This window comes from Enterococcus sp. FZMF, from assembly GCF_030263915.1.
Taxonomy (GTDB): Bacteria; Bacillota; Bacilli; order Lactobacillales; family Enterococcaceae; genus Enterococcus_D; species Enterococcus_D casseliflavus.
This window is the reverse complement of the sequence record NZ_CP127160.1, coordinates 1-57,671: the sequence shown is the minus strand read 5'-3', so window position 1 is coordinate 57,671 and position 57,671 is coordinate 1. Positions and strand designations below refer to the sequence as shown.

At 44.4% G+C, this 57,671-nt stretch carries 51 protein-coding genes, 3 pseudogenes and 1 other annotated feature (1 of these 55 running past the window's edge); of the genes and pseudogenes, 12 read left to right on the top strand and 42 right to left on the bottom strand.

Annotated elements, in window-relative coordinates; genetic code table 11:
• The 5 genes and pseudogenes from QN079_RS00275 to QN079_RS16620 all read right to left on the bottom strand — a co-directional run.
• On the bottom strand, window positions 1-339 hold the beginning of the coding sequence (locus QN079_RS00275; RefSeq protein WP_289230190.1) for an L-fucose/L-arabinose isomerase family protein. The gene continues 1,080 nt to the left of window position 1, outside the view; the window shows 339 of its 1,419 coding nt (coding positions 1-339); its start codon is at window positions 337-339; the stop codon falls past the left edge of the window.
• A 31-nt stretch (window positions 340-370) separates the two neighbouring features.
• On the bottom strand, window positions 371-658 hold the full coding sequence (locus QN079_RS00270) for a PTS sugar transporter subunit IIB (protein ID WP_005226498.1): 288 nt from the start codon (window positions 656-658) through the stop codon (window positions 371-373).
• 156 nt (window positions 659-814) lie between these two features.
• Window positions 815-1,822 carry a LacI family DNA-binding transcriptional regulator gene (locus QN079_RS00265; RefSeq protein ID WP_016608965.1) on the bottom strand — a complete coding sequence of 336 codons (1,008 nt, stop codon included), beginning with the start codon at window positions 1,820-1,822 and terminating at the stop codon, window positions 815-817.
• Between the two features lie 117 nt (window positions 1,823-1,939).
• Window positions 1,940-3,968, bottom strand: a pseudogene (gene pulA / locus QN079_RS00255) (type I pullulanase).
• Window positions 3,969-4,313: 345 nt separating this feature from the next.
• Window positions 4,314-4,978 (bottom strand): annotated as a pseudogene (locus tag QN079_RS16620) (TetR/AcrR family transcriptional regulator).
• Window positions 4,979-5,246: 268 nt separating this feature from the next.
• Here QN079_RS16620 and QN079_RS00245 point away from each other — a divergent pair.
• Genes QN079_RS00245 through QN079_RS00235 form a run of 3 tightly spaced genes read left to right on the top strand, consistent with a single transcriptional unit; the run spans window position 5,247 to window position 6,311 of the window.
• Window positions 5,247-5,573 carry a PadR family transcriptional regulator gene (locus tag QN079_RS00245; protein ID WP_289230186.1) on the top strand — a complete coding sequence of 109 codons (327 nt, stop codon included), beginning with the start codon at window positions 5,247-5,249 and terminating at the stop codon, window positions 5,571-5,573.
• Complete coding sequence (locus tag QN079_RS00240) at window positions 5,560-6,150, top strand: DUF1700 domain-containing protein (RefSeq protein ID WP_289230185.1); 591 nt, start codon at window positions 5,560-5,562, stop codon at window positions 6,148-6,150. Before QN079_RS00245 ends, QN079_RS00240 begins: the two co-directional genes overlap by 14 nt.
• Window positions 6,147-6,311 (top strand): hypothetical protein, encoded by a 165-nt coding sequence (locus tag QN079_RS00235; RefSeq protein ID WP_005226470.1) that lies wholly within the window; start codon window positions 6,147-6,149, stop codon window positions 6,309-6,311. Before QN079_RS00240 ends, QN079_RS00235 begins: the two co-directional genes overlap by 4 nt.
• A 297-nt stretch (window positions 6,312-6,608) precedes the next feature.
• Here QN079_RS00235 and QN079_RS00230 read toward each other — a convergent pair.
• Window positions 6,609-7,088: pseudogene (locus tag QN079_RS00230) on the bottom strand (DUF2798 domain-containing protein); the annotation flags it as partial.
• Window positions 7,089-7,346: 258 nt separating this feature from the next.
• Here QN079_RS00230 and QN079_RS00225 point away from each other — a divergent pair.
• On the top strand, window positions 7,347-8,720 hold the full coding sequence (locus QN079_RS00225) for an MFS transporter (protein ID WP_289230183.1): 1,374 nt from the start codon (window positions 7,347-7,349) through the stop codon (window positions 8,718-8,720).
• 119 nt (window positions 8,721-8,839) lie between these two features.
• On the opposite strand, the gene treP is transcribed toward QN079_RS00225, so the two are convergent.
• Entirely contained in the window at window positions 8,840-10,819 is a 1,980-nt protein-coding gene (gene treP, locus QN079_RS00220) for a PTS system trehalose-specific EIIBC component (RefSeq protein WP_289230182.1), read from the bottom strand.
• A gap of 336 nt (window positions 10,820-11,155) precedes the next feature.
• On the opposite strand from treP, the gene QN079_RS00215 reads away from it, so the two are divergent.
• The 3 genes from QN079_RS00215 to treR are packed head-to-tail and all read left to right on the top strand — an operon-like array spanning window position 11,156 to window position 15,219.
• Window positions 11,156-13,783 (top strand): glycoside hydrolase family 65 protein, encoded by a 2,628-nt coding sequence (locus QN079_RS00215; protein WP_289230181.1) that lies wholly within the window; start codon window positions 11,156-11,158, stop codon window positions 13,781-13,783.
• Between the two features lie 14 nt (window positions 13,784-13,797).
• Window positions 13,798-14,448, top strand: a complete 651-nt coding sequence (gene pgmB / locus QN079_RS00210) for a beta-phosphoglucomutase (protein ID WP_289230180.1) — start codon at window positions 13,798-13,800, stop codon at window positions 14,446-14,448.
• Window positions 14,449-14,502: 54 nt separating this feature from the next.
• Complete coding sequence (treR, locus tag QN079_RS00205) at window positions 14,503-15,219, top strand: trehalose operon repressor (RefSeq protein WP_005226457.1); 717 nt, start codon at window positions 14,503-14,505, stop codon at window positions 15,217-15,219.
• Window positions 15,220-15,517: 298 nt separating this feature from the next.
• Here treR and rny read toward each other — a convergent pair whose 3' ends face one another.
• The 7 genes from rny to yfmF all read right to left on the bottom strand — a co-directional run bounded on the left by rny (window position 15,518) and on the right by yfmF (window position 24,488).
• The gene (rny, locus tag QN079_RS00200; RefSeq protein WP_005232891.1) at window positions 15,518-17,092 is read right to left on the bottom strand and encodes a ribonuclease Y; all 1,575 of its coding nucleotides are present in this window, start codon (window positions 17,090-17,092) and stop codon (window positions 15,518-15,520) included.
• A 243-nt stretch (window positions 17,093-17,335) separates the two neighbouring features.
• The gene (gene recA, locus QN079_RS00195) at window positions 17,336-18,379 is read right to left on the bottom strand and encodes a recombinase RecA (RefSeq protein WP_005226448.1); all 1,044 of its coding nucleotides are present in this window, start codon (window positions 18,377-18,379) and stop codon (window positions 17,336-17,338) included.
• A 102-nt stretch (window positions 18,380-18,481) separates the two neighbouring features.
• Window positions 18,482-19,720, bottom strand: a complete 1,239-nt coding sequence (locus QN079_RS00190; RefSeq protein ID WP_289230179.1) for a competence/damage-inducible protein A — start codon at window positions 19,718-19,720, stop codon at window positions 18,482-18,484.
• A gap of 127 nt (window positions 19,721-19,847) precedes the next feature.
• On the bottom strand, window positions 19,848-20,429 hold the full coding sequence (gene pgsA / locus QN079_RS00185; protein WP_005226440.1) for a CDP-diacylglycerol--glycerol-3-phosphate 3-phosphatidyltransferase: 582 nt from the start codon (window positions 20,427-20,429) through the stop codon (window positions 19,848-19,850).
• 132 nt (window positions 20,430-20,561) lie between these two features.
• Window positions 20,562-21,464, bottom strand: a complete 903-nt coding sequence (locus QN079_RS00180) for a helix-turn-helix domain-containing protein (protein ID WP_016608952.1) — start codon at window positions 21,462-21,464, stop codon at window positions 20,562-20,564.
• A gap of 464 nt (window positions 21,465-21,928) precedes the next feature.
• A complete protein-coding gene (gene yfmH / locus QN079_RS00175; RefSeq protein WP_005226432.1) occupies window positions 21,929-23,227 on the bottom strand; it encodes an EF-P 5-aminopentanol modification-associated protein YfmH in 1,299 nt (432 codons plus the stop codon).
• Window positions 23,220-24,488, bottom strand: coding sequence for an EF-P 5-aminopentanol modification-associated protein YfmF (gene yfmF / locus QN079_RS00170; protein ID WP_086293487.1), 1,269 nt, complete (start codon window positions 24,486-24,488; stop codon window positions 23,220-23,222). The genes yfmH and yfmF overlap by 8 nt, the downstream gene beginning before the upstream one ends.
• A 161-nt stretch (window positions 24,489-24,649) precedes the next feature.
• On the opposite strand from yfmF, the gene mscL reads away from it, so the two are divergent.
• Window positions 24,650-25,096, top strand: coding sequence for a large conductance mechanosensitive channel protein MscL (gene mscL / locus QN079_RS00165; RefSeq protein ID WP_005226421.1), 447 nt, complete (start codon window positions 24,650-24,652; stop codon window positions 25,094-25,096).
• A gap of 95 nt (window positions 25,097-25,191) precedes the next feature.
• On the opposite strand, the gene QN079_RS00160 is transcribed toward mscL, so the two are convergent.
• The 12 genes from QN079_RS00160 to QN079_RS00105 form a co-directional block, all read right to left on the bottom strand.
• Window positions 25,192-25,644, bottom strand: a complete 453-nt coding sequence (locus tag QN079_RS00160; protein WP_010748489.1) for a GNAT family N-acetyltransferase — start codon at window positions 25,642-25,644, stop codon at window positions 25,192-25,194.
• Between the two features lie 61 nt (window positions 25,645-25,705).
• Complete coding sequence (locus QN079_RS00155; RefSeq protein ID WP_005226417.1) at window positions 25,706-25,951, bottom strand: Veg family protein; 246 nt, start codon at window positions 25,949-25,951, stop codon at window positions 25,706-25,708.
• A gap of 87 nt (window positions 25,952-26,038) precedes the next feature.
• Window positions 26,039-26,602: a sigma-70 family RNA polymerase sigma factor gene (locus tag QN079_RS00150; RefSeq protein WP_115231489.1), complete on the bottom strand. Its 564-nt coding sequence runs from the start codon at window positions 26,600-26,602 to the stop codon at window positions 26,039-26,041.
• 95 nt (window positions 26,603-26,697) lie between these two features.
• Window positions 26,698-27,216, bottom strand: coding sequence for an NYN domain-containing protein (locus tag QN079_RS00145; protein WP_010748486.1), 519 nt, complete (start codon window positions 27,214-27,216; stop codon window positions 26,698-26,700).
• The gene (gene rlmB, locus QN079_RS00140; protein ID WP_289230178.1) at window positions 27,213-28,052 is read right to left on the bottom strand and encodes a 23S rRNA (guanosine(2251)-2'-O)-methyltransferase RlmB; all 840 of its coding nucleotides are present in this window, start codon (window positions 28,050-28,052) and stop codon (window positions 27,213-27,215) included. The genes QN079_RS00145 and rlmB overlap by 4 nt, the downstream gene beginning before the upstream one ends.
• Window positions 28,018-28,440 (bottom strand): Mini-ribonuclease 3, encoded by a 423-nt coding sequence (locus QN079_RS00135; protein ID WP_015508687.1) that lies wholly within the window; start codon window positions 28,438-28,440, stop codon window positions 28,018-28,020. The genes rlmB and QN079_RS00135 overlap by 35 nt, the downstream gene beginning before the upstream one ends.
• Entirely contained in the window at window positions 28,437-29,849 is a 1,413-nt protein-coding gene (gene cysS / locus QN079_RS00130; RefSeq protein WP_128488539.1) for a cysteine--tRNA ligase, read from the bottom strand. Before cysS ends, QN079_RS00135 begins: the two co-directional genes overlap by 4 nt.
• Window positions 29,842-30,378, bottom strand: a complete 537-nt coding sequence (epsC, locus tag QN079_RS00125; protein WP_026008130.1) for a serine O-acetyltransferase EpsC — start codon at window positions 30,376-30,378, stop codon at window positions 29,842-29,844. The genes cysS and epsC overlap by 8 nt, the downstream gene beginning before the upstream one ends.
• Before the next feature lie 65 nt (window positions 30,379-30,443).
• Window positions 30,444-30,642 (bottom strand) — a binding site (T-box leader).
• Window positions 30,639-32,096, bottom strand: a complete 1,458-nt coding sequence (gltX, locus tag QN079_RS00120) for a glutamate--tRNA ligase (RefSeq protein ID WP_289230177.1) — start codon at window positions 32,094-32,096, stop codon at window positions 30,639-30,641. (Overlaps the previous feature by 4 nt.)
• Before the next feature lie 169 nt (window positions 32,097-32,265).
• Window positions 32,266-33,405 (bottom strand): PIN/TRAM domain-containing protein, encoded by a 1,140-nt coding sequence (locus tag QN079_RS00115; RefSeq protein ID WP_005226396.1) that lies wholly within the window; start codon window positions 33,403-33,405, stop codon window positions 32,266-32,268.
• A gap of 155 nt (window positions 33,406-33,560) precedes the next feature.
• On the bottom strand, window positions 33,561-34,931 hold the full coding sequence (radA, locus tag QN079_RS00110; protein ID WP_289230176.1) for a DNA repair protein RadA: 1,371 nt from the start codon (window positions 34,929-34,931) through the stop codon (window positions 33,561-33,563).
• A 44-nt stretch (window positions 34,932-34,975) separates the two neighbouring features.
• On the bottom strand, window positions 34,976-35,485 hold the full coding sequence (locus QN079_RS00105; RefSeq protein WP_010748479.1) for a dCTP deaminase/dUTPase family protein: 510 nt from the start codon (window positions 35,483-35,485) through the stop codon (window positions 34,976-34,978).
• Window positions 35,486-35,674: 189 nt separating this feature from the next.
• Between QN079_RS00105 and proB the strand changes: the two genes are divergently transcribed.
• Window positions 35,675-36,490, top strand: coding sequence for a glutamate 5-kinase (gene proB / locus QN079_RS00100; RefSeq protein WP_005226390.1), 816 nt, complete (start codon window positions 35,675-35,677; stop codon window positions 36,488-36,490).
• On the top strand, window positions 36,487-37,731 hold the full coding sequence (locus QN079_RS00095; protein WP_289230175.1) for a glutamate-5-semialdehyde dehydrogenase: 1,245 nt from the start codon (window positions 36,487-36,489) through the stop codon (window positions 37,729-37,731). Before proB ends, QN079_RS00095 begins: the two co-directional genes overlap by 4 nt.
• 103 nt (window positions 37,732-37,834) lie before the next feature.
• Here QN079_RS00095 and QN079_RS00090 read toward each other — a convergent pair whose 3' ends face one another.
• Complete coding sequence (locus tag QN079_RS00090) at window positions 37,835-38,236, bottom strand: DUF4809 family protein (RefSeq protein WP_289230174.1); 402 nt, start codon at window positions 38,234-38,236, stop codon at window positions 37,835-37,837.
• A gap of 150 nt (window positions 38,237-38,386) precedes the next feature.
• Between QN079_RS00090 and QN079_RS00085 the strand changes: the two genes are divergently transcribed.
• Window positions 38,387-38,590 carry a hypothetical protein gene (locus QN079_RS00085; RefSeq protein ID WP_010748476.1) on the top strand — a complete coding sequence of 68 codons (204 nt, stop codon included), beginning with the start codon at window positions 38,387-38,389 and terminating at the stop codon, window positions 38,588-38,590.
• Window positions 38,591-38,645: 55 nt separating this feature from the next.
• Here QN079_RS00085 and QN079_RS00080 read toward each other — a convergent pair whose 3' ends face one another.
• Complete coding sequence (locus QN079_RS00080; RefSeq protein WP_005232914.1) at window positions 38,646-39,464, bottom strand: ZIP family metal transporter; 819 nt, start codon at window positions 39,462-39,464, stop codon at window positions 38,646-38,648.
• Window positions 39,465-39,672: 208 nt separating this feature from the next.
• On the opposite strand from QN079_RS00080, the gene QN079_RS00075 reads away from it, so the two are divergent.
• Entirely contained in the window at window positions 39,673-41,295 is a 1,623-nt protein-coding gene (locus QN079_RS00075; RefSeq protein WP_005226380.1) for an ABC-F family ATP-binding cassette domain-containing protein, read from the top strand.
• A gap of 100 nt (window positions 41,296-41,395) precedes the next feature.
• Here QN079_RS00075 and QN079_RS00070 read toward each other — a convergent pair whose 3' ends face one another.
• The 14 genes from QN079_RS00070 to dnaA all read right to left on the bottom strand — a co-directional run bounded on the left by QN079_RS00070 (window position 41,396) and on the right by dnaA (window position 57,671).
• Entirely contained in the window at window positions 41,396-42,271 is an 876-nt protein-coding gene (locus QN079_RS00070) for a DegV family protein (protein ID WP_016611673.1), read from the bottom strand.
• A gap of 140 nt (window positions 42,272-42,411) precedes the next feature.
• Entirely contained in the window at window positions 42,412-43,704 is a 1,293-nt protein-coding gene (locus tag QN079_RS00065; RefSeq protein WP_005232916.1) for an adenylosuccinate synthase, read from the bottom strand.
• Between the two features lie 247 nt (window positions 43,705-43,951).
• Window positions 43,952-45,322, bottom strand: a complete 1,371-nt coding sequence (dnaB, locus tag QN079_RS00060) for a replicative DNA helicase (protein WP_289230173.1) — start codon at window positions 45,320-45,322, stop codon at window positions 43,952-43,954.
• 108 nt (window positions 45,323-45,430) lie between these two features.
• A complete protein-coding gene (gene rplI / locus QN079_RS00055; RefSeq protein WP_005226371.1) occupies window positions 45,431-45,883 on the bottom strand; it encodes a 50S ribosomal protein L9 in 453 nt (150 codons plus the stop codon).
• Window positions 45,884-45,898: 15 nt separating this feature from the next.
• Window positions 45,899-47,347, bottom strand: coding sequence for a GGDEF domain-containing protein (locus QN079_RS00050; RefSeq protein ID WP_015508681.1), 1,449 nt, complete (start codon window positions 47,345-47,347; stop codon window positions 45,899-45,901).
• Window positions 47,348-47,587: 240 nt separating this feature from the next.
• Window positions 47,588-47,824 carry a 30S ribosomal protein S18 gene (rpsR, locus tag QN079_RS00045; RefSeq protein ID WP_005226367.1) on the bottom strand — a complete coding sequence of 79 codons (237 nt, stop codon included), beginning with the start codon at window positions 47,822-47,824 and terminating at the stop codon, window positions 47,588-47,590.
• A gap of 23 nt (window positions 47,825-47,847) precedes the next feature.
• Entirely contained in the window at window positions 47,848-48,372 is a 525-nt protein-coding gene (gene ssb, locus QN079_RS00040; RefSeq protein WP_005226365.1) for a single-stranded DNA-binding protein, read from the bottom strand.
• A 43-nt stretch (window positions 48,373-48,415) separates the two neighbouring features.
• Window positions 48,416-48,715 (bottom strand): 30S ribosomal protein S6, encoded by a 300-nt coding sequence (rpsF, locus tag QN079_RS00035; RefSeq protein WP_005226363.1) that lies wholly within the window; start codon window positions 48,713-48,715, stop codon window positions 48,416-48,418.
• Window positions 48,716-48,978: 263 nt separating this feature from the next.
• Complete coding sequence (gene gyrA, locus QN079_RS00030) at window positions 48,979-51,504, bottom strand: DNA gyrase subunit A (RefSeq protein ID WP_010748472.1); 2,526 nt, start codon at window positions 51,502-51,504, stop codon at window positions 48,979-48,981.
• A gap of 23 nt (window positions 51,505-51,527) precedes the next feature.
• Entirely contained in the window at window positions 51,528-53,477 is a 1,950-nt protein-coding gene (gene gyrB / locus QN079_RS00025) for a DNA topoisomerase (ATP-hydrolyzing) subunit B (RefSeq protein WP_005226359.1), read from the bottom strand.
• Between the two features lie 5 nt (window positions 53,478-53,482).
• Window positions 53,483-54,595, bottom strand: coding sequence for a DNA replication/repair protein RecF (recF, locus tag QN079_RS00020; RefSeq protein WP_010748471.1), 1,113 nt, complete (start codon window positions 54,593-54,595; stop codon window positions 53,483-53,485).
• On the bottom strand, window positions 54,582-54,821 hold the full coding sequence (gene yaaA / locus QN079_RS00015) for a S4 domain-containing protein YaaA (RefSeq protein ID WP_015508677.1): 240 nt from the start codon (window positions 54,819-54,821) through the stop codon (window positions 54,582-54,584). Before yaaA ends, recF begins: the two co-directional genes overlap by 14 nt.
• Window positions 54,822-55,043: 222 nt before the next feature.
• Entirely contained in the window at window positions 55,044-56,174 is a 1,131-nt protein-coding gene (gene dnaN / locus QN079_RS00010) for a DNA polymerase III subunit beta (RefSeq protein WP_005226354.1), read from the bottom strand.
• Window positions 56,175-56,333: 159 nt separating this feature from the next.
• Window positions 56,334-57,671, bottom strand: coding sequence for a chromosomal replication initiator protein DnaA (gene dnaA / locus QN079_RS00005; protein WP_015508676.1), 1,338 nt, complete (start codon window positions 57,669-57,671; stop codon window positions 56,334-56,336).

The window sequence follows — 57,671 nt, the reverse complement described above, 5'->3', positions numbered from 1 at the left end:
CAAACGTGAACCGTCGGCGGCTGGCGTCTCATCTTTAGGTCCCCACAGTAAGACGGGGACATCTAGTTTTTTGGCTAAACGAGCACAGGCATATTCCGTACCAAAGTTTTCATTGGCTAGAAAAAGACCGTCGATTTTTGCTGCTTTGAATTTTTCGGCGATTTTTTCAACCCCTTCATCATCGTATAGTAAGCCGTCTTCGTTGATATCTAAAATATCTACATAATCAATGGCAAGTTCGTCCATTTTTTGTCGTGTCAGATTGGCGTACTCAATGGCTGCTTCTGCACTAAACAAATTTCTTCTAGTCGGGGCGAACCCGATGGTTACTTTATCCATAAAACCACCCTTTGCGTTTTAGTATATTTAGCTAAATTTTTATTTCTTCGACGATTCGTGCTACATTTTTGCTCAGAAATTCCTCATCCGTCAGTAAAACGATTTTTTTATCAGGAAAGGCTGCTGCGACTTTCGCTTGATTGAAGCGGGTTTGAGGAGCTAAAATCAAAAAATCATAGTCATTCCCCACCATAAATATTTCTGAAAAAGGCGCGGAATTGACTTGGTAATGCTGATCATCCGCTAGTTGTTCTTTGATCGCTTTGACGAGCAGTGCGCTGGAGAGTCCAGTGGCACAAAAGAGACCGATCTGTGTCATCTATTCACTTCCTCAAAATGTAATCCCTTACTTTTTACACCTTAAATATAGCACAAGCTAAATATTTTGCAATAGTTTTAGATAAATATTTTTGTTTAATAACTAAAAAAGGACAAAACGCTTGCTAAACATTTTGTCCTTTTTCTTATTTTTATCTTAATTGATGCTTTCGCGTTCGACGATCGTCGTGGCGACCAGCATTTTCAGATGGTTTTCATCTTCACTCGTGATTTTCTCGATCAAGCGTCGCACGGCTTGGCGACCAAGGTACACTTTATCTACTTTGACGGTGGTCAGTGGTGGGTTGCAAAATTCCGCCAAAGGAATATCATCGAACCCAACAATGGTCAACGGATGATCGGGAAACACTTCGCGAATGGCTTTCATGGCACCGATGGCGATATTGTCATTGACCGCAAAAAAGGCGCTTGGCAACGGTCGCTGATCGGCACGCAAGGATTCCAAATAGACCTTCATGTCTTGATAGGAGCCTTCCAAGGTGGGTTCTACTAAGGCTTCCGTCTCTTCATAATGGATCAGATCATGCTCTTGGATCGCTTGGATGAACCCTTGCTTGCGTTCACGGAAGTTGTTGATTTGAAAGGTAGAATTGATAATGCCGATGTCACGGTGGCCTTTTTCGATCATCTTTTCAACGATCTCATAGGCACTGTCACGATTATTGATAGCGACAAAATCAAAGTCCTGCGAATTAAACACCGTATCTAAAATCACTAACGGTACTTCCAAATGGCGAAAGACTGCTAAATCTTGTTTTTCCAATTCCGTTCCTAACAATAGCAAACCATCTGCTAATTCTGGACGGATCTTTTCAATCGGGTCTTCTTCTGGTGCCAGTGTGATATGGGAAATGACCAGTTCATAGCCTAACGCACTGCACTCCATTTCGATTCCTCGGATCAATTCAGAAAAGAAAGGCGTATCCCCTACGACATTTCCTTGTTTGTTCATTACGACAAATTTGATTTTTTGGCTTTCCGTTTTTTTAATTTCTCGCTGATCAAAATACCCCATCTCACGAGCGATCTTCAAGATCGCTTGCCGTTTTTGTTCACTGATCCCCTTACGATTGTTGATCGCATTAGAGACTGTTCCGCTGGAAACGCCAGCTTTTCGGGCAATATCAGAGATCACAACTTTCATTTGCTCACCGCTTTCTGCTTCTCATTCTGTTAAAAGTATAGCAAAAGAATTGTTTTTTTACTACCGAAAAAGCTAAAACAAACTAAAATTTTTAGTTTGTTTTAGCTTCTACTTTGATTAGTTACTTTGTTCCGCCAAAATGCAGAAGGACAATGGGTCGATGGTTATCCTTGGCGCTGCTACGCCGCGAGAAGCGATCCCAGCTCCTTTGGGGTCAGCAACGAGGTGCCAAGAAGTATTTTCTGTTGTCGTCGGTAAGTCAAAGGACCAGCTTTCTTCCGTGCTGTTGAGTAAAACGAACAAGGAACGCCATGGATGCTGTTTGTCACGATTGGGTACTTGATACGCCAAGCGATTTTCATCCTTTGTCTCATAAAAGACCATGCTTTCAGTCGTTTGGGTCGTGGCATCTCTCAATGCTCAATGGTGCATAGGACTGCCGCAATGCCCACAAGCCCCGATACAGCTCGCGCAATTCTTTGAAGGTTTTGGCACGTGCCCAATCCAGCTGATTGACTACCAGTGGCGAACGGAAGGAGTTTTCATCGCCTTCTTTGGTACGGCCAAATTCTTCCCCAGCTTGGGTCAGCACGGCTCCTTGGCTAGTAAACAAAATGGCTGCTGCTAGTTTGTTACGGGCTAAAAGCTCACGATCAAAATCATAATTTCTTTCCTTCGCTGAAGCTTGCATGGTTGCCACCAGTTTGTCCCATAAGGTCAAATTATCATGGACTGACGCATAGGCAATCACTTGGCGGGGCGATTTTGCCCAACGCTCGGCGCCTTCTTGCCCAGCAACTTTCGTATTTCCTTGAATCGCCGTTGCCAAATTTGCTGCATAAAAGGTTTGCTTAACTTGCGGTTGACCATTCATTCCTTGAATAAACGCGCCGTCTGTTTCTTCAAAGACATCGCCTTTGATACTGTCTCTTAAATCATTGCTAAAAACCGCAACGCCTTCTGACAGTGCCCAAACATTGCTTTTGTTCGCTGGGATATTCGGCTGAATAATTTGATTGCTGCCGGCATCCCATGGCTCGCCGTATAAAATCACATGGCTGAAGCCGGCATCATCTAGGCGTTGCCGCAACTGGTTCATGGTTTCCACATCGATCAAGCCCATCAAATCAAAACGAAAGCCGTCGATTTTGTATTCTTGCGCCCAATATAAAACTGAATCAATGATAAATTTGCGCATCATTTTCCGTTCAGAAGCCACTTCATTGCCGCAAGCAGAACCGTCCGCAAAATTCCCCGCATCATCTTGGCGGTAGTAATAATCAGGCACCGTCAAATTAAACCATGATTCTTCTGTGATCGCAGTGTGATTGAAGACCACATCCATTACAACGCCGATGGCTTCTTCATGCAGCGATTGGATCATTTGCTTGCATTCACGAATCCGCGCCTTGGGATCACTAGGATCAGAAGCGTATCGTCCTTCAGGGACATTGTAATTTTTCGGATCATAGCCCCAGTTGTAGGCAGACGAAGTTTCATCATTGTCAAAATCGAAGATCGGCAGCAGATGAACATAATTGATCCCCAGCTCTTTTAAATAAGCCATGCCAGTTGGTTGACTTTCATCCCCCACCAGATGGGTCTTTTTTTCAGTAAAGGCTAAATATTTCCCGCGATTTTCTGGTGAAATCCCGCTGTTTTCGGCGCCACTGAAATCTTCGACATGCAATTCCCAAATATAGGCATCTGTGATCGATTGCTGACCGACGCCGTGAGTCTCCTGCCAGCCTTCAGGATCTGTTTCCTTTAAATCAATGATGGCCCCACGGTTCCCGTTGATCCCTACTGCCTTGGCATAAAGATCCACCGCTTCGACTTTTTGACCGTCTCGTTGAAATTCAAACGTATAAAACAGCTCTTTGACGGTTTCTTCCGTCGTGACTTGCCAACAGTTGTCTTCTTGGACCATTGGCAGTGTCAGCAGGCGATCGTCAGTCCCAGCGACACCGCTTTGATAAATCAATACTGAAACAGCCTCTGCCTCTGGTGACCAGCATTTGAACGTGGTTTGCTGTCCTTGAAAAGTCACACCAAGATCATTCCCGTGATACGTATGTTCTTCTAAAAAACCGATCCTGCGATCGATCGCAATCTTTTTTTCTCCATACTGCGTGTTTTGTCCCATCAAAATTCCTCCATTCAACGTTGCTAACTATAAAACCCAGTTACTTTTCTGCTATTTCTACCTTCTCATATTTCTTGAAAATTGCCAACAATAAGCCGCCTTTTCTTTGACCTAAAAATAAGCCTTAACACTACAGACAAGCCCTTTTCTTATTTTGCTAAACGACTCCGCACCTCTTTTTATCAAAAGAAAAACCCCCACTCGTTGAACGGCTCTTAAAGAATAGCTATTGCTTCTAATCTTTAAGATCACTGCTCCGATGGGGATTGTTGAAAAAGAAGAAATCAATAATGGCAATGATAGCTGTCACAATATTCTGAAATCTCTTCCTCTCTTTCTCGCTATCTATTGATCACTTACAGCTAGACCTGATTCGAGTAAGGTTTTAGGTAAATCACCTTGATAAAAATCGACTGGTTCATGAAGGACTCGCTGCCAATAATTTTGTGTCTCTTTCAAAAAATTAGCATTATCTTGCGTATTTCCTTCACGAATAAACAACAATACCAACCCACTAAAAAAGATCAAGGCTTCTTCATGATATTTTCTCAGATCGCTTTTATGCGCACCTTGAAAAACAGCTGATTCAGCAATTGCTTCTTGAAAATAAGCAAAAGAACGCTCTTTTATGTAAGGACCACAGCCAATATCATTTAAAAAAAGTGCGAAAAAGAGGTTGCGATTGCGGCTGGCAAATACGTAATAGTCCTGCCAAAAGCTGTATAAGGAATCGAGTGTCTCTTCTGACTCTTTTTTGTTTCGTGAATGTCGCGAAACACATCATCAACCATCGCCTGTTTATAATTTTGCATGTTTGAAAAATTCAAATAGATCGGTTGGGTCGATGTTCGTGCATATTTAGCAATGTCGCGGACAGTGATTGGTCGATAAAGATATTCCACCAGATATTTTTTTAAGCAATTGATCAAATATTTTTTCGTAATCGTTGCTTTTCTCATAATACCCCTTCCTTTCTGGACGTCACCAATTCTTGCTGATGTTCGTCTCATTCACTTTGACTACTTGCAGCTTTTAGAAGCACAACCAACGCCCATTTTCTTACTGAAAGTAATCTTTATACTTCTACTTTAACAAAAAAGAGCACGTTAACCTATACTTTCCGCCGATTTTCTTAATTTTATTTTTTATTTTTGACCATTTTATTAAAGAAACTCTTGTTGTCTTATGGTGCTCAGACTTAAGGCTGATTTTGACTGGTGCTGCTTGTGGAATGATACTATGTAATGTATAGTATGAGTATGAACAGGAGGAGAGCCTTTGGATGCCCAATTAAAAAAAGGATTATTGGAAATTTGTGTTTTGGCTTATTTGCAGCATGGTGACTCTTATGGCTATGAATTAGTCAAAAATATATCTCTTTTACTGCCAATCTCAGAATCAACGCTCTATCCTATCTTGAAGCGCTTAGAAGCCAGCCGAGCGGTTGAGACTTATAATAAAAGCCATCAAGGACGGACCCGAAAATATTACCGCTTGACCAAAATCGGAAAACAGCGGATCGACGATTTTTTAACCAACGACTGGCCCCAATTGACATTGATCCAGCGATTTATTAAAGGAGGAACATTAGATGAACAGAGTTGATTTTATCAAGGCATTGGCTGCGGAATTATCTGAAAAAGTCAGACCTAGCGAGATTCATCAGCTGATCAACTATTATGACGAGATGATCGAAGATTTGATGGAAGAAGGATACACCGAAGAAGAAGCCGTGGCACGCCTTGGCTCCCCAAAAGAACTGATCCAAGCAGTTACCGAAACGGAAGAGGTCGTAGTAGAGATTCCCCGCCGCTTTCATCCCTTTTTGCTCTTGATTTTAGTACTGGGCTTCCCATTGGGGGGCAGCCTCTTGTTAAGTGCCGCTTTGCTGATCCTAAGCTTTTTAATAATCATCTGGTGTGTACCTTTCACCACTGGCATGATTGGTGTCACTACGTTTATCGGTGGGATCGCCAGCGCTGTCTTAAGTCCCATGCTGATGGCGGATGGTTTCTATCTCTTTTTAAGTCAATTAGGCATGGGGATTTTCTTATTTGGTTTAGGGCTGCTTTGCCTGATCGCCACTTATAGTATGAGCCGACCTTTTTCACGTCTTACCCACTCCCTTGTCGTTTGGCCGAAATCATTTGTTCAAAACTATCGAAAGAAGGCAGTCCTATGATCAAAATCAATAAGCGATTTTTCGTTTTTCTCAGTCTGTTGTTTATTATTCTCGGACTGGTCATCACCTTTATCGGTTTTTCAATGTCAGGCTACTCACCTGATGCCTACCATATTGAGCATCGTCGCTGGTATCAACTCGTTGGTTTCTATACGGAATAACAGACGGAAAATAATTATAAGTTGATTTTTTCGTCAGAAAAACTAGCAATTTTCATTAATTTCATGTATCGGTGAAAAAATTGAACTTCTCTTTTTGACGGAACCATATTACTATATAGGTACATCCTGTATCCTATTTCATAGGGTAACCAGAAAAACCCATACCATCCTATGGGTTTTTTTGCTGTCTATAAAAGCAAAAAAACGTGCCGCAAGTCCAGGTATCGCCAAGCCAGCTGTTTTAGCTAACCTTGGCAGAACCTGTCTGCAGTACGTTTTTTCTAATGATCGATTATTCCCTAGTACTGGCTGTTCTTGCACAGTGCCAATAGGAAACAAGGCGCGAAACACCCGGCGAACGATTGGACCTGCAATGAACAATTGCAACGGCAATGCGACGATCACATTTTTCCCAATGTTGCTTAGCCAATTGACCAACACTGAGTGATCAGGGTTTGGGTGCATCAACGCACCAAAGAGTGACATACAGATCACCATGCCGGCGATCATCAATGAAGAAATCAAACCGATTTTTTTCCAAGTAGCTGATTGATGGTCCAAAAATCGAAACGCCAAACCTTTTGCCGGACCAGAAACAATGAACCAATCCAAAATAAAGGCGACACAAAGGGCTAATGGCAATTCATTCCACGCCAATTGGAATGCCAATGCCGAAACACCGACTTGAAACATGAGGTTATAAACACTCATAAAATACACCATGAAAATACACATAAGTGTCGTATAGATCAAACTTTCTTTTTTATTGATGGGCATGTAACAACTTCCTTTCTCTTTTTCGTACTCGACTATTCTAGCAGAAGAAAATTTTTCGTGTAAGTAAAAGTTTGAAAACTTTCAAAAAAGTTTTTTGCTATTTTTTTATCCACTTCTCTTGACACTTTCTTATGAAGTCAGTAGAATAGCGATAGATTAAATCGTACAGATAACAAGCGGGTTCGCTTGTCGAGAGAGAGGCGGTTTCTATGAGAATAGAAACGGTCTCTTTTTTTGCGAATTTTTAGAGGTGAGAATATGGAAAACAACAAAAAACTCGTGGGGGCGATCCTCGCAACCGGATTGATGTCATTTGCAGGTGTGCTGATTGAAACAGCCATGAATGTAACGTTTCCGACATTGATCGATCAATTTACGCTTTCAACATCCGATGTTCAATGGGTGACGACCATCTACTTACTGGTCATCTCCATCATTGTCCCAATATCGACCTACCTTTTGAAACGCTTCTCATTGAGAACCTTGTTTCTAGCTGCCAACGCCTTTTTCCTTGTTGGCTTGGTGATCGACTTTTTATCGCCGACGTTTGCCGTTTTGCTGATTGGCCGCTTTTTCCAAGGTGCCAGCACAGGGATCGCACTGCCTTTGATGTTCCACATCATTTTGACTTACTCCCCCTTTGAAAAACGGGGAGCGGCAATCGGCTTAGGGAATTTGACCACTTCCATCGCTCCAGCGATCGGACCGACATATGGGGGCTTATTGACCGCCCATTGGTCTTGGAATGCGATCTTTCTTTTCTTGATCCCAGTCTTGCTGATCTCCCTAGTACTCGGCCTTTACTCGATCCCTAAAACGGCTGGGTCAAAAGACACTTCCCTGGATTTACTGAGTGTATTAGGAATCGTCTTGATGTTCAGCGGCTTCTTATTGTTCTTGAATCAAGTAGGCACCTTAGCGAGTCTACTGCCGCTGCTTTTCGGTTTCATTGGTGCTGGCTTGTTTTATCAACGCTCAAAAGGCCCGAACCCTTTGATTCGTTTGGCTGTTTTGAAAAACCGCAGCTTCAGTTTGTTTCTGTTTGGCTTTCTTGTTTGTCAGTTCCTTTTACTGGGCATTTCCTTTGTCTTGCCGAACTTTGTCCAACTCGTCTTGGGAAAAGATGCCTTTACTGCAGGATTAGTTATGCTTCCTGGGGCGGCGATCGGGGCGATCCTTGCGCCGATCTCTGGTCGGTTGCTGGATAAAGTTGGACCGAAAAAACCGATCCTGTCTGGTTTGACGTTGATTGCCATCGGTTGGCTTGCCTTAGCCCTCGTTTTGCGTTCGCCTTTCATTTGGAGCCTAGTTGCTGGACATGTCTTTTACATGATCGGGATCGGCTTAGCCTACAGCAATATGATGACCACCGGCTTAAACAAGCTGACTCCTGCGTTGTACGCGGACGGTAATGCGATCTTTAATACGCTGCAGCAATTTTCTGGTGCAGTGGCGACGGCTGTGGTGGCGACCATTATCAATTTGGCACAAAATGCGGCGACCGATTACACCCTAGGGACGGTCATCGGCTCTCAAATCGCCTTATTCTTTTTGTGGGCCCTGGTCTTACTGACTTTCCTATTAACGATCAACTACTTCCGCAAAAGCACCGACAAAAAAGCCGTCAGCTAACTGCGGCTTTACCCATTGAAAACCAAGAAAAAGCCGCTCTCCCTTGAGGGCGGCCATAAAAAAATCCGCTTCCGATCCCCTTCTTAGTCAAAGGGTGCTCTCGGAAACGGATTATTTTTTTAGTTTAATTCAGCGGAACCAACCGCTGTTTTGGCTGTCACTGTGCCTGTAGTCGTCAATGAAAGCTGACGCACTTTTTCGGCATTCGTGATGACTGTTAAAACATCTGTCTGTTTGCCAGCTGCGGTCACTGCATCTAGATCCATCACTGCAATCTTCGTTTCTGGTGTGACCGTGTCACCTTCAGAAACAAGGACCTCAAATGGCGCACCTTTTAATTCCACAGTATCTAAGCCCATATGAACAAGAACTTCCGCGCCACCAGGCGTTAAAATCCCAATTGCATGCTTTGTTTCAAAAATGCTAGAGATCGTACCTGCAACAGGAGCATAAATCGTTCCATTCGTTGGCTGAACAGCAAAGCCGTCACCCATCATTTTTTGAGAAAAGACAGGATCAGAAACTTCAGTGATGGCAACTACTTTCCCATCAGCTGGAGCATAAAGGGTTTCCTCTGAAACTTGTGCTGCTTCTGGGGCTGCAGTTGTCGGTGCAGCCGTCGTTGGTGCAACAGCCGCTGCTGCAGCTGTATCAGCAGCCAATTGCGGTTCTAATTTATTTAAGAAGGTAACTTTTCTAAAGATGATGGTGCAAACAAACGTGATCGCAATCGTCACCGCCATTGAGATGAAGACCATTGGATAGTTTTCAATTTTAAATGATAAGAAGCCAGGCAGTCCCCCTACACCAATACCTAGTGCACGGGTATTCGTTGCAGTGATCAGCATTCCACCAAAGGCAGAACCTACCATTGCTGCGACAAATGGGTAAACATATTTCAAATTGATCCCGAACATCGCTGGTTCAGTAACCCCCATGTAAGCAGAAATCGTTGCTGGAACAGAGACTTGTTCTTCTTTTTTATTGCCACGGTGAAGGAACCAAATCGCCAATACTGCCATACCTTGCGCAATATTTGACAGCATGATCATTGGCCAAAGGTTGGTTGTCCCAAAATCCGCTACTAATTGAGAGTCGATCGCTAGCGTTGTATGATGCAATCCGGTAATAACCAAAGGCGCATACAAGCCACCGAAAATGAAACCAAATAACCAGTTTAATGGTGAGGTCAAGCCAGCATTTACGACCCAAGAAATGCCTGATCCGATTTGCCAACCGATTGGACCTAACACCATGTGGGCTGCTAAGATAGTTGGCAGCAATGAGAACAATGGAACGAAGATCATTGAAACCGCTTCTGGAATCCATTTCCGGAAGAATCTTTCAAGATAAACCAATAAGAAACCTGCCAGCATTGCTGGGATCACTTGTGCTTGATACCCAATTTTATCAATAGTGAAGAACCCGAAGTCCCACGTATAATTTTGAGCAATTTCTGCAGCAGAAGTTGAACTTACTGAATAAGCATTTAATAATTGCGGTGAAACCAATGTAATCCCTAAAACAATCCCTAATATTTGCGTGGTTCCCATCTTACGTGTAATACTCCAAGTAATCCCTACTGGTAGAAAGTGAAAGATGGCTTCACAGGGCAGCCATAAAAAGCCGTTGACACCGTTCCAAAAAGTAGAAGCCTGTGTAATGGTTTGTCCACCTAGAGCTTCTAGCGGTACACCTTCTAAGAAATTTCTCAGCCCTAGCATCAAACCACCGACAATAATCGCTGGTAATAACGGGGTAAAGATCTCAGCTAACGTAGCGATCGCTCGTTGCACGATATTTTGATTGTTTTTTGCAATCGCTTTACTTTGTTCTTTAGAAACACCTTCTATTCCTGATACATCGGTAAAATCATTGTAAAACGTTGAGACATCATTGCCGATAATGACTTGGAATTGTCCCGCATTGGTAAACATTCCTTTGACACTTGGAATTTCTTCAATTGCCTTTTCGTTTGCTTTTGACTGATCGTTAAAAACAAAACGCATCCGTGTCGCGCAATGTGTTACTGCGGCGATATTTTCTTTGCCGCCAACATATTCCAGCAGCTTCTCAGCATCATCACGATACTTTCCCATAATTAATAAACCCCTTTCATATCCACTTGTATATATATGTTTTGATTACGCACTAATCATAACTTGATAATTTTGATATTGCAAGCGTTTCAAACCAATTTTTTTCACTTTTTCTATAAACAATACAAGCAAATAGCAAAGGTACCATATAAAAACCTTGATAAATAAACGTTTTTTAAAATGTTTCATTAATATAAAATAATATTGCCAACAACTTTATTTACAGTTTATTTGACAAAAAAGAATAAAAAAACAGGCTAGATAAATTGAAATAGCTTACAATTTACGTTATAATCATTTTGCATGTATAGACAAGTTTAAAGGAGGACAACTACTGTGAATACGATTATATTGTCTAAGGAACAATGGCTGTTAACGGATCAAACTGGTACGACCTATCCGTTTTCTGGGACTGACAGTGAACGCGTTGCCGCACTGACCGCGCAGATGCAGCAAATGGAAGGTGGCGGGATCGTCTCTGAATCGCTGGTGTTTACGAATGAAGAAGGGACTTTTTCACTGGACCAATGGTTGACAGAAAAATTAAATCGTCCCTTTGTTTGCACTACGAAAGAACAGTATGAAGAAAAAAGTACTGAAATTCCTTGGCGCCTCGAATACTATGGCTACACCCCTGGTAAAGATGAATACTCGGTGGAGTCACTTTTAACCGTCGGTAACGGCTATTTAGGGCTGCGAGGCACAACGCCTGAGATGACCATTTGTGAAGCGAACTATCCAGGACTGTATTTAGCAAGTCTTTACAATACGGTGGAATCGGATGTTTCTGGTCATACCATCAGCAATGAAGACTTCGTCAATGCACCGAATCTGCAAAAAATGTACGTAAAGATCGATGATGAAGTGATCGATATCGCCAACAATCAGCTCCTTTCCTTTAAACGGACATTGGATCTGAAGACCGGCTTGTTCCAATCAGTGGCAGAAATTGAAACCAAAAAACAAAAGCGTCTGCGAATCGAAACGAAGAAGATCGCCAATATGCAAGACGTTCACCAATACAGCTTGGTCTACCAGTTTACCCCGCTGAACTTTTCTGGCGCCGTTACCTTCGTCAGTGAAGCCGACGGATCGGTCTATAACTATAACGTCGCTCGTTACCGTAGTTTAACTAACCAGCATTTGACCGTGAAAGAGGCAGCAGCTGAACAAAACAAAGCGCATTTAGTGGTCACCACTAACCAATCACAGATTACCGTTGTCCAATCCTCTGAACTGTTTTCACAGGACCTGCCATTGGCTGAGCTGCAAGCTGAAATAACCGACAAGGTCGTCCGTCAGCAAGTAACCCTTGAGGTGACGGAAGGACAAACTTATCGGGTCGAAAAATCAGTTACTGTTGCCGCTTATCGCCAAGAAGAGCCGCAACCGGCATTTACGTTTTCTTCCTTAGCATTACCTGATTTTGCGACGATGTATACCGCCTCAAAACAAGCCTGGGCTGAATTATGGGCAAAAGCGGCCATCGAAGTCACTGGTGACTTGATGTCGCAAAAAATGCTGAATCTGCATACGTATCATCTGCTGGTCTCCGCAGCACCGAATGCTTATCAGGAGTCCTTAGATGCCAGTATCACTGCCCGTGGCCTACATGGTGAAGCCTATCGCGGTCATATTTTCTGGGATGAACTGTTTATCTTACCGTTTTACATTCTACATTTTCCTGACACCGCCAAAGAAATTTTGCTGTATCGCTACCGCCGCTTAGCTGCTGCCAAAAAAGATGCCCAAAAAGCTGGCTACCAAGGCGCCATGTTCCCATGGCAATCAGGATTGGATGGCAGTGAGCAATCCCAAGAACTGCATTTGAACCCTATCAGCGGTGAATGGAAAGAAGATCACAGTCGCTTGCAACGCCATGTCTCCTTAGCGATCGCTTATAACATTTGGCAATACTGGCACAACACGCAAGATCGAGTCTTCATGGAACAATATGGGTTAGAATTGATGTTAGAAGTCGCTCATTTCTGGCAAAGTGCTGCCACCTGGGATGATGCTGCTCAACGTTACTTTATCGATAAAGTCATGGGACCAGATGAATTTCATGAAAGCTACCCAAATAGTGAACAAGGCGGCTTGAAAAACAACGCCTATACCAATATGATGGTAGTATGGTTGTTTGAAGAGATCGAGAACCTTCAACAACAACTTTCAGCAGAGAGCTTCCAAGCGGTATTAGAGAAAACGGCTTTAACCCCTGCAGATATTGCTGCTATGGCAGATATTCGTACCAAGCTGGGCTTAGAGATCGATCCAGAAGGCATCATTGCACAATTTGAAGGGTACTTCCAGCTGGAAGATCTGGATTGGGCTCACTACAAAGAGAAATATGGCAACATCTATCGGATGGACCGCATCTTGAACGCAGAAGGCAAGAGTGCTGACAGCTACAAAGTCGCGAAACAAGCGGATAGTTTGATGATTTTCTACAATTTCTCAAAAGAGCAAGTCAATCAGATTTTGGCAGATCTTTCTTACCAGCTGCCAACAGACTATATTGAAAAAAATCTCCATTATTACTTGGCTCGTACCTCCCACGGCTCGACGTTGTCACGCATCGTTCATGCCCAGTTGGCGGCAATGGTAGATGATCAGGAGTTGGCTTGGTCATTATACCAAGAAGCCCTCTCTTCTGATTACCGTGATATCCAAGGCGGGACTACAGCAGAAGGCATTCACGCCGGTGTCATGGCTGCTACGTTGTTTATTCCATTAACCACTTTTGCTGGGATCGATATTCGAGAAGAGCAGCTGCAGATCACGCCAAACTTGCCGAAAGCTTGGGACAGCTTAGCCTTTCAGCTAGAAGTTCGCGGCACCCGCTTTGCAATGAATGTTACACATGAAACATTGACGATTACCGCTGATCAGCCAGTCACGATCTTAGTGAATGGGCAACAAGTTTCTCTAGAAGCAAAGAAAGAAGCAACGATTACTTACTAAAAGGAGTGTTACACATGAAAAAAGGATTTGTTTTTGATTTAGACGGCGTTATCACGGATACGGCCAAATACCACTACATTGCATGGAAAGAATTAGCTGCGGAGATCGGGATCGAGATCGATTTGAAGTTCAACGAGCAGTTAAAAGGCATCAGCCGCATGGATTCTTTAGAGCGAATCTTAACCCTAGGCAACAAAAATGACGCCTACACAGAAGTCGAAAAAGAAGCGTTAGCGACGAAGAAAAATACCCACTATGTACAATTATTACAAAGCTTGACTCCTGATGATCTATTGCCAGGGGTGAAGACATTCCTTGGTGAAGCCAAAGCAAAAAACATTCCTTGTGCGATCGCTTCGGCATCCAAAAATGCACCGTTTATTTTGGACAAACTTGGGGTCATGCAAGACTTTGATACGATCGTTGACCCGGCAACCTTGAAAAAAGGCAAACCAGATCCAGAAATCTTTATCCAAGCAGCGCTGGCACTAGGCATTGAACCGGCAGAAGCAGTTGGCTTTGAAGATGCTCAAGCTGGGATCGACGGCATCAAAGCTGCTGGTATGTATGCGGTAGGCGTTTATTCAGGAGAAGAATTACACGGTGCAGATGTGATCGTTGAAAAATTAACGGACCTAAACATTGACGAACTTTTGGCGAAATAGTCGATTGCATTTCCAAATTGGCCTCGCTATAATAGCCAAAGAGGGGGCAATCCGATGAACAAGTTCAAAGAAATATTTTTAGATTTAGAACAAAAAATTCTAGCAAACGAATACCCTCCGCATTCTTTGCTGCCTAGCGAAAACCAATTGATCAAAACTTATGGTGTCTCCCGCGAGACTGTCCGTAAGGCATTGAATTTATTGCGGGATGCTGGTTATATCCAAAAGAAACAAGGGAAAGGTTCGATCGTTTTAGACTTGAATCGCTTTGATTTCCCGATTTCTGGCTTGACGAGTTTTCGAGAGCTGCAAGATACCCAACGCATTCCTAGTGAAACAAAGGTTGTCGAGATCCGTAAGATCGCCGTCTCGCCAAAGCTGCACGAGACTACTGGTTGGCCTGTCGCCTCTGAGGCATGGAAACTGATCCGTCAGCGGAGAATCGATGGAGAAGTGGTGATTTTGGATAAAGATTACCTTGATGCTTCTATTATCGAAGAGTTGCCAGAAAACCGAGCGAAAGTATCGATTTTTGATTACTTTGAAAATGATCTTGGCCTTGAGATCGCTTATGCACAAAAAGAAATCACTGTTGACCCCGTCAACAAAGAATTGCGGGATCTAATGGATCTGCGTCCTGAAGATCAGCATGTCGTTACGGTTCGCAGCCTCGTGTATCTAGAAGACACGCGCTGTTTTGAATACACCGAATCGATCCACCGACTGGATAAATTCCGCTTTGTGGACTTTGCCCGCCGACGCAAGATTTGATGGACGTATAGACGTGAAACACATGAAACAGACCTGGACTTCCCCGAGAAGTCTGGGTCTGTTTTGTTTTTCACTAGCCCCCCACTCGATAATACTGGATCGATCCTCCCCTTTTTCGCCTCTGTCGCTATCGAGCCATCCTTTTGCTTGCTCGTTTTTCTGTTGCCGACGAATAAAAAAGGCACGATCATTTATGGGACTGATGAAATAGAGTCGATTTTGCACAACTCAGCCGTCCTTATTGACAATCAGCTACACAAAAAAGCAGTATCCTCTGAGAGGATACTGCTTTTGCTTGCTATTTGGCGTAATCCGTTGCGCGGGTCTCGCGAATAACGGTTACTTTGATATGACCTGGGTAATCCAAATCGTCTTCGATCTTCTTGCGGATGTCGCGAACCAATCGTACAGCATCCAAATCAGAAATCTCTTCTGGTTTGACCATTACACGGACTTCACGTCCGGCTTGGACTGCAAAACTGGAATCGACCCCTTTGAAGCCGTTGGCGATATTTTCTAGGTTTTGCAAGCGGCGAATATAATTTTCCAATGATTCACTGCGGGCACCTGGACGGGCTGCTGACAAGGCATCTGCGGCTGCAACTAAAACAGAGATAACCGATGTTGCTTCAACATCTCCATGGTGAGAAGCGATCGCATTGATCACCACACCATTTTCTTTGTATTTGGCAGCTAACTCAGCCCCGATCTCAACGTGAGAGCCTTCAATTTCATGGTCAAGGGCTTTCCCGATATCATGCAAGAGTCCAGCACGTTTGGCTAACTGGATATCTTCGCCTAATTCTGCGGCAAGAACACCGGTTAGTTTTGCGACTTCGATCGAGTGGTTCAAGACGTTTTGTCCGTAGCTGGTACGGAAACGCAAACGACCTAAAATCTTGATCAAGTCTGGATGAAGGGTGTGGGCGCCGACTTCAAAGGCTGCTTGTTCCCCATATTCACGAATATGCTCATCCATTTCTTTCCGAGATTTTTCGACCATTTCTTCAATTCGAGCTGGATGGATCCGGCCGTCTTGAATCAGTTTTTCAAGGGTCATACGAGCAATTTCACGGCGAATCGGATCAAATCCTGATAAGACGACTGCTTCTGGCGTGTCATCAATGATCAAATCGATCCCTGTCAATGTTTCAAGGGTGCGAATGTTCCGACCTTCTCTTCCGATGATTCGACCTTTCATCTCATCGTTTGGTAATGATACGACCGATACCGTGGTTTCAGACACTTGGTCTGCGGCACAACGTTGGATTGCTAAGGACAAGAGATTTTTTGCTTTTCGATCTGCTTCTTCCTTCGCACGCTGTTCAGATTCTTTGACCATGATCGTTAATTCATGGTTCAATTCCTCTTCCGTTGATTTCATGATCAACTCTTTTGCTTCATCTCTAGACAGCGCAGCGATGCGCTCTAATTCTTTCTGTTGTCCATCGATTAAGTTTTCTACTTCTTTTTCTCGCTCGTCAATTAATTGTTGTTTCTCACTAAGTCTGCCTTCTTTATCTTCAAGTGAGCGTTCTCGTTTTTCCAAAGAATCGTCCTTACGATCAAGAACTTGTTCTCTTTGGAGTAAACGATTTTCTTGTGATTTTAAATCAAGTTTGCTTTCTTTCAACTCACTTTCAATCTCTGACCGATACTTCTGATTTTCTTCCTTAGCTTCTAACAATGCTTCTTTTTTAAGAGTTTCTGCTTCTTTCTTAGCGCTTTCGATAATTCCAGCTGCAGAATTTTGGGCGCCGTTGATTTCTTTCTCATGACGAGATTTCGTCACATAAACTCCTAATCCAAGACCGACAATTAAACCGATGATAGCGAGGAGAATGTAAAGTAGTTCCAATGAATCCACCTCCATACTATCTTTTTAAATATTTTGTAATTTTGATTAACAAAGGATAACAAAATTATCAATTCGCTACTTCTTATGTGGAAATCCACATACGTTTATTCTAATGTTTGAACCCAAGAGTGTCAACTTTAAATAATAAAGTAAACTTTCGCAACCCTTCCTTTTTACGGATGTTTTTTCAACAATGGACGAATCTAGCAAAAAGCCACAAAAAAGCCAAACAACGAGGTTGTTTGGCTTTTTCAAGACTTAGTCGTCTAATGGTAATTCTTCTTGCGCTTCCTCAAGAGTTACGGTCTCTCCTGTTCCAATCCCGTAAGCATCGCGGACGCGAGCAGAAACTTCTAACATCATTTCTTGGTGTTCCCGCATGTAGTTTTTGGCGTTTTCACGACCTTGACCGATACGATCCCCTTTATAGGCATACCACGCACCGCTTTTATCGACGATGTCTTGTTCCACGGCCATATCCAGCAATTCGCCTTCTTGGGAAATCCCTTGACCATACATCATGTCGACTTCTGCTACTTTAAATGGTGGCGCTACTTTGTTTTTGACTACTTTGATCTTCGTGCGGTTCCCGATGATATCTGTACCGGATTTCAATTGCTCAGCACGACGTACTTCCAAACGGATGGTTGAATAGAATTTCAACGCACGGCCACCAGGCGTCGTTTCTGGATTCCCGAACATGATCCCAACTTTTTCCCGAATTTGGTTGATAAAGATCGCGATCGTTTTCGTTTTGTTGATGGAACCAGAAAGTTTCCGTAATGCTTGTGACATCAAACGTGCTTGCAAACCAACGTGGGTATCACCCATTTCACCGTCGATCTCCGCCCGTGGGACTAAAGCTGCTACCGAGTCAATGACCACGATATCAACCGCACCACTTGAAACTAAGGCGTCAGCGATCTCTAATCCTTGTTCTCCTGTATCTGGTTGTGATAACAAAAGATCATCGATATTTACGCCTAATTTTTGCGCATATTGAGGATCTAACGCATGTTCGGCATCGATAAATGCTGCTGTTCCGCCATTTTTTTGGACTTCCGCAATGGCATGTAAAGCAACTGTCGTTTTACCAGAACTTTCTGGGCCGTAAACTTCTACGATCCGTCCTCGTGGGTAACCACCTACACCTAATGCAACATCCAAGGCCAATGAACCACTTGGGATCGTTGAAATTTGTTGATCAACTTTTTCGCCAAGCTTCATGATGGCACCTTTACCATAGTTCTTTTCAATCTTCTTTAGTGCAGCATCTAAGGCTGCTTTACGATCATCTGCCAAACGGATAATCCTCCTTATATTCATCACTTTCGTGTGTCGTTCATAAGATAATAATAGTCCTTCTGACGGGAAATTGCAAGAAAAAACGAACAAACATTCGCATTAATTTAATAATTCCTTACGTATTTGATTTAAGCCCGCCATGACGGCACTATGCCGAATATAGGCGCGGTCGCGGTTGAAGTGATACAGCTGGCTCGAGACGCCTTTGTCAGAAGCTAAGGCGATCCAAACGGTGCCTTTAGGCTGACCTTCTAACTCGTCTGGACCAGCAACACCAGTAAACGCCACCGCATAATCAGTCTCGGCTTGTTTGCGGGCATAGACGGCCATTGCTTCTGCACATTCCTGACTAACAGTTCCATAGCTTTCCAAAAGCCCTGGATCGATGCCTAAGAGCTTGCTTTTTGTTGCAGCAGAATATGTCACGAACCCACCGGGAAACACCTCAGAGACGCCAGGAATCCCTCCTAGGGTCGCTTGGAACAAACCAGCGGTCAAACTTTCCGCTGCGGTGACGGTTTTCTTTTTCTCGATCAGTAGCTCGACGACTGTTTCTGCCAGCGAATTTTGTTCCCCATACCCATAGAAATACGCACCGACCCGTGCTTGGACGGTTTCTTCTAACGCATCCAATTGTTTGATCCCTTGCGCCTCGTCTGCAGTTTTGACCGTCAGACGCAGCGTGACCTCATTGGGTTTGGCATAAGGAGCGATGGTGGGATTGACTTGATTCTCGATCAAATCGGCCAATTCTGTGACCAATGCCGATTCCCCGATCCCGTAATAGCGCAAAACGCGAGACAGCAAGACCTCTTCTTGGGGAAACTGCTCTAACAGAAGTTGTTTTGCGTGGGTAAGAAACATCGCCTGTAGTTCACTTGGTGGTCCTGGCAGCAGCAAATAACTGGTAGCGGCTGTCTGATAAAAGATCCCGATCGCTAGTCCATTGGGATTTGTCAAAGACACACCGTCTTTAAAAACGAGGGTCTGCCGCAAATTGTTTTCCGTCATCCTCCGCTGACTGTTTTCAAAGAAGGCTTTCAATTGGTGATACCCTGGTTCATCTCTGACTAACGCTTGTCCCACATGACGGGCAGTGACTTGTTTCGTCAAGTCATCGTCGGTGGGCCCTAAGCCGCCGCACAATACGATCAAGTCGCTGCGTTTGTCGGCGATCGTCAGCAATTCTTCTAAGCGATTGGGGTTGTCCCCGACAACACTATGATAAAAAACATCGATCCCAAGACTTGCCAGTTCTTCTGACAAGAAGGTTGCGTTCGTATTCACCACCTGTCCTAAAAGTAATTCGGTCCCGACTGCAATAATTTCTGCTTTCATTCGTTTACTCCTTCATTTATCAGATACGTAAAAGTCTTTCATATTGACAAAAAAAGTCCAGAAAACTTCTGAACTTTCGTGACTTGTATCCTTGTTTTTATCGCTTCTTTATCTAGATCTAGAAATTTTACATAGAATCTTTAAAAACATTCGTATTTTTTATGAAATAATCGACCCCGGAATAGATCGTGAAGATCAAACATAGATACAACATGATTTGATCGATAGGCAAACCGATCATTGAAAAGGGAATGTTGTTCAAGAACAAGAAAATGATCGCAACCATTTGTGTCGCGGTTTTGATTTTCCCTGGCCACGCAGCAGCCATGACTTCCCCGCTTTGTTCCACTAACAACAAGCGTAAACCCGTCACTGCCAACTCGCGGCAAACGATGATCGAAACTACCCAGCCTGGGGCTTTGTCTAATTCAACCAGCATGATAAAAGCCGTCATGACGAGCATTTTATCTGCTAACGGGTCAGCAAACTTCCCGAAGTTGGTAACAAGGCCTCTGGAACGAGCAATCTTGCCATCTAGCCAGTCTGTAATGCTGGCTGCCGCAAAAAGGATCGCTGCAATAAGGTGCGTGTTTTCTAATTGTGTCGTACCAACGGTCAGCGTGCCAAGATCGATTGGCAAAACCAAGACCAAAATAAAGATGGGGATCATAATGATCCGTAATACAGTTAATTGATTGGGTAAATTCACGAAATAGACTCCTCTCTGCCGACTATTGTACGAAATAACGGCAAATCATGCCACTACTTGTGCTTTTCAATGGTCGGATGCAACAGATAACTTTTTAGCTAATGATACCTCAATAAGGCGCATTTGTCAGATTTATGCCGCATCGTCTTGGTATTCAATCACGAGGCGGACTGTCTTTTGTAACAATTCAAATTGCGGGTCAGAAAAGTCCACTTCCTGACCATTGGCAGTGATGGAGATGTTTTGGCTTGCGCCCAGGGTCAAAGTCGCATTCGTGGCGCCTTCTGGCAGCGTCATCGATTGCGTTTCTCCCGCTTGAACAGTGTATTGGTACACATAAGCGTTGTCGACTTGTACACCGACCCAACAAGAAGCATCTAGCCCAGTAAATGCTAATTCAATAGGATTTTCCGCATCTTTCATCGTGATCGTGATCGACGATTGCGTCGAATCACTGGCAGTCATCGTCATTTTCGCTTCGCTGGATTCCGTCGTACTTGAAGACTCAGTCGCTTCACTCGAAGTACTGGTTTCTTCCGTACTTGACGTGGTGGAAGCGGTAGACGCTGAATTTTCTACCACAAGAGAAGAGCTTCCTTGGATCATCGGCGTTGTATTCCGGTCTTGCCAAGCCATGTAGCCCACGATACTCACGATCGTAATGGCCACCAAGCCTAATAGAATCATCGGCAAATAGCGGACGACAAATGAGCCGCTTTTTTCTTCTACGTGCTGTGCTTTTCGTGAGCCGCTGACGGTTTCAGGCTGCGGTCTTTTTGGTAAGGGGGCGTCTAACGTATCTTTGCCATCAAAAACGGCTACCAATTTGTCGCCGTCTTCTCCAACCGCTGCTGCATATTGGCGAATAAACGCACGGACATAAAAAGTGCCTGGCAATTGATCAAAACGCTCTGCTTCAATTGCTTCTAAATAGCGTTTTTGGATCTTTGTCATTTGTTGTAATTCAATCAATGAAATGTTTTTATCTAAACGGGCTTGCCGTAATTTTGCTCCAATCGTTGTTTCGTTGGCCACTCGATCATCTACTCCAGTCTTTTATTCATCTTTAAAAAAAGCCCTAAAATCGCTTCGCTGCTTGTCGTAAGGTCAGCAAAGCTGCTCTATCATTTTAAAACAGGGGTTCCCTGTATACGTCAATAAAAAAAACTCCGTCACGCAGATTGCCATCTGGGCGCGCCGTCTACTAAATATAACATTTTTTCCGTGAATTTTTGTAAAAAAACAAAAAAAGATTTTGCTTCAATAATTAAAGAATACCATAAAAGAAAAAGTCTGAGGATAGCCTAACCACAACTCGCAAACAAATTTTAATACTTTTCGCCAAATTGGCATCAAATTGCAAGAAAAAACCACCTTTTGACGCAAAAAGAAAACACTGAATGACTCAGGAGTTGGCCAGCCCTTGTTCTGTTGGGCGTTCCTCCTTGAATCAGTCAGTGTCGCTTAGATGACAGCTGTTTGACAAAACCAGCCTTCGCTTAGGCTTTTTCCGTTGGATACATGTAAAAACGACTAAACGCTTTGGGATCGATAAAGGAACGAGCCGCTTGCTGGACATCTTCCAAAGTGATGGATTGGATCACTTCTGGCAGATCAAAGAGCGTCGTTTCACCGAATAAACTTTGGGTAAACTGGTTTGCGATAAACTCCAGTGAGTTCAGTGATTGGAAATATTTCCCTAGCATTTTCTTCTTCAATAACGTCAAGTTTTCTTCATTGATCTCTGGATCTTGCGGGAAATTCATTACGATCGCTTCGATCTCTGCCAACATTTTTTCTGGCTCTTCAGAATCCCCCGAGAAGTCGGCAAAGTAAAAGCCGCGATCCAAGTTCACTTCAAACCCAAATGTGTCGTCGATGATGCCTTGATCATACAAACGCAAATAATTGGCGGAAGTATTGCCTAACACCAATTGGCAGAAAAGATTCAACGCATTTTTGAAGCGCAAGAGCTCTCTTCCTGATTTCGGCAGTTTGTTCAAGTCTCCTTTGATCCCTAATACGCCTTTGGCACGTGTTACTGGCATGGTAAGACTTGATTCTGCTTGAATATCGGCAAAGGTTTCTTCAGGAAACTGGCGAATGATCGCCTGCGTTTCTGGAAAGGTCTTGGCCGCTTGATTGGTCCGAATCCACGCCATCGTTTCTTCAGGATCGATATTGCCTACCACAAAAAGCGTCATATTGCTTGGGTGATAGAAGGTATTGTAGCAAAGATACAAGTCTTCTGCGGTGATCTGCGCAATGCTTTCCACCGTACCAGCGATATCGATATGCAAGGGGTGTTTCGGATACAGATTTTTGATGATGCCGAAAAACTGCTGCCAGTTCGGATCGTCATCATACATTTGGATTTCTTGACCAATGATCCCTTTTTCTTTTTCGACGGTTTCTTCTGTGAAATACGGGGCTTGAACGAAATCGATCAACGTTTCAAGGTTCAGCTTGATTTGATCGGTTGCCGAAAAAAGGTAGCTGGTTTTCGTGAAACTGGTAAAGGCATTGGCAGAAGCCCCCTGCTGACCAAAGGTTTGAAAGACATCGCCGTCTTCTTTTTCAAACAGTTTGTGCTCTAGAAAATGGGCAATGCCATCAGGGACTTGATGCAATGCTTCGGGTGAAAACCCGAAATGATTGTCGACAGAGCCATAGTTCGTACTGAAAAGTCCGTAAGTTTTATGGAAATCGGCTTTTGGCAGCAAATAAACTTTCAAGCCGTTTGGCAATACTTCTTCATAAAGGGTCTCATTGATTTGCTGATAGACTTTTTTATTCATGGGTCGTCTCCTTATCCAGGAAGAATACAGCTTGCAAGGACACGTTTTGAGCCAATGCTTGGACATCTGCCACGGTCACTTGTGCCAATTTCTGCATAAATTCATCTTCCGTCATTTTCGTATTCGGTACCCACTGATTCAGATAGGCTGTTTCGATCAGTGCTTGTGGGTTATCCAATGAAAGCAAGTACTGGTTTTTCAACATCGCTTTTGTTTGTGCCAGTTCTTCCGCGGTGACTTCGCCACGCTGCAAGCTTTGCAGCTGCTGTTCGATCAATTTGAAGACCTTGTCGCGGTTTTTGCCATCGATCCCCGTTTGGACCGACAAATACCCACGAAACGTATCGATACTGCTGGAAGCATAATACGCCAAACTTTCTTTCTCTCGGACATTCATAAACAGTTTTGAATGAGGGAATCCGCCAAACAACCCGTTGAAGACCATAAAGGCGATCCGCTCGGCTTGGTCATAATACACGCCAGTATGATAGCCTAAGTTCAATTTGGCTTGGATGATTGGTTCTCGCAAGATTTTCTCGCGAATGATGTTTTCCGCCGCTTGCTGATAAAAGACCGGCATTGCTTGGTCTGGCCGATCGGTAAAGGCCATGTTTTGGAAGAGCGCCGCAACTTCTGCTTCAACCACATCGCCGATCACGAAAATATCGATTTGATCATTGTCCATCATTGAGCGATAGGTTTGGTAAAGCTCTTTTGCGGTCACAGCTTCTAAGTCTTGGGGACGGCCAAAGCTCGGATACTTCTGATTCTGATCGTTTTCGAAATACAACTCTTGCAGCCCTAAAGAAGCCAATGCTTGCTTATCTTCTGCCACGCTGTTCATATAGGCGATCAAGTTGTGCTTTTCGATGGTGAAGTTCTTTTCTTCAAACTGTTCCTCGTGGGCATTCGGATGGAACAAAACTTCTGCTAAAAAAGCGGCTGCTTGCGGCAATACTGCTTCATCTGACACGTACTTCCCGTTGACAAAGGACATCGCTGCATTGATTTGATGCAGATTGCCCCGTTTGTTGACATTCATACCAAAGCTGGCACCGTAAAGCTCTGCCAGCTGACTGCTAAATGCGGTCTGTGTCGGATAAGCCAAACTAGTCGTTTCTAATAAACTGGTCAATAAGGTCCGTTTGGCGGTCATTTCAGCCTGCAATGGTGCAGTAAACCGAACGAAAAAACGGATCGTTTTATACTTTTTGGTCGGTAGCACCGTTAACCGAACACCTTTTTTTAATTCAATAGACATGTGACACCCCTTCTAGAAGCAAAATTATCTCTTCAATTATAGCATAGCTGACAAACTTTCTCCTCGGCTCGCTGATCAAACCTGCTGCAGCGAGCGTTTTTTTTTATAAATCCCGCGTTTTTCGCTATACTGTCAGTAAGATTTAGAAGGGAGGATACAGGATGATTAAAGAATTTAAAGAATTTATTTTACGAGGAAACGTCATTGACTTGGCGATCGGGGTCGTGATCGGGAGTGCCTTCACCGCAATCGTCACTAGTTTAGTTGAAGGATTGCTGACACCATTGGTTTCATGGATCTTATCACTCTTTGGTAACGCAGATGCCTTTTCTGGCTTGGTCTTTGAACCAGCCAAAAATGTGGTCTTTGATTTCGGCCGCGTAATTACTGCCATTATTACGTTCTTGATTACCGCATTTGTCTTGTTCTTGATTGTCAAAGCAGTCAACAAACTACGCAATCTGAAACAACAACCTGAGGAAGAAGAAGTACCAGAAGTCACTGCAGAGGATTATTTAGAAGAGATTCGTGACCTTCTAAAAGCGCAAACGCCTCCTGCCAACACTGTTGATCCACGTCCAACATCATTGGACGATACGATCCGATAAAAAAACGGCTCTTAGTCAATAAGGGCGAAAGAAGCGATTCGGATTCATCCGATCCATCAATCATAGCGCTAAAAGAAGCAAGCACGCGAACCTCGCTAGAGAGTCGCTGTGCTTGCTTCTTTTTTCATCCCGACATGCAGGATCCCGTCTTCATAAAAAGGCGGTGTAATGGTTTTAAAGCCATACTGGCCGTAGAATTTTTCTAAGTGGGCTTGTGCTTCGATCTCAATAGGCAAAGCTGGATAACACTGCTCAATGCGATGCAAAACTTCTTTGATCAGACGATGGCCTTCTTTTTGCCCCCGGTATGCTGGTGCCACAATGACCCGACCAAAATGCACCGTTTGTTCCTGCTGGAAAATACGGGCGTACGAAACGATCTGCCCTTCCTCATCAAGGGCCCATAGATGTTTGGCTTGTGCATCGATCGCATCGATCTCTTGATACGCACACGCTTGTTCCACCACAAAAACCGCTGTACGCAAACGGGCAAGCTGATAAAACTCCACCCCAGTCATTTCCCCTAACTCTTTTAGAAAAAACGCCATCCCATCACTCCTTATCTTATTGAACCAAAAAAGAGTCAACAAAGTGTCAACTCTTCTTGTTTCAAACAGCTTCTGATAAAAATTCAATCTCAACAGTTCTAGTTAAAATATCTGAATAACTATAAGAAACCCGCTCGAATGAATTCTCATTTGGATCCAAATCTACAACAAAAACTGAAGGATAAGTTTCTGTCAAAACGCCGCGACGTTCAGTTTGACGCTTACGTCCAGTCTGAGCAACTAGCATAATCTCACTACCGATACGGCCTTCTAAATCTTTCTTGATCGTAGCTAAAGTTGTTGGCATCGCATTCACCTCGAGCATCATCATACCACGAAAAGCAGAAAATTTCAAGTTTACCATAAAATAATTCTACTTTCAATAAGATTTTTGTTAAACACCCTTGATAAGCGCTATCAACTTTGTCCGACCGCGACTGAAAGCGCTCTTTATTTTTTCATAAGGCAGCTTTTCTTGAACGGCAATCTGATCAAGTTCTAATCCTTTTAAATAATTCATTATAACCATTCGTTCTAAAGACGATAAACTTTTCGGATACTCTGCCAACGATTCATTAACGAACAAGTAGGTCTCTGCAGTTTCCGCACAGCGATTATGATCGGTCAAAAACCGATTGCCTTCTTGTAAAAGCTTTTCTTCCAGCGAGCAGGCATCGACTTGAGCTTTGCGTTTTTGGGCATGCTGCGCCCGCAACAGGCTGCAGATACGGTTCTCAAAGGAACGCTTAAACAAGATACCGATCGTCGTTCCTTTGTCCTTATCGTAAGTCTTTAGACACTTATTAAAAACGATCCTACCTTCTTGCAGCCAATCATCTAAGTCATAATCCCGCAGATAATATTTTTTATGCAAAATCTCAACGATCGGTCGATATTTTCTGAACAACTCTTCAAATCTATCTGAACGGTGCGATACTTGTCTTTCCTTTGTGCGCATCGAGATCACTCCTTTTGTTTTTGCTTCATTTGCTACAAAAGGAGCGTATCATAAATGGCTCGGACATCTTCTAATTTACCAGACCAACTTTGTCCCTAACTAAGGTCTTGCAATTTCTTTTCAAGTTCGGCTAATTGTTCAGGTGACCAAGGGGAATTGCGTCGGAAATTTTCAAACCGCAAGTCGGTTTGATGCTCGTGGATGTCTTTTTCCGTTTTTTCCACGCTTTTGTACAATTCCCGTGCCGAAGTTCGCAAAGCACCTTGAGAGAAGATCACCCACTGTTCGGCTAAATCGCTGGTAGCGACGGTGACTTGGGTCAATCGATTGTTTAATTCACCAGCGATTCGTTCGATGTAGCTGTCGGCGGTCTCTCCTTCTTCGGTAAAAATAACTTCCAGCTGATATTTGGTATAACTTTGTGTCACACCAGGCACCAGTTGAGCATCAAAAACAACGATGATTTTCAACCCTTCATATTTTGCATAATTCGACAGCCGATTCAGTAAGGCTTCTCGGGCATCTTCTAAACGGTCCTGATTTTTCAAAAGAACCAGCTCCGGCCAAGCGCCAATCATATTGTAGCCATCAACGATCAGCAAAGGGGTTTTCATTGGGACGCCCCATTTCGGCTAGTAAAGGCCTGATACATCAACAAGCCTGCCGCCACACTGGCATTCAAGCTCTGCACGTGCCCAGTCATTGGGATCGTCAGCATTTGATCCACTTCTTTTTTCAAACCTTCCCCCATGCCGCGACCTTCGTTGCCGATGATCAAACCGACCGCCCCTTGGGCATTCCATGTGCGGTAATCACTGCCACTCATATCAGTACCGAAGATCCAAAAACCAGCTTTTTTCAGTTGCTGGACTGCTTGGGTCAAGTTGGTCACACGGGCCACAGGGATATGTTCCACTGCACCGGTCGACGTTTTCACCACGATCGGCGTGATCCCCACCGCACGGTGTTTTGGAATGATGATCCCGTCTACACCGCTGGCATCAGCGGTTCGCATGATGGAGCCGAAATTATGGGGATCTTCTAGATTATCTAAAATCAGATACAGCGGCTGTTCTTTCGTTTGGGCCAACAATTCATCCAAGGTCAAATACTGATAAGGGGTGATCGCCAAGATCATGCCTTGATGGACCCCTTGGTCACTCATCGTATCCAGCTTTTGTTTTGGCACCCATTTGACTGGAACTGCTTGTTCCCGCGCCATTTCTTTCAAACGATCGATTTTTTCTCCCCGTGCTTCTTCGGAAAGAAACAGCTTGTTGCCTCGCCCTTCTTTCAAGGCTTCAGCAACCGCATGATAGCCGAAGACAAAATTATCTTCGATGGCTTCTCCAGCGGCTTCTTTGCGGCGATCCGGTCTATTTTCTTGTCTGGCTTCTGATCGGCCAGCTGTTTTTTTATTTGGAAGCTTTCTTTGCGGTTTTTCTCGCATCTTCTTCTCCTACTTTCTTTATACACCAGTCTATTAGCTCGTCTAAGCGTTCTTTTTGCTGCGTGAGGTGCAAATACCCGATCAGCGATTCAAAGCCAGTAGCGATACGATACGTCGTGACATCGGCATTTTTGGCACCCGTATGGCTTTTACTATTACGGCCGCGGCGGTAAAAATCATGTTCTTCTTCGGTCAGGATCTCTTCATCCAACATCTTTTGGATCAATGCCGCTTGGGCTTTGGCCGACACATAGTGGGTCGCCATATGGTGCAGTTGGTTCGGGCGGGTTTGGCCTTGGGCGACTAAATAATCGCGAATATAGACTTCATAGACCGCATCCCCCACATAGGCCAATGCCAAACCATTCAATTGTTTATAATCTCTCATGCTTCTCGTCTCCATCGGGTTCCTTGCGGGGTATCTTCTAAGATGATCCCTTGTTCTTTCAACTCATCACGGATTTGGTCGCTGCGGGCAAAATCTTTGGCTTTGCGGGCGGCGATCCGTTCATTGATCAGCTGTTCGATTTCTTCATCCAGCAATTCTTCGGATACAAAATAAATCCCAAAAATCGTCAGCCATTCGCTGAATTTGGCTAATCCAGCGGCTAATAAAGCCAAATCTGTTTCTGGGTCTTCGCTAGCTAAGTTCAGCCACTTCGCCAATTCATAGACCACAGTGATCCCGTTAGCCGCGTTGAAATCGTCGTCCATTTCTTTGACGAAACGTTCTTCAAATTTTTCCAGAACCGCTGCATGGACTTCCTCATCGCTGGCTTGATAATGACTGCTATTCAAGCGGAATTTGGCATTTTCATAGGTCGTCCGCAATTTTTGCAGGTTGGTTTGTGCTTCATGCAAGGTAGTCTCACTGTATTTGATTGGTCGGCGATATTGGGTCGTTGCCAAAAAGAAACGCAGCACCTGCGGATCAACTTTTTTGACCATCTCATGCACCGTGACGAAGTTGCCCAGTGACTTACTCATTTTTTCTTCGTCTTCACCGATCGTCACATAGCCGTTATGCATCCAATAGTTGGCAAAGGTCTTGCCAGTTTTCGCCTCGCTTTGGGCGATTTCATTTTCATGATGCGGGAAGGTCAAGTCTTGTCCGCCTCCATGAATATCGATGGTCTCGCCTAGGTGTTTGGTCGCCATCACCGAGCATTCGATATGCCAGCCAGGACGACCGGCTCCCCAAGGAGATTCCCAAGCGATCTCATCGCCTTTTGCCGCTTTCCACAAAGCAAAATCCAACGGATCTTCCTTGATTTTTTGTTCTTCACCGGTCCGCTGACTTGCGCCGACTTCCAGCTCATCGATGGATTGGTCGCTTAATTGCCCATAGTGAGCAAATTTGCGGGTACGGTAATAAACATCGCCATTGACTGGATAGGCATAGCCTTTTTCTACAAGAGCAGCAATAAAGGCAATGATGTCTTCGATATGATCCATCACACGAGGATTCATCGTAGCAGGTTTGACGTTCAGCGCTGCGGTATCTTCATTGAAGGCGTTGATAAAACGCTCTGCCACTTCTGGGGCCGTCGTGCCTAATTCTTTTGCCGCACGAATGATTTTATCATCGACATCGGTAAAATTCATCAAATAGTCCACTGTATAGCCGCGGTATTCAAAATAACGGCGTACGGTATCAAACGACACAGTACTGCGGCCATTCCCGATATGGATGTAGTTATAGACGGTGGGTCCGCAAACATACATTTTTACTTTTTTTTCTTCTAATGGCTGAAACACTTCTTTTTCTCGTGTCAGCGTATTATAGATTTTAATCATCGTGGGTAACCTTCTTTCCTTTGATTCGAACGATCTTTGCTGGGATTCCGACAGCAGTTGCTTCTGCGGGGATATCCTTCAAAACCACTGCATTGGCGCCGATCTTTGCACGCTCACCGATCGTGACAGGGCCTAAGATCTGCGCATGGGCTGAGAGAAATGCACCAGTTTTGACTGTGGGATGACGCTTGCCCCGCTCTTTACCGGTTCCCCCTAAGGTGACCCCGTGAAACAAGACGACATCATCTTCAATGATCGCCGTTTCCCCGATCACGACGCCCATCCCATGATCGATAAAGACCCCTTGGCCGATCTGCGCACCAGGATGAATCTCGATCCCAGTCAAGAAACGCCAAAACTGGGCCGTCAGTTTTGCCAAAAAATACCAGCGATGCTGAAACAAAAAATGCGACCAACGATGCCAAAACAAGGCATGAAATCCTGGGTATGTGATGATGATCTCCAACGTTGATCGTACCGATGGATCATGTTTTTTTGTTGCCGCAATTGCTTTTTTGAACCAAGTCATCTTCTCACCTACTTTATCCAAACTTCTTGATACGAAAAAAGCGTCTTTCAAATAAGTTTCCTTATTCAAAAGACGCTTTTTTGCGTGGTCCCACTTTTGTTCGCAGTTCGGCACTGCCTTCAAGCGGGTAACGTCCGCTGCTTCGTCTTTGACTTGCGCCAAAGCCACTCCTAGGTGCATTTCCTAGCCTTTTTTGACCACTCTCACCTTCCGTGGTCTCTCTGAAAAAAATCGGCTAGTACTTCGTCTATTCGCTGTGTTTATAACACGTTATTCAAATGATCAAGGGCTTTTTCTTTCCCTAATAATTCAACGGTATCTGGTAGTTCTGGTCCGTGGGTTTGGCCTGAGACCGCCACGCGGATCGGCATGAATAAATTCTTGCCTTTGATGCCTGTTTCTTTTTGGATCTCTTTGATGGCTACTTTGACTGCCGCAGCCTCAACGACTGGCATCGCCTGTAATTTTTCTTTAAAGGCTGTCAAAACCGTCGGAACAGTTTCTCCTGCTAAGACTTCTTTGGCTGCATCATCTAATTCAGGGTGTTCTTCGAAGAACAATTCCGAAAGGTCGACGATTTGTGCCGCAAAACTCATTTGCGGTTGATACAAGGAAACGATTTTTTTCAACCAGGCAGCTTTTTCTTCGGTCAATGTTTCTTCGATGCGACCGGCTTTTACCAAGTAAGGGACGCACATTGCCGTCAATTCATCCAGATCCATTTGTTTCATGTATTGGTTATTGACCCATTCCAACTTCTTGGCATCGAAGGCAGCTGGTGATTTGCTCAACCGTTCAGGATCAAAGATTTTGATCAATTCTTCTTGAGAGAAGATTTCTTCTTCCCCTACTGGTGACCAGCCTAAAAGTGCAATGAAGTTGAACATAGCGTCTGGTAGATAACCCAACTCACGGTATTGCTCGATGAATTGGAGAATCGATTCGTCCCGTTTGCTTAATTTTTTCCCGGTTTCGCTATTGATGATCAACGTCATATGCCCGAATTCTGGTGCTTGCCAGCCAAATGCTTCATAGATCATCAACTGTTTTGGTGTGTTGGCGATGTGGTCATCTCCACGCAGCACATGGGTGATTTTCATATGATGGTCATCGACTGCTACTGCAAAGTTGTAAGTCGGCATACCGTCACGTTTTTGGATGACAAAATCGCCACCGACATTATCTGATTCAAAAACGATCTCGCCTTTGACCATGTCGTGGAATTTGTATTCAGTATTGCGAGAGACACGGAAACGAATCACTGGTTTCAAGCCTTGTGCTTCTTTTTCGGCTTGCTCTTCTGGTGTTAAGTTGGCACATTTCCCTGCATAATGGGGCATTTCGCCACGAGCTCTTTGGCCTTCACGTTCGGCTTCCAGTTCTTCTTCCGTACAATAACACTTATACGCACGATTGCTTGCAAGCAATTGATCGATCAGTGGTTGATAGATATCGCCGCGTTCTGATTGACGATACGGACCGTATTCTCCTGGATTTTCAGGTGATTCGTCCCAATCCATTCCTAACCATTGCAAGTTTTCAAGCTGGCTTTTTTCACCATCTTCAATGTTTCTTTTTTGATCGGTGTCTTCGATTCGGATAATAAATTCACCGTCATTGTGACGAGCAAACAAATAATTGAATAAAGCCGTCCGAGCATTCCCGATGTGTAAATGTCCTGTTGGACTTGGCGCGTAACGTACACGTACTTTTGTCATTGTTTTCCTCTTCCTTCATCTGATTTCCAAGCCAGCCAAGCTGCTTGGGGCTTATTGTTCAGTTTAGTGGGAAAGACCCGCGTAAAAAACAGAACCCTCAAGTTGAATTGTACAATCAATAACCCAATTAGTAAAGGCAGCTGGCATATTTTACGCCAGCTGCCTAGGATTATTTCTCTGATTTCGATCCTTCTTTGTTGTCGATGCCGCGACCAGAATGGGCTGGTTTGGCAAAAATCATCCGCCCAGCTGCCGTTTGCAAGGCGCTGGTGACGATCACTTCGATGTGTTCATTCATGTAATGCTGGCCATCTTCCACCACGACCATCGTCCCGTCATCTAGATAAGCGACCCCTTGCTGGCGCTCCGTGCCAGCTTTCACCACTAAGACGTGCATGCTTTCTCCTGGAATCACCACTGGTTTGACCGCATTGGCTAACGCATTGATATTCAAGACAGGCACATTTTGAAATTCAGAAACTTTGTTTAGATTGTAATCATTGGTCACGACGACACCATCCAGCATCTTCGCTAACTTGATCAGCTTGCTATCAACTTCGGAAATGTCTTCAAAATCGCCTTCATACATCTCAACTGCGATGCCTTCTTCTTTTTGCAAAGCATTCAAAATATCCAAGCCGCGGCGGCCCCGAACCCGTTTCAAACTATCGCCAGAATCTGCGATGTATTGCAATTCATACAAGACAAAATTCGGAATCAGCAAGACGCCTTCTAAAAAGCCTGTTTTAGCAATGTCATAGATCCGACCATCAATGATCACGCTGGTATCCAAAATTTTGTATTTGTGGAAGTGGTCCGCGATCTTTCTTTCCAGCATCTGCTGTTCATCTTGCTCTTGGGGCTCTGCCTTTTTGTTTTTCGGGGCAAAGACTTTTTTCCATTCATCGATCCGTGTCGTCCCGATCTGAAAACCGAGATACCCTAACAGGACCATCACTAAGATTGGGGCGATCCCGTTGATAAAAGGAATATCCCAATTGTAAAAAGGAATCGACACGATCACACCGATCATCAGACCGATGATCGAACCAATTGCGCCAAACAAGAGATACGTTAAGCTCAATTCACTTAGTTTTTCTTCAATTTTGCGAATACCGGCTGCAATATATTTCGCTAATAGTAAAGATAATAAAAAGAAAATAAGGGCTCCAAGCAAACTATTAGTGATGTTATTATTCAGCCATTCATTTTGGGTTTGCCCAATGGCTTGCCATGCGATAGGCATCAGTGAGATCCCCAGACTTGCTCCGGCAAGTACCATTAGTGCGGTAATGACTCGTTTCTGCATACATGTTCCTCCATACTCCAGTAGGTTTCTTTTGTTCAAAAATCCGGCTCCTTCCGCCAGTCAACGGCTGTCGGTCGGTTGGTTCAAACGAATGAATCAGCAGCGTCAGGGCAAGAGGAGAGGCGATTGCCCCTTGCTCTTGCATTGACTCCACTTTAACGGAAGACTTTCCGCAAGGTTTCGGCTAAGGTAGACACGCCTTCGACTTCGATGCCTTTGGGCGGCTGCCAGCCAGTCAGATTATTTTTCGGCAAATAAACTTTCGTAAAACCTAGTTTTTGCACCTCTTTGACCCGTTGCTCGATCGCGTTGACTCGGCGAATCTCACCCGTCAAGCCAATTTCACCGATAAAACACTCCGTCGGGCTGGTGCCTTTTTCTTTGTAGCTAGATGCGATACTAACAGCGATCGCTAGATCGATCGCAGGTTCATTTAATTTGACCCCGCCGGCTGCTTTTAAGTAGGCATCTTGATTTTGCAGCAGCAAGCCTGCCCGTTTTTCTAAAACCGCCATGATCAGCGAGACGCGGTTGAAGTCTAGCCCCGTCGTCGTGCGTTTGGCATTGCCGAACATCGTTGGCGTGACCAGTGCTTGGATCTCCACCAAGATTGGCCGACTGCCTTCCATTGCTACTACGATCGCCGATCCGGTTGCGCCTTCTAAGCGTTCTTCCAAAAAGACTTGTGACGGATTGGCGACTTCTTTCAACCCGCCTTCTTCCATTTCAAAAATCCCGATCTCATTGGTGGACCCAAAGCGGTTTTTGACGGCCCGCAAAATTCGAAAACTGTGGTGCTTTTCGCCTTCGAAATACAAGACGGTATCCACCATATGCTCCAGCATCCGCGGTCCTGCGATCGAGCCTTCCTTCGTCACGTGGCCAACGATAAAGATGGCGATGCCATTGGTTTTGGCGATTTTCAGCAATTCTGCGGTCGTTTCTCGCACTTGGCTGACACTGCCTGCCACGCTGGTGATATCCGGTTGGGTCATGGTTTGGATCGAATCGATGATCACATAATCTGGGCGGATGTTTTCGATCGCTTTACTGATCTCTGACATGTCCGTTTCCACATAGAGATAAAATTCCGTGTCGATGGCGCCTAAGCGCTGCGCCCGCATTTTGATCTGCTCGGCACTTTCTTCTCCTGACACATACAAGACCGTCCCACCGATCGCTGCTAATTGCTGGGAAACTTGCAAGAGCAGCGTCGATTTTCCGATCCCTGGATCCCCACCGATCAAAATCAAGGAGCCTGGGACCACGCCGCCACCTAAGACGCGATTCAACTCAGCGAGTTTCGTTTGGACCCGCGGTTCTTTTTTCGGTACGACATCGGCGATTTTCGTCGGCTGCATCTTTTGCCCCGTCAATGTCGTACGTACTCGACGATCGGCGGTTTCTTGGATCACTTCTTCCACCATTGAATTCCAGCTGCCGCAATTGGGGCATTTCCCTAAATATTTAGGGGAACTATACCCACAATTTTGACAGACAAATTGACTTTTTGCTTTTTTTGCCATTGATCTCCTCCACTACTTCTATCAAACAGACCCCCAGGCAGGATTTACTGATTCGAGGAGCCAAAGCCGCCGGTTCGGCTGGCAGTGGTTGTATCTTGATCAGCTTTTAAGAACGGCAAGAAAATTCCTTGGCCGATCCGTTCGCCTTTTTTAATGACGACATCTGTGGGGCCGAAATTGGTAAACTGAAACATGATATGCCCTTCATTATCTGGATTGTCATAGTAATCGCTGTCGATGACGCCGACACCATTCGTCAAGACTAAGAAACGTTTCAAAGGATTGCTGGAACGATTTGTCAGCTGCAAATACTCGTCTTCCCCCATATAGGCTTTGATCCCCGTGGGAATCAAGGTTGGCTTCAACTGTTTTGCGGTCTCTTTCGCAAAAAGCGCTTTGACCCCGTCGATCACGCCCGCTTTCCAAATGCTTGGCACCACGATTTCTTCCGCTGCTTCAAAGTCGTAACCAGCCGCATGATGGGTGGCACGTTGAGGCAAGGTGATGCTTTTTTCTTTATATGCTGTAATAATTTCAAATCCTCGTAATTTCATGGGTTCCTCCAATAATAAAACATATAGCTATTTTAGCATAGGAAGAACTATTTTCTTCATGGAAAACACAATTATCGAAAAGTCTTTACAATTTCTTCGTTTAAAAATAGACCAAAAAGAAAAAAGGACATGACGAAACGCCCGTTTGCGAGTACAATAGAAAAAATATCAAAAAATAGGCGGTGGCATATGCGCGCAGATCTTTCAAACAAAAACCGAATCGTTGTAAAAATCGGCACCAGCTCGTTGATTTATCCCAATGGTGCCATCAATCTAGCTGGCATCGATGAATTAGCCTTTGTCTTAGCAGCTTTGCAAAACCAAGGCAAAGAAATCATCTTAGTTTCTTCTGGTGCGATCGGTGTTGGCATGAACAAGTTGAATTTGAAAGAACGACCCGTGGAGATCCCGCAGCAGCAAGCCGTGGCCGCCGTTGGCCAATCGGAACTGATGACGATCTACAACCAGCGTTTTCAAAGCTATAGCCAGCAGACTGCACAGATCCTGCTGACCAGAGACATCATCGAATTCCCCCAAAGCCGTCAAAACGTTAGCAACACCTTGGAGCAATTACTTACGATGGGGATCATCCCGATCATTAATGAAAACGACACGGTAGCAGTGGATGAATTGGATCATCTCACCAAATTCGGCGACAATGACCAGCTGTCAGCGATCGTCGCTCAGTTGACGAAAGCCGAGCTTTTGATCATGCTTTCTGATATCGACGGCTTTTATTCCGCCAATCCGCTGAATGATCCTGAGGCCGTTTTGTATTCCGAGATCAATGAAATCACCCCAGAACTTTTAGAACAAGCTACGGGAAAAGGCAGTCCTTATGGAACCGGCGGTATGACCAGTAAACTAAAAGCCGCCCAACGTATCTTAGACTTGAACAGTCACATGCTGCTGGCTAACGGCAAGCAGCCGAAAATTATTTTTGACTTGCTCGCAGGGGAACCTGTCGGCACCCACTTTTATCAACGAACGGAGGATGAGCAATGAGCAACTTGCAAACGATCGGTCAACAAGCTCAAGCAAGCGCCCAGACATTAAGCTTACTGAGTGCCAGCGAAAAAAACCACCTACTGGCAGCGATGGCCGATGCTTTAGAAAAAGCTGCCGAGAAGATTTTAGCTGCTAATCAACAAGATCTAGCCGCCGCAAAAGCCAAAGGAACCAGCCAGACGATGCTGGATCGACTGTTGCTGACAGAACAACGGATCACCGAGATGGCTAACGGCATCCGAGAAGTCGCCCAATTGCCCGACCCAATCGGTGCCGTGGATAAAATGTGGCGCAATGCTGACGATCTTTTGATTGGTCAACAACGAGTGCCTTTAGGGGTCATCGGCATCATCTACGAAGCCCGCCCTAATGTCACCACTGACGCAGCTAGTCTGTGTTTCAAATCAGGAAATGCCGTGATTTTGCGTGGTGGAAAGGAAGCCTTCCACTCCAATCAAGTCCTCGTGACTATTTTACAAGAGGCTTTAGCTGCCAATGGACACTCCCGCCATGCGATCCAGTTTATCGAAGATACGAGCCACGAAACAGCGGCTGAGCTGATGCGGCTGACAGATTACTTGGATGTTTTGATCCCTCGGGGAGGCGCCGGCTTGATTCGTCGTGTCAAAGAGACCGCCACGGTGCCAGTGATCGAAACCGGCACCGGCAACAATCATATCTACATCGACCAAGCAGCCCAGCTGCCGATGGCACTGGCGATCGTCACGAATGCAAAGACTCAACGCCCTTCTGTCTGCAATGCCATCGAAACGATCCTCGTCCATGAAGCAGTGGCAGCGGAGTTTTTGCCTATGGTAGAAAAGCAGTTTGCCGATCAAGTCGAATTGCGAGGGGATCAAAAAGCATTGGCGTTTTTGAACAATGCACAGCTTGCCACTGAAGAGGACTGGGCAACCGAGTTTTTAGACTATATCTTAGCGATCAAAGTGGTGGCTTCGCTAGAAGAAGCCATTGCTCACATCAATCGCTACAATACGAAGCACTCCGAAGCGATCATCACCGATGATTATTTCGCTTCCCAACGCTTCTTGAAAGAAGTTGATGCGGCGGCGGTTTACGTCAATGCCTCGACCCGTTTCACGGATGGCTTTATGTTTGGCTTTGGTGCCGAGATCGGCATCTCGACGCAAAAACTCCATGCCCGTGGGCCAATGGGGTTAGAAGCACTGACTTCTACCAAATACATTATTTATGGCGAAGGCCAGATCCGTAAGTAACGATACGAAAAAACAGCCACTTGCTGTCATGACTTCCAATAGTTAGACTAAAAAGCTAACTTTAAAAGGTCGGTACATGCGCAAGCGGCTTTTTTTCGTCCTCTTATGCTTGTGCAGCCCGCAGAACGAAGGAAATCGGTTCGATGCCAAACAATTCTGTCAGCACTCGATTGGTTGTGGCAAAGACGTCAGCTTCGCAACTCTTTTTCGGACAAGAAATCGTCTGTCCTTTGCTGGAAAACGTATCCTGACGGCTGCCCTCTACGAAAATTACTTCTTGCGTTCCTTTTTGATAGATCAATCCTTCGTCTTCTTCTAATAATAAGCGAGTCTGCCACTGATTGATCTGGGCAATTGGCATCACCAATGCAGCAACATCCAAGTTTTCTAACGAAAAACTACGACCATCCGGCAGCTGCAGCGTGAAGGTATTGAGTTCATAAGGCAAGCAGGCATTGCACCCTCCTTCTGTGATGACTTGGTTCGTGAGAATTTCTGCATTCATTCTTTTTGACTCCTTTCATGATTCATTCATGTTTAGTTTATCACAAACCTATGGCGCACGGCGGAGCAATTATTCCGTCTTAAGTTGGATGTGTTTCTTTTTCTTTCTTGCTATGCTAGGGATAAGAAAAAAAGTCTAGGAGGAGTCACAATGAATACAGAAAGTTTATTAGGAAGAATCGTTACTGTCGTGGCAGTTTTAATCGCAGCATCCCTTGTTTTATCCGTTGTATTAGGCATTATTGGTGGGTTGATCGGATTGGTCTTCCGTTTCGGGATTCCTTTGCTGCTAGCTGTTTTGATCGTTCGCTGGTTAACATCGATTCGCCAAAAGCCAAGAAAATATTATCGTTAATTACAAGTAAATCAAAAACACCTGACTTTTGGAAAGTCAGGTGTTTTTTTATCGATCAGCCTAATGCTACATCTAAAACCATCATTAAGATAAAGCCTAGCATGACGCCAAAGACCGCAAAATGGCGGCGACTCGTCAAGGTTTGCTGCGCTTCTGGAATCAATTCTTCCACCACTACATAGATCATAGCACCCGCTGCAAAAGCCAACGCATACGGCAACACAGCGGACATACTCGTTACTAGCAAAGCTCCGATCACACCGGCGATCGGTTCTACGATCCCTGACGCTTGTCCGTACATAAAGGCTTTGGTTCGGCTTAACCCTTCTTGGCGCAAGGGGATCGAAACGGCTGCGCCTTCTGGAAAATTTTGGATCCCGATCCCGATCGCTACCGAAAGCGCCGCTAAGATCGCTGCTCGCGGATCATCGGCACTAGCCGCCGCCCCAAACGCTACCCCTACCGCCAAGCCTTCTGGGATATTATGCAGCGTGATGGAAAAGACCAGCAAGATCGTTCGCTTCAAATGACTGGGCAAACCTTCTGTTTCATGATTCGGACCAAAATGCATATGCGGGAGCGTCTTATCTGCTGCATATAGAAACAAACCACCCAAACCAAACCCGATGCTGACCACAAGCCACGGAATGTCGCCATTTTCTTCGGCTCGTGCGATCGCAGGATCTAATAACGACCAGAAACTAGCAGCGATCATCACGCCAGAGGCAAACCCCAGCATCGTATTCAGGACATTTTTATTGATTTCTTTGAAGAAAAAGACTAGCGCTGCCCCAAGCGCCGTCATACCATACGTAAAGATCGTCCCCGCCAACGCTTGCTGCCATGGCGACAATCCAACCAACCAATCCACCATTCGTCTGCTCCTTTGTCTAACTATTCTACCAATACTCTAGCATAGGAAGCCGTCAGGTTCTACTAGGAAGGCAGCAGCAGCCAAAATTTTTCTTTCACCAGCCCTAAGCCTTTCCTGATGAAATCCTCGGCTTTACTTGAAAGTTTCAACATTCATCGCTATAATGCTAGGAGACTCCATGTCAATTTATATAAAGTGAGGAAAAGAATTGATTACAGTAAGTGATGTAAGTTTGCATTTTTCAGACCGCAAACTGTTTGATGATGTTAATATTAAGTTTACGCCTGGTAATTGTTATGGTTTGATTGGTGCAAATGGTGCTGGTAAATCAACTTTTTTAAAAATTTTATCTGGTGAGATCCAACCTTCAACCGGGAATGTGTCTTTAGGTCCTGATGAACGGATGGCTGTCTTGAAGCAGAACCACTATGATTACGAAGAGTTTCCAGTGATCGAAACGGTCATCATGGGCCATAAACGTCTCTACGAAGTGATGAAAGAAAAAGACGCGATCTACATGAAGGAAGACTTTTCTGATGAAGATGGGATTCGTGCCGCCGAACTAGAAGGCGAATTTGCGGAACTTGATGGCTGGGAAGCAGAGCCCGAAGCAGCTGTTCTTTTGCAAGGCTTGAACATTCCCGATGAATTGCATCATGTCTTGATGAAAGATCTAACTGCTGGTCAACGGGTGAAAGTCTTACTGGCACAAGCCCTTTTCGGTAAGCCAGACGTCTTGCTCCTAGATGAGCCTACCAACGGATTGGATATCCAATCTATCAACTGGTTAGAAGAGTTTCTGATCAACTTTGACAACACCGTCATTGTTGTTTCCCATGACCGCCACTTCTTAAATAAAGTTTGTACCCATATGGCCGATCTAGACTTCGGCAAAATCAAATTGTTTGTCGGCAACTATGATTTCTGGTTGGAATCAAGCCAATTAGCTGCGAAATTACAATCCCAATCAAATGCCAAAAAAGAAGAGCAGATCAAAGAACTGCAAGACTTTATCGCACGCTTTAGTGCCAATGCATCAAAATCCAAACAAGCAACATCTCGGAAAAAAATGTTGGATAAAATCACTCTTGATGATATTCAACCTTCGTCTCGCCGTTACCCGTTTGTCGGTTTTAAACCAGAACGTGAAATCGGGAATGACTTGCTGCAAGTCGACAATGTCAGTGTGACGATCGACGGCAAAAAGATTTTAGACAATATCTCTTTCACCTTGAATAAAGACGACAAAGTCGCTTTTGTTGCCAATAGCGATATCACCACCACGACGCTATTCAAAGTCATCATGGGGGAAATCACTCCTGATACAGGTAGTGTTCGTTGGGGCGTGACCACGCAGCATGCCTACTTGCCAAAAGATACGACCAGCGAATTTGATACGGATACCCCGATCGTTGATTGGTTGCGTCAATACGCAAGCAAAGAAGAAGACGACAATACCTTCTTGCGCAGCTTCCTAGGTCGCATGTTATTCTCTGGTGACGAAGTATTAAAACCCGTCAATGTTCTTTCCGGGGGCGAAAAAGTTCGCTGCATGTTGTCGAAAATGATGCTTTCAAAAGCCAACGTATTGGTATTGGATGATCCAACCAATCACTTGGACTTAGAATCGATCACCGCATTAAACGATGGCTTGATGGCCTTCACCGGCTCATTGTTGTTTGCTTCTCATGACCACCAATTTATTCAAACCCTTGCGAACCGTATCATTGCGGTCTCTAGCAAAGGCGTGGTGGATCGTGCCGAAACGACCTACGATGAATTCTTAGAAAACAAAGATGTCCAAAAACGCGTAGCAGAAATGAATCAATAAGCTGCTTTTGAAAAAAAGAACGCTCCAGTTGCCCGCCACCAAGGCTGCAACTGGAGCGTTTCTTTTATTTTGTCTAGGTGCTTCGGGTATTTTTGGCAGGTTACGCTTGTTCTAAACGGGCTTTGCCGAATGAAAACAGCGCCAAGCAGCCGTAGCCGGTATGACTGGAGATCGTTGGACCTAATGGATAATGATGAATAATAATGTCAGGAACTTTTTCGGTCAAACGTTTGATGACTTTCTCCGCTGCTTCGGCATCGCCAGCATTGGCAAAATAAACCGTATTGGTTTTTGATTCGTGAAGATTGGCGATGGTTTGATCCACGATTTTTTGGATCGCTTTGTTGCGTCCCCGCACTCGATCAACGCTGCGTAATTTTCCCGCAGTATCGACGGTAATAATTGGTTTCACGTTCAGCAATCCGCCGATCGCTGCCGCCGTTTTAGAGATTCTGCCGCCGCGTTCCAATTGTTTTAAATCGTCGACGGTGACCCATGAATCTAAACGCAGTTTGTTTTCTTCTACCCATTGGCTGACTTCTAGCAACGAACGTCCTTGGGCTTTTTGTTGGGCTGCTTCAGCCACTAAGAAGCCTTCGCCTAAACTCGCAGAGCGCGTATCGATCAAGGTGATCGCAACTTCTTTGTATTCTTCTTTTAGTAAGGCTACGGCTTGGACGGCACTTTGGAATGAGCCGCTCATTCCTGAAGAAAAACCTAAATAAAGGACCGGTGTGCCCGCTTCGACATACGGCCGAAAATACTCCATATAACGTCCGACATTGATTTGAGAAGTTGTCGGCTGCGCATGTTCTTTTAGTTTTCCTAAAAACCATTCCGTATCAAATTCTTTGCCCATATCATCGATATATTCTTTGCCGTCTAATTCGATCAGCATCGGAATATACGCAACATCTAGCTCCGCTAATCTTGCTGCTGGTAAATCACAGCAGGAATCTGTCATGATTTGAAACATGGTTTCACCCCTCTCGTTACCCCCTATTATAGCAAAAAAAGAACAAGACAGAAGAAATTCTCATCAAAAGCAGCCAAACTTATCGTTGACTGCTTTTGACATAGGAAATCTTCGTCTTGTTCTGATGCTTTTACGTCAGATTAGATTTGCGCCCAAACACTTTCTAAAATGTTGGTTTGGCTGCGGTCTGGTCCTACCGAGAAGGTCGAAATGCGGACACCGACTAATTCAGAGATGCGGTGAACGTAATTGCGTGCATTTTCTGGCAGATCTGCCAATGTTTTGCAGCCAGTAATGTCTTCAGACCAGCCAGGAAGTTCTTCGTAGACTGGTTTGCAGCGGTTCAACTCTTTCAAGCTTGCTGGGTAATGATAGATCAATTCGCCATCTAGTTCATAAGCGGTACAGATCTTCACGGTTTCTAAGCCGCTCAAAACATCGATCGAGTTAAGGGATAGGTTCGTGATCCCTGAAACCCGTTTTGAATGGCGCATCACGACGGTATCAAACCAGCCCACACGGCGAGGACGTCCTGTCGTTGTTCCGTATTCACGACCGATCTTACGAATTTGTTCACCTGTTTCATCAAACAGTTCCGTTGGGAAAGGACCATCTCCTACCCGAGAGGTGTAAGCTTTGCAGACACCAACGACTTTGTTGATTTTTGAAGGGCCCACACCACTACCGATGGTGACACCTCCAGCAACGGGGTTGGATGATGTCACGAAAGGATAGGTTCCTTGGTCGATATCCAGCATCACGCCTTGTGCCCCTTCAAATAAAACTCGTTTGCCTTCATCTAAGGCATCGTTAAGGATCACCGAAGTATCCGTCACATATTTTTTGATTTGTTGGCCATATTCGTAATACTCTTCAAAAATGTCTTCAAAAGCGATTGGCTCTGCGTCAAACATTTTCACGAATTGACGATTTTTTTCTTCTAAGTTGATACGCAGACGTTCTTCAAAAATTTCTTTGTCTAAAAGATCAGCGATCCGAATGCCGACTCTGGCAGCTTTATCCATATAGGCTGGTCCAATCCCTTTGATCGTCGTACCGATCTTGTTGTCACCTTTGGCATCTTCTTGCAGCTGATCCAAATGGATATGGTAAGGTAAAATAACATGAGCACGATCAGAGATCTTTAAGTTTTCTGTTATTATATTGTTTTCTTTCAAGTATGCTAATTCTTTAACTAATGATTTCGGGTTCACAACGACCCCGTTTCCAATGACACTGATTTTATCTGCATAAAAGATCCCAGAAGGAATCAAATGCAGTTTATAGGTCACACCGTCAAATTTAATCGTATGGCCGGCATTGTCTCCACCTTGATAACGTGCAATGACTTCCGCGTTTTCACTCAAAAAGTCCGTAATCTTTCCTTTACCTTCATCGCCCCATTGTGTACCTACTACTACTACAGATGACATATAATGACCTCTTTCTTTAATTAGTGCATTCCTTAAGTATTGTAACAAGATTCGCAAGCTCTTTCAATCTAAAATCGAATAATCGTTTTAAATTCTCATTTTTCAGGGGTAAAAAACGAACTATTTTCTTCTCAATAATTATTTATACACGTAAAAACGAATAAAGTCAGCACATAAAAAAAGCCCTGCTGCCATCAGCGCAATGCAGACGGCAGCAGGAGCCTTGGTTTCTCACATCGTTGGTGTCTTACCCGAACTCTTCTCGCGGCGAGACCGAGGAGAACTTATTGTATTCTTTGATAAATAGAAGTTCGACGGTCCCCCGGGCACCACTCCGGTTTTTCTCGATAATGACTTCGATCACATTGTTGTTTTGTTGTTCTTCTGGTTCATCGTCATCGTCGCCTTCGCTGCGGTAGTAGTCATCTCGGTACAAGAAAGCAACGATATCGGCATCCTGCTCAATCGATCCTGATTCCCGAATATCACTTAAAACAGGACGCTTGTCTTGTCGTTGTTCCACACCCCGAGAAAGCTGAGACAGTGCGATCACTGGCACTTTTAATTCCTTCGCCAGTTTCTTTAATTGGCGAGAGATCTCAGAGACTTCTTGTTGGCGGTTTTCGCGACCCGTTCCTTCAATCAGCTGCAAGTAGTCGATCAAAATCAAGCCGAGATTACCTTTTTCTTGCGCCAGTTTCCGACAACGTGCCCGAATCTCAGAGATCTTGATCCCAGGGGTATCATCGATATAGATATTGGCGTTAGAAAGACTGCCCATGGCAACGATCAAATTCCGCCACTCTTCTTCTGAGAGCTGCCCCGTCCGCAAGTGACTGGCCTCAATCGAGCCTTCCGCACACAGCATCCGATTGACCAATGATTCAGCCCCCATTTCCAGACTAAAGATCGCTACGGAACGATCGGTTTTCGTTCCGACATTTTGCGCGATATTCAAGGCAAACGCGGTTTTCCCTACCGCGGGGCGGGCAGCGAGAATAATCAGCTCTTCTTTTTGCAGCCCCGCCGTCATTTTGTCTAAAGCCGCATAACCCGTAGGTAATCCGGTGATTTCTTCATTGTTTTGCGCCAACTGATCGATCGTTTCGATCGTCCGATTCAAGACTTCCGCTATCGATTGGAAGCCATTGCTATTGCGCTTTTCGGATACTTCTAAAATACTTTTTTCTGCTTGATCAATGATCGACTGCACATCTTCATCTTGTTCAAAGCCTTTGGTTACGATGCGGCTCGCTGTTTGGATCAGATTGCGTAACGTGGCTTTGTCGTCAACGATCTTCGCATAATAAGCAATACTTGCTGCTGATGGTGAAGCTTGACTCAATTCAGTCAGATACGTCAGGCCGCCAACATCTTCAAGACTGTTGCTTTTTTCAATTTCTGCTTTCAACGTAATCAAGTCGATCGATTCACTACGGTCGTTCAACTGGATCATTGCTTGAAAAATTATTTGATGGCTGCGGCGATAAAAATCTTTTGGGGCGATTACTTCCATTGCATCGATGATCGCATCGGCATCTAAAAAGACTGCCCCTAGGACCGCTTGTTCCGCTTCAATATCTTGTGGGGGAACTTGATTTTGCCAAACTTCATTCATGCCATTCGCTCCTTCGTCCATTCATTCTACAAGATTCCCATCCAAAGTACAAGATTGCTTGGACGTTTGCCGAAAAAAACCCCAACATGTGACTGTTGGGAGTAATGCTTATTCTTGGATGGTATGAACATTGATCGTTGCTGTTACTTGTGGGTGCAATTTTACAGGTACTTGCGTAAAGCCTAATGCACGGATCGGCTGATCCAATTCGATTTTGCGTTTGTCGATCTTGATTTTGTATTGCTTGTTCAAGGCATCTGCGATTTGTTTTGATGGGATCGAACCGAACAAGCGGCCATCTTCCCCTGCTTTGGCATTGATCTTCACAACGGTTTCTTCTTTTTCAAGAAGTGCTTTTAACTCTTTCGCTTCTGCTAAGACTTCTGCGTCTTGTTTTTCTTTGGCTTTTTGTTTGCCTTTTAATTCTGCCATGCTTTCATTGTTGGCAGGTTTGGCTAAGTTGTTTTTGATCAGAAAGTTTTGTGCGTAGCCATTAGGGACTTCCTTGATATCGCCTTTTTTGCCTTTGCCTTTGACATCTTGTAAGAAAATAACTTTCATCTTGGTCACTCCTTGTTATTGTTCATTTTTCGTTAATTCCGCTCGCAGCTGGTTTTCTACATCACCAATGCTGCTGTTCTTTATTTGCGTGGCTGCGTTGGTAAAATGTCCGCCGCCGCCTAATGCCTCCATCAAGGTTTGTACATTGACTTTACCAGTGCTTCTAGCACTGATACCGATCAAATCTCCTGGTTGTTTCGTAATGACAAATGCGGCATGGATCCCATTGATCGATAGCAGTGTATCGGCCGCTTTCGCAACGGTGACACTATCGTACACCCGATCTTCATCCGCTGCAGCAATCACGATATCTTCTCGGAAATGCTGGCTGCGAGAAACCAGTTCACTGATCATCAAATAGGAATCGAGATCTGTACTCAACATGTATTGAACCAATGACGTATCTGCGCCTTGGTTTTTCAAATAACCAGCAATATCAAAGGTCCGACCAGTGGTTCGCACCGTGAAGTTCTTCGTATCCACGTAGATGCCCGCTAATAAAGAAGTCGTAATAAATTTCGGGACTTGCGATCTGCGAGAAGCACGATACTGGATCAATTCTGCTACCAGTTCCGATGCCGAAGATGCGGAAGATTCAATATACGTCAATAGTGGCTTATCGGGAAACTCATCCCCGCGACGATGGTGATCGATCACTGCGATTTTGTCAAATTCATCATAGACCGCTTGCGAGATCGACATCGATGGCTTATGGTAATCTACCATCACTAGCACACTTTCTTCATTTGATAAATTAACTGCTTCTTCCCCAGTGATCACAAATCGTTCCAACTCGGGGTATTTTTTCAATTCTTCCAATGCCCGCTGAATGTCTGCGGTGATCTCTTTTGGATTTAAAATGATGTAGCATTCTTTGTCGCTCATCATTGCCATGTATGCCACCCCAAAAGCCGAACCTAAGGCATCCATGTCTGGGTAACGATGACCCATGATAAAGATCCGCTGGTTTTCAGCAAAAATCTTTCTCAACGCCGTACTCATGGCACGAGAACGAACACGCGTTCTCTTAGGTGTGCCGTCTGTATTGCCACCAAAGAATTGCGGTTTCGCTTCTTCTTTGGCTTCTTTTAAAACGACTTGATCACCGCCGCGAACTAACGCAATGTCGAGATTGTTTTGTGCCACTTCCCCGATCTCTTCAAAAGACTCTTCCCCATAGGAGATCCCCATACTGATCGTTAATGGCAGATCATTTTTCTCCGCAACTTGCCGTACTCTAGTCAAAAATTGGAATTTTTCTTCCTTCATCCGCTCAATATCTGAATACTTCGCGACGAAAAGAAACCGCTCGGAATTGATTCGTTTGTAAAAAACATGATTCTCACTTGCCCAATCAGAAATCAATGTCGTGATCAGCGAGTTCAAATAAGAAACTTGTTTGTCGTCTTTTTTCTCAATCAAATCATCGTAATTATCAATTGAAATCAACCCAATTGCTGCCATCTTTTTTACCCCTCAATGTATCATCCCATTTTTTTGAAGCTTTGTTCCTTATTTTACCACAAAACAATCAAATAGGCGATTGATGCAAAAAAGTTCCACGTGAAACTTTTTTGGTGAACCAACCAGGAAAAAATTTCTATCATTCGTTATTCTATCTATATATAAAATAACAAGTTACTCTTCGATGGATAAAAAAATTGACAAGCTTCAAAAGAAACTTGTCAATAAAAATCATTCGATTTATTCTTCGCCTACGAATGGAAGTAATCCCATGATACGCGCACGTTTGATTGCAATGGTAAGTTTGCGTTGGTTTTTCGCACCAGTACCAGTTACACGACGTGGTAAGATTTTACCACGTTCTGAAATGAAACGTTTTAGTAATTCAATATCTTTATAATCGATATGTTCAATATGGTTTGCAGCAATGTAGTCTACTTTACGACGTTTGCGTCCGCCTCTTCTTTGTTGTGCCATCCTATTTCCCTCCTATCAATTTCTTAGAATGGTAAATCATCGTCTGAAATGTCGATTGATGAGTTTCCGAATGGATCGGAGTTGTCTCGATCAAAATTAGGCATTCCTGATGGTTGAGAGGATTGAGTTTGATTTGAGTTATTGTTACCAAATCCAGAAGAACTGTTTGAGTTATACGTATTGTTACTGCCAGATCCGCTATCAGTTGTGCGTCTTTGCTCGGAAGCATTCCGCGACTCTAATAATTGGAAGTTGTCAGCAACGACTTCTGTTACATAAACACGTTGGCCTTGTTGGTTGTCGTATGAACGGGTTTGAATACGTCCAGTAACCCCTAATAAAGTTCCTTTGCGTGCATAGTTTGCTAATGTTTCCGCTGGTTTTCTCCAAATAACACAGTTGATGAAATCAGCTTCGCGCTCTCCACTTTGGTTGGTAAAATTGCGGTTTACCGCCAAGGTAAAGGTTGCGACACCAGTGCCATTAGAAGTGTAACGTAAATCAGGATCTTTGGTTAGTCTTCCTACTAGTACAACATTATTAATCAAAGTTCATCATCTCCTCATCGCTTTTGTTTCATGTGAAACAATATTATGCTTCTTCTTTGACAATCATGTGACGGATAATGTCATCATTGATTTTCGCAAGACGGTCAAACTCGTTGATTGCACTTGCAGTTGTTGAAGAAGAAACTTTAACGATGTGATAGATACCCTCACGGAATCCATCCATTTCATACGCTAGACGGCGTTTTTGCCAATCTTTTGATTCGATAACTTCAGCGCCGTTATCAGTTAAGATTGAGTCAAAACGAGCGATCAATGCGGCTTTTGCTTCTTCATCAATGTTTGGACGAATGATATATAAAATCTCATATTTCGTGTTTTCCATTGATTTTTCACCTCCCTGTGGACTTTGGCCCCTAGTTTTCTAGGAGCAGAGAGAGTGGTCTAATTAGACTACTCACAAATAATTATTATACACTTTTTTCGTCCTTACTGCAAGCTGTTTTTTTGCGTCCCTGCATCTACCCATCACCGCAAACAATCGCTTACACTGATAAATACGTCAGCTGCTGCCGATTTTTTGAAAAAGAGTAAGAAGACAGCAAGCTGCAGGTTCGCAGCTTGCTGTCTTCCTAGAAAACGTATTGCTTATTCTTGTGTATCCGTGGTGTCTTCCGTTGCTTCTTCCACAACTGGTACGTCTTGTACCGCTGTTTCTTCAGCAGTCGCTAGTTCTTCTTCGACTTCTGGTTCAACCGTTGCCATCGTCACTACTTTGGCATTGTTTTCCATCTTCATCAAACGAACCCCTAAGGTTGCCCGACCAGTTTGGGAAACAGTCGCTACATTGAAACGAATCAAGACGCCTTTATCGGTGATCACCATGATGTCTTCCTCACCGCTGACCGTCGTCAAGCCGGCTAATGGACCATTTTTCGCCGTAATGTTGGCTGTTTTGATCCCTTTTCCGCCCCGACCTTTGATTGGGTATTCAGAGCCTTTGGTACGCTTGCCATAGCCGTTCTCAGTGATGACCAAGACTTCACTGTCTTCTGTGATCACTGCAGCGCCTACCACGTAGTCTCCGTCTCTTAGACGAATGCCTCGCACACCAGCAGCTGTTCGGCCCATATCCCGCACAAGGGCTTCTTTGAAGGTCACAGAGTAGCCATCGTGGGTTCCGATGATCACGACATCTTCGCCGTGGGTTTCAATTACATTGACCAACTCATCATTTTCCCGAAGACCGATCGCAATCAGACCATTGGCACGGATATTTGAAAAGGCCGTCACTGAGGTCCGTTTGACCACACCTAGACGCGTCGTGAAGAACAAGTAGCGTCCTTCTTGAGGCCCACCAGAAGCCGAAATGATCGCTTCGATCCGTTCGCTAGAATCGATCCCTAGGAGATTGATCACAGGGATCCCTTTGGCTGCCCGACCATACTCAGGAATTTCATAGCCTTTGGCTTTATAAACTTTCCCTTTATTGGTGAAGAACAGTAATGTGTCATGAGTCGAACAAGAAACCAACGTCTTCACGAAGTCTTCATCGTGGATCCCCATTCCTTGAACGCCACGTCCGCCGCGGCGTTGTGCACGGAATTCAGACTTAGCTACTCGTTTGATGTACCCATTGTTCGTCAAGGTAATGACGATTTCTTCTTCTTCGATCAAATCTTCATCTTCAAGACTTAAGACTTCCCCAACCAATAATTCAGTCCGGCGATCATCGCCAAAGCGTTGGCCTAATTCTTGCAACTCCGTTTGGATGATCTCTAGGACCCGTTGTGGATTTGCTAAAATGTCTGTCAAATCAGCGATAAATTCTAACAAGCCTTGGTACTCGTTTTCGATCTTGTCGCGTTCCAAACCAGTCAAGCGACGCAAACGCATATCTAAAATCGCTTGCGCTTGGCGATCGGACAATTTGAAGCGCTCCATCATGCTATTTTTTGCTTCATCATCAGAATTTGAGGCCCGGATCAAAGCAATGATCTCATCGATATGATCCAATGCGATCCGTAACCCTTCCAAGATGTGGGCACGAGCTTCTGCTTTGTTTTTATCAAACTGTGTCCGACGAGTCACCACTTCTTGTTGGTGCTCGATGTAGTTTTCTAAAATTCGTTTCAAGCTCAAAATCTTCGGCACGCCTTTTTCAATGGCTAACATATTAAAGCCAAAAGAAGATTGCAGTGCTGTCATTTTGTAGAGATTATTTAAGATCACCGACGCACTGACGTCGCGACGAACGTCGATCACGATCCGCATGCCTTCACGAGACGATTCATCCCGCAGATCGGTGATTCCTTCGATCCGTTTGTCACGGTGCAGCTCAGAGATCCGTTCGATCAACTTCGCTTTATTGACCATATATGGCAATTCAGTCACTAAGATCCGTTCTTTGCCGTTGGGCATTTCAGTCACTTCGACTTTTCCGCGAACAGTGATCGACCCTTTCCCTGTTTCATAGGCACGGCGAATACCGGATTTTCCCATCACGATCCCGCCAGTTGGGAAGTCTGGTCCTGGTAGGACTTCCATCAATTCACTCGTTGTGACTTCTGGATTTTCCATCAATAGATCGATGGCTGCAATGACTTCATTCAAGTTATGAGGCGGGATATTGGTCGCCATCCCAACAGCGATCCCAGTCGTCCCGTTGACCAAAAGGTTCGGGAAGCGGGCAGGTAATACCGCTGGTTCTCGTTCTGTATCATCATAGTTGCTTTGGAAATCAACGGTATCTTTGTTGATGTCCCGCAGCATCTCCATCGCCAGTTTACTCATGCGGGCTTCGGTATACCGCATCGCAGCGGCACCGTCACCATCGACTGAACCAAAGTTTCCGTGGCCATCGACTAGCATGTAGCGATAGCTAAAGGGCTGTGCCATCCGCACCATTGATTCATAGATCGCACTGTCCCCATGGGGATGGTATTTCCCCATGACATCGCCGACGATCCGGGCTGATTTTTTATGGGGCTTGTCTGGTGTGACCCCTAATTCATTCATTCCATATAAAATTCGGCGGTGAACCGGCTTTAAGCCATCCCGCACATCTGGTAAAGCCCTAGCAACAATTACACTCATTGCATAATCGATAAAGGACTCGCGCATTTCACTGGTCAGATTGACGTCATGAATATTTTGTTTTGCTTCTTCACTCAAGCTGTTTCCTCCTCTACGATTGGCTAGATGTCAAGATTTTTCACGTAGTGCGCGTTTTCTTCGATAAAGGCCCGTCTTGGTTCGACGCGATCCCCCATCAGCATTTCAAAAATTTGATCGGCTTCTATGGCATCATCTACGCTGACCCGCAGCATCATCCGGTTTTCAGGGTCCATCGTGGTTTCCCATAACTGGTGGTCATCCATTTCCCCTAGACCTTTGTAGCGTTGAACCGTTGGTTTTGGTGTCGCAGGCAGTGATTCAATCGTATTTTTCAAATCTTGTTCGGCATTCTTGCCGGGTTGGATATAGTGGATATTTTTCCCTTGTTTGACACCGTACAATGGCGGTTGTGCGATATAGACATAACCAGCTTCAACGATTGGACGCATATAACGATAGAACAGCGTCAAAAGCAGGGTCCGAATATGGGCACCATCGACATCGGCATCGGTCATGATAACTAGCTTGTGGTAACGGGCTTTTGCTACATCAAAATCAGCACCAAACCCAGTTCCCATTGCCGTAAACAATGAACGGATCTCTTCGTTTGCTAAGATTTTGTCCATGCTGGCTTTTTCGACATTTAAAATTTTCCCACGGATCGGTAAGATCGCTTGGAATTCGCGACTGCGGCCTTGTTTTGCTGAACCGCCGGCAGAATCTCCTTCGACGATAAACAATTCGCATTTTTCTGGATCATTACTGGAACAGTCGGCTAATTTCCCAGGTAAGTTACTGATTTCTAACGCACCTTTTCGGCGAGTCATTTCTCGGGCACGTTTGGCTGCTTGACGGGCTTTTGATGCCAAAAGTCCTTTTTCCACGACTTGACGACCCACATTCGGGTTTTCCATCAAGAATTTCGTGAAATGTTCGGAAAAGAGACGATCAGTGACTGTCCGCACTTCCGAATTTCCTAATTTGGTTTTCGTTTGTCCCTCAAACTGAGGATCTGGATGCTTGATAGAGATAACTGCCGTCAATCCTTCCCGAACATCTTCTCCGGTCAGGTTTTCGTCGTTTTCTTTCATCAATTTTGACTTGCGGGCGTAATCATTGATCACCCGTGTCAAGGCAGTCTTAAACCCGAATTCATGGGTTCCGCCTTCATAGGTATGGATGTTGTTGGCAAAACTCAACAGGTTGCTGTGGTAGCTATCGGTATATTGCATGGAAACTTCAACCGTGATTCCTTGTTGTTCTCCTTCTAAGTAGATCGGATCTGGGAAAATCACTGTCTTACTTGCATTCAAATGCTCCACATAGCTCTTGATCCCGCCGTCGTAATGATATTCTTTCAAGACGGGTTTTTCTTCCCGTTTGTCTTCGATCGAGATTTTTAAGCCACGGTTCAAGAAGGCTAATTCCCGAACCCGTGTCGCTAATTTATCAAAATTGAATACGGTTGTTTCCGTAAAGATCTCTGGATCTGGAACAAAGTGGACGGTCGTTCCGTGGCGGTCGGTTTCATCGATCACTTTCAAGTCATCAACGACTGCCCCACGATGGTATTCTTGATAATACACTTTGCCTTCTTTATAGACTTTTACGTCTAAAGTCGTGGATAACGCATTAACGACGGAGGAACCTACCCCGTGCAGTCCACCAGATACTTTGTAGCCGCCACCGCCGAATTTCCCGCCGGCATGCAGGATCGTAAAGACGGTTTCTACCGCTGGACGGCCTGTTTTGGCTTGGATATCAACGGGGATCCCCCGACCGTCATCGACGACCGTAATACTATTATCTGGTTCAATGATCACTTGAATACTTGAGGCAAAGCCTGCTAGTGCTTCATCGATCGAGTTATCGACGATTTCCCATACTAAGTGGTGCAAACCTTCTGAACTGGTAGAACCAATATACATCCCAGGTCGTTTGCGGACGGCTTCTAGTCCTTCCAACACTTGGATCTGACTGGCATCATAGGCTTTTGCACGTTCAACTAAGCTTTTTTCTTCTTCTGTCATTCAGTCTATTCTCCTTTAATATGTCCTTGCTCTACATAAAAAATCTCTGCTTCCACAGACATTTTGTCTTTCACATGTTCTAATGTCGTCGTTGTCAGAAAGGTCTGAACTTTTCCTTCAATGGTCTCCAATAAATGCAGTTGTCGGGAATCATCCAGCTCACTCATAACGTCATCTAATAAAAGGACGGGATATTCCCCCGTTTCTTCTTTCATCAAATCGATTTCTGCCAATTTAACACTTAAGGCGGTCGTTCGCTGCTGTCCTTGCGAACCAAAAGTCTGAACATTTTTCTCATTGATCAAAAAATCCAGATCGTCTCGATGGGGACCTGCCAACGTGACTTGCCGAAATCGTTCACGGTCTTTGACTAGTGCCAAGGCTTTGACAAATTGCTGTTGGATCTCCTCCAGCGTACTCGCCTCACCAGGCACATTCGATAAGTAGTCGATCTGCAAGGTTTCTTTTCCTTGGCTGATCTTTTGGTGCAGCTGATTTGCCCAATACGCCAAGCGCTGAACAAATCGTTGTCTGGCTAAAATGATTTTACTGCCGAAAGCCACCAGCTGTTCCGTCAAAACATCTAAATAGATCTCATCGGTCTGTTTTTTTTCATTCAGCTGTTTTAAGTATTGATTGCGCTGTTTCAAAACGGATTGGTATTGAACGAGATCATAAAGATAGATTGGATCGATCTGCCCTATTTCCATATCGAGAAATTTGCGGCGGACTTGGGGACTTCCTTTTACAAGGGAGAGGTCTTCTGGAGCAAATAAAATGACATTCAACTGCCCTATGTAACTACTGAGCTTTTTTTGCTCAATGTGGTTTACTTTCGTTTTTCGTCCTTTTTTTGACAAAAACAGTTCTAACGGGATCGTTGAGCGCCCCCGACTGACACTGCCAGAGATCCGCGCCCCTTCTGTGTCCCAGCGGATAAGCTCTTGCTCGCTGGAGGTGCGGTGGCTTTTGGTCATCGCCAATACATAGATGCTTTCTAAAATATTGGTTTTTCCTTGCGCGTTTTCGCCTAAAAAAATGACCAGACCTTTCTCAAAAGTCAGTGTCAGCGAATCATAGTTCCGATAATTGCTTAAATGCAACTCATTCAGGCGCATCGGCGTCTTCCTTCTTCACCATAAAAAAAGTACCTTCATCAGGTAGCTCAACACGCATTCCCGCATACAATTTGCGCCCTCGTCGATTTTCTGGCTCGCCGTCGACAAAAACGGTGTGCTCTGCAAGGTACCATTTCGCTTGGCCGCCGCTGCTGATCACACTGACTTCTTTGAGCATTTGTCCAAGTGTCATGTATTCCGTTTCTAACGGTATTTGCATTTTCATAATTCCCCTCAATTCTATCAAAGAGCGTTTAGCTCTATTATACTCTTTTTTTGCCAAGAAAACAAATTCATCGGCATATTTTTCATTCTCAGAAGACTTACTGCTTTTAGACAAAAAAGAAGCCAAAATAGAAAAAAGGGCTTAAAAACGATTTTAAGCCCTTTTAACTCATTTATTCATTTTCAGAAGATTGTTTCAACTTTTTTCAAAAGACATGAAAAACTAGTTGGTTCGCACCGGTGTGATCAGCTGGATAAAGCTGCCTTTGCTCTCTGTCGGCTCCAATGTAAAGGGACGGATCGCTGAGATAAAGCGGATCACAATGCTGGTGTCACCAAATGCTCGGAGTGCTGCTTTCATATAGTCAGGATTGAAAGAGATCTCTAATGGGTCGCCGGTCACTTTTTCAAAAGAAAGATCTTCTTCGACTTTCCCGATTTCTGGTGAGTTTCCATATAAGACAACGGCTTCTTCGGAGATCGCCAAACGAACGATGTTGTTACGGCCTTCATGAGAAAGCAATGACGCCCGTTCGATGGCTTGTAACAATTCTGGGACAGAAAATTCAATCTCAGTATTGAAGCTTGAAGGAATCAGACGGTTGGTATCTGGGTAAGTTCCTTCCAATAAACGAGAATAGAATTTCATGGTTTTCGTTTGGAACAATACTTGGTTATCCATAATGCTGATTTGGATCGCTTCTTCTTCATCTGTTAAGGAACGAGAAAGTTCCGTTAAGCTTTTGCCAGGAATCACGATGTTGAAGGCTGTTTCTCCGCTTTCCAATGGAATCACCCGTTGGCTCAAACGGTGTGAGTCCGTCGCAACAGCTAATAATTTTTGATTTTCTAAGACAAAGTGGACCCCAGTCAAGATCGGACGGCTTTCGTGTTGCGAAACCGCAAAGACTGTTTCACTAACGACCTTATTCAATACGTGCGCTGGAATCTCGATCGAATCTTGACTTTCGACAACTGGTAAATGTGGATAACTATCGGCATCCAAGCCGTTGACGGTAAAGTTGGCTTTTCCAGAAGTGATCGCTACTTGATTATTGTCTAAAACTTCTAACGTTAAGGTACTTTCAGGCAAACGACGAACAATTTCGCTGAAGAAACGTGCTTGTAAAACGATCGCTCCTGTTTTTTCGATTTGCATTTGCGCTTTTTCGTTTTCCACACTTAAAAAAGTTTCAATGGAAATATCGGCGTTGCTCCCCGTCATGGTCAATCCTTTTTCGGAAAGGGATAATTTTACTCCAGTTAAGATCGGGATGGTGGTTTTGGTTGAAATCGCCCGTTGGACAGTTTGTAATTCTTGCATGAACTCTGTTCGGTTTAAAGTTAGCTTCATAGCGATACTCCTTTAATTTATAGTTATTAAATAAAAGTAATAGTAGTAATAGGCTTGTTAGTAATGTGGATAACTTGAGAAAAGAGTGATTAGACTAACGAAAATGCCTGTGAATAACTTGTGGACAACTTTTTTGGTTCTTCTTTTCTTATCCACAGATCAGCTGAAGAGGATTTGTTTGATTTCAGCGATCTCATTTTTGATCGTGGGATCTGTTTCGACTAAATGCTGAATTTTTTCATGGGCATGAATGACCGTTGTATGGTCTTTGCCGCCAAATTCGCCGCCGATTTTTGGTAAAGAACTATCGGTCAATTCTCGAGAGAGATACATCGCGATCTGCCGTGGAACCACGATGCCTTTGACCCGTTTTTTCCCTTTTAGATCATTGACATGAATGTGATAGTATTTTGCGACTTCTTCTTGGATCTGCAAAATCGAAACTTGGGTCGAGCCATGGCTTGATTTCAAGGCTTTAATGGCTTCAGCTGCTAAGCTCGTTGTAATGTCTGAGTTTTGCATCGTAGCAAAAGCTTGCACCCGCACGAGTGCTCCTTCAAGTTCTCGGATATTCGAATCGATCTGCCCAGCGATATAACTTAATGTATCGTCGGGGATCTCCAAGCGTTCGGCTTCGGCTTTTTTCCGCAAAATCGCAGTCCGCGTCTCTAGATCCGGCGGGGTGATATCAACGGATAAGCCCCAAGCAAAACGGGAAACCAAACGTTCCGGCAAAGTCGGGATCTCATTTGGCAAACGATCACTTGTCAAGACGATCTGTTTATTATTGCGATACAGTTCTTCGAAGGTATTAAAGAATTCTTCTTGGGTTCCTTCTTTATTGACTAAGAATTGAATATCATCCACCAGCAAAAGATCAACATTGCGGTATTCGTTTCGAAAATCTTCCATTTTGTTCTTTTGAATAGAAGTAATGAAATCATTGGTGAAATTTTCACTACTAACGTACTTGATTTTGGCATTGGGACGTTTCAGCAACATTTGATGACCGATCGCGTGCATCAAGTGGGTTTTCCCTAAACCAACACCACCATAGAAGAACAGCGGATTATAAATAGACCCAGGATCTTCTGCAACAACTAAAGCAGCAGCGTGGGCCATCTGATTGCCTTTCCCGATGACAAAGGTATCAAATGTGTATTTTTCATTTAAGATCGATTTCGGCGGCCGCTCGTTTTCTTCTGCAGCTGTTTGAATAGTAGAAGGGGCTGTTTTTAAAGCTTCTGCTTCTTCGACAGTCACAAAACTAGGAATCAATTCTTCACCAGTTTTCATAAATCCCATTTCAACAATTTTGGCAGCTAGATTTTTTTCCCAATAAGATTTATGAAGATCGCTGGGTACTTCGATCAGCAGCTGATTTTTTTCAAACGACAAGACATTGGCAGTCTCGATCCAAGCACTATAACTGGCCGGATTCAGCTCTTCTTTAAAGGAACGTTGAAGATCTTGCCAAATAGAATCAGCAGATGGCAT

What these genes read in the sequence shown, in the direction of transcription:
- yaaA (WP_015508677.1), bottom strand. Translation starts at nt 54,821, where the DNA reads ATGAAAATGCAAATACCGTTAGAAACGGAATACATGACACTTGGACAA.
- rpsR (WP_005226367.1), bottom strand. Translation starts at nt 47,824, where the DNA reads ATGGCACAACAAAGAAGAGGCGGACGCAAACGTCGTAAAGTAGACTAC.
- pgmB (WP_289230180.1), top strand. Translation starts at nt 13,798, where the DNA reads ATGAAAAAAGGATTTGTTTTTGATTTAGACGGCGTTATCACGGATACG.
- QN079_RS00155 (WP_005226417.1), bottom strand. Translation starts at nt 25,951, where the DNA reads ATGCCAACAACTTTAGCTACGATCAAGAAAGATTTAGAAGGCCGTATC.
- rpsF (WP_005226363.1), bottom strand. Translation starts at nt 48,715, where the DNA reads ATGGAAAACACGAAATATGAGATTTTATATATCATTCGTCCAAACATT.
- yfmH (WP_005226432.1), bottom strand. Translation starts at nt 23,227, where the DNA reads ATGAATAAAAAAGTCTATCAGCAAATCAATGAGACCCTTTATGAAGAA.
- QN079_RS00090 (WP_289230174.1), bottom strand. Translation starts at nt 38,236, where the DNA reads ATGAATGCAGAAATTCTCACGAACCAAGTCATCACAGAAGGAGGGTGC.
- QN079_RS00085 (WP_010748476.1), top strand. Translation starts at nt 38,387, where the DNA reads ATGAATACAGAAAGTTTATTAGGAAGAATCGTTACTGTCGTGGCAGTT.
- mscL (WP_005226421.1), top strand. Translation starts at nt 24,650, where the DNA reads ATGATTAAAGAATTTAAAGAATTTATTTTACGAGGAAACGTCATTGAC.
- proB (WP_005226390.1), top strand. Translation starts at nt 35,675, where the DNA reads ATGCGCGCAGATCTTTCAAACAAAAACCGAATCGTTGTAAAAATCGGC.
- QN079_RS00070 (WP_016611673.1), bottom strand. Translation starts at nt 42,271, where the DNA reads ATGTTTCAAATCATGACAGATTCCTGCTGTGATTTACCAGCAGCAAGA.
- rlmB (WP_289230178.1), bottom strand. Translation starts at nt 28,052, where the DNA reads ATGCGAGAAAAACCGCAAAGAAAGCTTCCAAATAAAAAAACAGCTGGC.
- QN079_RS00065 (WP_005232916.1), bottom strand. Translation starts at nt 43,704, where the DNA reads ATGTCATCTGTAGTAGTAGTAGGTACACAATGGGGCGATGAAGGTAAA.
- QN079_RS00115 (WP_005226396.1), bottom strand. Translation starts at nt 33,405, where the DNA reads ATGCAGAAACGAGTCATTACCGCACTAATGGTACTTGCCGGAGCAAGT.
- rny (WP_005232891.1), bottom strand. Translation starts at nt 17,092, where the DNA reads ATGGAGGTGGATTCATTGGAACTACTTTACATTCTCCTCGCTATCATC.
- QN079_RS00265 (WP_016608965.1), bottom strand. Translation starts at nt 1,822, where the DNA reads ATGAAAGTTGTGATCTCTGATATTGCCCGAAAAGCTGGCGTTTCCAGC.
- QN079_RS00080 (WP_005232914.1), bottom strand. Translation starts at nt 39,464, where the DNA reads ATGGTGGATTGGTTGGTTGGATTGTCGCCATGGCAGCAAGCGTTGGCG.
- QN079_RS00160 (WP_010748489.1), bottom strand. Translation starts at nt 25,644, where the DNA reads ATGGCGTTTTTTCTAAAAGAGTTAGGGGAAATGACTGGGGTGGAGTTT.
- yfmF (WP_086293487.1), bottom strand. Translation starts at nt 24,488, where the DNA reads ATGTCTATTGAATTAAAAAAAGGTGTTCGGTTAACGGTGCTACCGACC.
- gltX (WP_289230177.1), bottom strand. Translation starts at nt 32,096, where the DNA reads ATGACAAAAGTACGTGTACGTTACGCGCCAAGTCCAACAGGACATTTA.
- QN079_RS00235 (WP_005226470.1), top strand. Translation starts at nt 6,147, where the DNA reads ATGATCAAAATCAATAAGCGATTTTTCGTTTTTCTCAGTCTGTTGTTT.
- recF (WP_010748471.1), bottom strand. Translation starts at nt 54,595, where the DNA reads ATGCGCCTGAATGAGTTGCATTTAAGCAATTATCGGAACTATGATTCG.
- radA (WP_289230176.1), bottom strand. Translation starts at nt 34,931, where the DNA reads ATGGCAAAAAAAGCAAAAAGTCAATTTGTCTGTCAAAATTGTGGGTAT.
- QN079_RS00190 (WP_289230179.1), bottom strand. Translation starts at nt 19,720, where the DNA reads ATGAAAGCAGAAATTATTGCAGTCGGGACCGAATTACTTTTAGGACAG.
- gyrB (WP_005226359.1), bottom strand. Translation starts at nt 53,477, where the DNA reads ATGACAGAAGAAGAAAAAAGCTTAGTTGAACGTGCAAAAGCCTATGAT.
- treP (WP_289230182.1), bottom strand. Translation starts at nt 10,819, where the DNA reads ATGGGAAAGTATCGTGATGATGCTGAGAAGCTGCTGGAATATGTTGGC.
- dnaA (WP_015508676.1), bottom strand. Translation starts at nt 57,671, where the DNA reads ATGCCATCTGCTGATTCTATTTGGCAAGATCTTCAACGTTCCTTTAAA.
- cysS (WP_128488539.1), bottom strand. Translation starts at nt 29,849, where the DNA reads ATGATTAAAATCTATAATACGCTGACACGAGAAAAAGAAGTGTTTCAG.
- dnaB (WP_289230173.1), bottom strand. Translation starts at nt 45,322, where the DNA reads ATGAATGAAGTTTGGCAAAATCAAGTTCCCCCACAAGATATTGAAGCG.
- QN079_RS00105 (WP_010748479.1), bottom strand. Translation starts at nt 35,485, where the DNA reads ATGAAATTACGAGGATTTGAAATTATTACAGCATATAAAGAAAAAAGC.
- QN079_RS00225 (WP_289230183.1), top strand. Translation starts at nt 7,347, where the DNA reads ATGGAAAACAACAAAAAACTCGTGGGGGCGATCCTCGCAACCGGATTG.
- QN079_RS00095 (WP_289230175.1), top strand. Translation starts at nt 36,487, where the DNA reads ATGAGCAACTTGCAAACGATCGGTCAACAAGCTCAAGCAAGCGCCCAG.
- QN079_RS00240 (WP_289230185.1), top strand. Translation starts at nt 5,560, where the DNA reads ATGAACAGAGTTGATTTTATCAAGGCATTGGCTGCGGAATTATCTGAA.
- QN079_RS00145 (WP_010748486.1), bottom strand. Translation starts at nt 27,216, where the DNA reads ATGAAAACCCCTTTGCTGATCGTTGATGGCTACAATATGATTGGCGCT.
- rplI (WP_005226371.1), bottom strand. Translation starts at nt 45,883, where the DNA reads ATGAAAGTTATTTTCTTACAAGATGTCAAAGGCAAAGGCAAAAAAGGC.
- QN079_RS00150 (WP_115231489.1), bottom strand. Translation starts at nt 26,602, where the DNA reads ATGCGCACAAAGGAAAGACAAGTATCGCACCGTTCAGATAGATTTGAA.
- epsC (WP_026008130.1), bottom strand. Translation starts at nt 30,378, where the DNA reads ATGACTTGGTTCAAAAAAGCAATTGCGGCAACAAAAAAACATGATCCA.
- QN079_RS00050 (WP_015508681.1), bottom strand. Translation starts at nt 47,347, where the DNA reads ATGGCAGCAATTGGGTTGATTTCAATTGATAATTACGATGATTTGATT.
- QN079_RS00135 (WP_015508687.1), bottom strand. Translation starts at nt 28,440, where the DNA reads ATGAGAGATTATAAACAATTGAATGGTTTGGCATTGGCCTATGTGGGG.
- QN079_RS00270 (WP_005226498.1), bottom strand. Translation starts at nt 658, where the DNA reads ATGACACAGATCGGTCTCTTTTGTGCCACTGGACTCTCCAGCGCACTG.
- treR (WP_005226457.1), top strand. Translation starts at nt 14,503, where the DNA reads ATGAACAAGTTCAAAGAAATATTTTTAGATTTAGAACAAAAAATTCTA.
- dnaN (WP_005226354.1), bottom strand. Translation starts at nt 56,174, where the DNA reads ATGAAGCTAACTTTAAACCGAACAGAGTTCATGCAAGAATTACAAACT.